The following is a 57,671-nucleotide window of genomic DNA, read 5'->3' on the forward strand; positions in this document are numbered from 1 at the left end:
TGGGATAAACAGAGGGAAGCGAGACCGCGAGGTGGAGCGAAACCCATAAATTATCTCTCAGTTCGGATTGCAGGCTGCAACTCGCCTGCATGAAGTCGGAATCGCTAGTAATCGCAGGTCAGCATACTGCGGTGAATACGTTCCCGGGTCTTGTACACACCGCCCGTCACACCACGAAAGTCATTCACACCCGAAGCCGGTGGGGTAACCGCAAGGAGCCAGCCGTCTAAGGTGGGGGCGATGATTGGGGTGAAGTCGTAACAAGGTAGCCGTATCGGAAGGTGCGGCTGGATCACCTCCTTTCTAAGGAGACACGAGACTTGAAATACAGTTTCAAAGATTACTTTTAGTAGTCGGATGTCATTCTAGGTCGTACACATTTGGCCTTTCTACATTGTCTAGTTTTGAGGGAATGCCTTCGTTTGTTTAAGTATCTGCTATTAAGAATTGTTGCAGATTCCTAATAATAAAAGATATTTAAAAAACTTGTGGGTGTATAAAAATTCCCGTAAAAATCGCGTATGATGAGTGTCGCTTAGCAACAAAGCGAGTGTGAGTCGAGATATCGCGGTAGATGAATGGGCCTATAGCTCAGCTGGTTAGAGCGCACGCCTGATAAGCGTGAGGTCAATAGTTCAAGTCTATTTAGGCCCACCATTCAGATTAGCCGAATTCAATGAAATATATCGATAATTGAGTATAAAGGAACCTGTATAAACTGAAGAGTTTATACAGGTTCCTTTATTAGGCTTTATATTGCTTTGCTTGAATCTATTTGATGCAGTAGAAAGGTACTATATGATGTGTTATAATGAATTCATATAAGTGTTGGTACTTACTAAGGAGAATTTCAAATTAATGAAAAATGTATATGACGAAATTCAATTATTTTATGATGAATGTATAGATTTTGATGGCATTATCGAACAGGCATCCATTGAAAAATATTTGCGCAAAAAAGCTTGGCGGGGAAATTCAGATGCGGATTTAAAGTGTATATGGAAAAATTTACAATGGTTTATTTATTATTTGGATTATATTGATCTGTATGATTTAAATGAACTTTCGGATTTGGATTATGCAAAATCATTGTTTTGGATTGCGGAAAACAATGGTACAATGGTTCTTAATGAAGATAGCGTAAAAGATTTTTTTGCGATATTAGAAGATTTTTACCGTTATTTGTTAAAAGAAAAACAGATTTCACAACTTGAAAGTTTGCGTAATGGAAAAAAATATTTTTTTGTTGAAGAGCAATTCACGCTTCCTGAAATCAAATCAACGGATGAAGAATTTTATGAAAATCTTCATACAACAAAAGAACTGTCCATGAAAGATGCAAATAAATTAAATGTTTTACTCGAAAAACTTTTAAATAAAATTGGACTTTATTACAAAAATGAAGAATTTTCTTTTGATTTTAACCGTGCCTTATCACTTTATTCCGGGCCGTTTAACGTAGTTCCCGACGAAGATGGGGAAGAATTTTGGCTTGGATTTTGGGATTATTATTTATTTGATTATCATTTAGTCAAGAATGACAGTACACCGTTGCGGTATTTTTATGAAAGCAAAAAAGATGTGTTGACGGCTGATGAAAAGCATATTCTTAATGATTTATTAAGAGCTAAGTTTACAGTTTTTTATATTAATCGTTTGGTGAATGAATCTGTTGTTGAATGCACAAACTTGTTGACGGACGAAAGAATTCAATTACCGACACCAGATTATGGCTTACATGATTATAAAAAAGTAATCCTTTATGGTCATATTTACCTCGATGGTGTTGTTATGCTAAATTATATTACGAGTATACCAGCTAGTACTATTTTACGAAAACGGATTAAAGAAGAGATTATGCGGCAGCAATGCTTGTATAAATATCAAGATCCAGAAGTAAATATTGAACAGTTTTTTGAACGTCATGCGATTATGGTTCGCCACACGATTGATATTCTAGTTCATTTGGCTAAAGTAAATGTTGTTGCACCAGAGCTCCTGCTGCATCAATTTCCGACAATAAAGCAAGCAATTGAAAAGCCGGATGAAGCGGTCACATTGCTTCTACAGTCATTGGCAAAACGTTACAAATTTAGTTTGCATGCTACTGATTTATTACTCAAGATGTGGGGCAGCTTTTTTTATAGTTTTAAATCAACAGATCGAGCGGAGTTTATAGCAGCTGGGATTTTTCTTTCGTTTGCGACGATCAATGGCGTAAATTTTATTAATAAAAAGAATTTTTTGAAAAAACTAGCTGTATCAGATAAAGAATTTTCTAATTCTTGTAAGAAAATTGCAGAAGCATTGCAGCTGCGTGTTTTTGATCCAAGATATTTAACGGAAGAAGGCTTTGTGCTTTCTTTATATGCATTTTAGGTAAGGGGGGATTTTCATGCGTTGTTCGAAATGTAATCGAGAAATGGATGAGACAGGTAAATGTTCCTATTGTGACTTAGTGGGAGATGATCCTGTAAGGGTAATGTCCCAAGAAGAACAAGCAACATATCATGGTGTTACGATTAATGATAAGGTTAATGAACAGGCGGAGCAACCATATATGCATATTCATAATCCCTATCAAAAGGTTTATGTAAAAAATGTCAATATGGGACATTCAAATTGGGTAACAAAATTGGTTATAGCACTGGTTGTAATGGCAATTGCTGCTTTTGTTTTATTGGTAGCTTTACCGGTAGCTTTAATCGGTATAGGTATCGGTATCGTTGTTTGGCTGATATTGACGTTTATTCGCGGATATATGTAGTATATATTTATGCCATTGTTGACAAAAATATATGGTTTTGTTATACTGAATGAAACTTCATAAAATAATTTTGATGATTAGGAATAGTACTCATAGGAAGACAAGTTCAGCGAGTCGGAGGCGGTGGAAGTTCGATACAAGTCGATATGAAGAATGGACCTAAGAAATGCAGTTTTGATCCGTTTTACGCGGGGTAGGGGCTGCCGGAAATATTCTGCCGTTATCAAGAATCGGGTATCAGACGTTTAGTGATCTATAGGTCTCGTACTTTGACTGAGTTGGACTGATTTTTAGTCAACAAGGGTGGCATCGTGAGTATAGTAACCTCTCGTCCCTTTCATAAGGGGCGAGAGGTTTTTTAGTGTATTTAAGAATTTTAAGGGGCTGAAGGCAATGCAGGAAAAATCAATACGGTTTAGAGAAAAAGTAGATGGTAATTTACGGTGGTTGACAATAACCACATTATTGTTAGCCATTGGGGTGATTTTGCGGATGGTTTCGCCAAATATAGGAGGAATATCCTTAAATTGGAATATATTGATGTATACAATGGCGATTATGCTGTGCCGGCCAACACTTGGACAAGGGTTGGGAATAGGGATTGTTTCAGGACTTGTCGCGACGATGTCATCAAAGGCCGCTTTACCATATGCAAATCTTATCAGTGATCCTCTTGCAGCTTTTATTTGTGCCTATATTGCAAAAAATCATTTTTTTGATTTTAAATTTCGTAAAGTTAATATCGAACCAGCAGTTTTAGTTTTTGTTACAACTTTTATTAGTGGTGGTACATTTGTTTTTATTACCAAAGTTGTTTTAGATATCCCAATTCCTGTTTTTTTATTTGTTATGCTGCCAACGGTCCTTATCGTTGCTTTGTTTGGTTTGGCAGCAGGTCAGATTTTATATCAGCCGGCTAATACAATTTTCAATTCGAATATCAATGCCCGACAAAAAGATAAATATAGTTTAAGTAACATCCATCTTTTTGTCCCAAAAGGGTCTTTTTCTGTATTAACTGGTGTCAATGGGGCCGGTAAAACTTCTTTATTGCTTACGATTGCGGGAGCGCGGATGGATTATTTTGATGATATATATGATAGTGAAATTAGTATAAATAATATTAGTGTATTGAACACGAGACAAAGTGACCTAAATCGCAAAGTGGGGATGGTGATGGATGATTACGAGGGTCAGCTTGTTACCGAGACCATTGATGATGAAATTGCTTTTTCTCTTGAAAATGCAGGGATGTCGCCAGAAAAGATTATAAAACGGCGTGCAGAAGTACTACAGATGGTGGGACTGGAAGGGTTTGAAAAAAGAAATATTTCTTCTCTTTCTGGTGGGCAGAAACAACGCCTGGCTATTGCTGTTATGTTAGCGATGCACGCAGAAATTCTGATTTTAGACGAGCCGATTGCTGCGATTGATCCCGAAGGTGCCATTGAAATCTACCGCTTATTGAAGGAAATTAATAAGACATATCATACGACTATTTTAGTGGCGGAACATGATTTGAAATATGTTGCGGATTTAGCAGATCAGTTAATTGTTATGGATGCTGGAGAAATGAAATTTGCCGGATCTGTCCATGATTGTTTAAATTATATGCATCAAGAAAAAATATACCCGGAAGCAATCCCATTGCGGTGGAAGATTTATTTGGAAATGGGTGATACCAAATGCTAAAATTAAAGGATATTGCGTTTTCTTATGATAGAAAACATAAGACATTGACGGATATTTCACTTACAATACGACAGGGCGAAATTATTGCCCTTGCTGGTCGCAATGGCAGCGGTAAAACGACGCTGACGCGGCTCATTATGGGGCTTATTAATGCTGATGCGGGCAGCATAAAAATGAATGGACAGGATGTAACGAACTGCCAGGCAGCCGATATGGCGAAACATATTGGCTATGTATTTCAAAATCCAGATCGTCAGCTTTTTGCGAGTACGGTTCGGGAAGAAATTATATATGGACCGATGCAACTGGGTTTTACTAAAAAAGAAATTGAACTGCAGCTTGAGGTAGTATTGGAGGCAACCGATTTAACTGCTTTTGCTGAATGGGCGCCGCAGACCCTGCCGCGTGGCATCAAGCAACGTTTGTCGATCGCATCAGCACTCGCTGCACAGCCACAATTGCTAATTTTGGATGAACCGACCACGGGCCAGGATTGCCGAGAACGGACCAAGCTGCTGCGTCTGATGCGAAAGCTGAACCTTGAAGGGCTGACGATTTTGATTGTGAGTCATGATATGGATATCATCGCGGAACACGCAAAAACAATGATTGTTTTAGAAAATGGCAAAATAAAATTTAATGGTGCGCCAAAAGAATTGTTTGCAAATGAAAAAAAGACCGTGGAGTTAGGTCTTGAAGTGCCGGAAGCAGTCCGAATCAGCCACGATTTGGGGCTGGACATTTGTATGACTCCGGCAGATATTTACCAAAAAATGCAGGGGCGGAGGGATTTGCATGTTTAGTTTTGCAGCGTTTACGAAAATTGTTTTTGCAGTTTCTATTTCTATTGCGGCATTCGTAACAAATAATATACAAGCATTGCAGCTTTTTTTCGGTCTTGAATTACTGGCTGCGGTAGTGAGTGGGAAATTTAATCAAATTGGTAAAGCCGTCTTATTGCTTGTTTTATTTGCAGCTTGTTTATTTGCAGTCCAAATGATTGCGGGCAGTTCTTACATGGTGGCGCTGGTGTCAGCACTGCGGATGTTAAATATGGCTGTTTCCATTTTGTTGATGCTTATAACAACTAAAACGCAGCAAATCACAGCTGCACTAGTCAAGCAATTCCACCTTCCCTATCAATATGCTTTTATGGTTACGGCAGTTTTCCGTTTTGTGCCGGATTTACTGGAGGAGAGTAAGGCTGTGCGTGAAGCACAGGCTTGTCGCGGTTATAAAAATGCAGGTAGCCCGCTAAAGCGTATTATTGGTTATATGACGATTATCAAGCCCATGGTTTTTCGGGCAATTATGCGCAGCGAGAATATGGCAGTCAGTTTAGAAATGCGGGGTTTCTCGGAAAGCAAACAACGTACTTTTATGGCTGAAACGAAATTGCAACTCATTGATTATATAGCAATTCTAGTTTTTATCGGTCTTTGCAGTAGTATTATTCAATTTGCTTAGTTCTTCTAAATGTTTTTGAAATAAAAAATAGCAGGCAACTTTATCTAATAAAGCCGCCTGCTATTTTTTGCGAAATTAGTTCAGGAGTTCCTGCTTGAGTTTTTTATACTTTACGGTATAGTAAGGACCGTTTTGTGATTCGCGATGGTCAAAGCCATAGGCACGTCGGCTGATGGCCAAAATTGGTGGAGCCTGGATTCGTTTGGCGACAGCAATACCGGAATATAGATTCCACCAGCGCTCCAAATCCTCAATGAATTCCTGTGGGGTCGGAAAATATTTTTTGACTAAACCAGCTTGGCAGCCGATTTCTGCTTCGAGTCGGTTTTCTTTATACCACTGTAAAATATCCTCTGGCGTTGCTTTTTTCCAACGTTCGACAAAAGAGCGGAACAGATAGTCATGATAAGGGTATTTGATAGGGTCGCCTTTTCCTTCATCGACTGCTTGGTTATGGGAAAGTTCGGCACTTGGTACGATATCGATTGTAGCTTGCGGAATTACTTCTTTATGAAAAACTTCTTGATTTAGATAATAAGCCAAAGCGTACACTTGATTTTTCCATAAGTCAGCTAAAGCTGCCAGAAAACCAGATTGATCACCATATAAAGTCGAATAGCCAACCGTCGTTTCGGCTTTATTGGCATTACAGGTGAAACCGCCGCCAAAACTAGCTGCCATGCCAGCTAAAATACGGGCAGAACGGTCACGTGCCTGAATGTTTTCGGCAACAAACGATGATACATGAAGATTGGATGCCGATGAATCTGCTAAATTGATAACAGGGGTTGTTTCAAATTGTTTAATGCTGTAATCAACGACTTCTTGAATTGGTAAAATTGCATAATTACAGCCAAGGTTTTTGGCAAGTTTAGAGGATAAATCTTTGGTGGTGTTTGAATTGTAGATACTCGGCATATTAATCAATAACACGTTTTTCGGACCGAGGATATTTACATATAAAGCGGCAGCGACGGCTGAATCAATGCCGCCGGAGATGCCTAATACGACTTTTTCCATATGAATGTTTTGTAAAAATTTACGAATTCCATATGTTAGAGCTTCAAAAATACCGGCCGTTTCTTGTTCATCTTGAATGGAAATTGGCAGAGGCTGGCTATTTTTAGCTAAGTTAATACAGATAAGTTTTTCTTCATAAGGTTTTCCATAGGCAATTATATTGCCGTCTGCTGCATACACGGTACTGGATCCATCGAAGGTGTAAATTGTTTTGCCATTGTTTTGAATGCCTGTATTGTTAACGTATAGAAGCGGTATTTTGTTTTCTTTAGCTTGTTTGGCAAATACACGATTACGCTTGTTGTTTTTACCAAGGGTATAAGGGGATGATGAAATGTTGACAAAAAAATCAATATCATATTTTTTGTGAAGAATTTCAAGTGGTGCCAGCTGGTAGTCATCGCTCCAGCCATCTTCACAAATCAGAGTGCCAACCTTTTGTGTTTTTCCATTCAGGTTAAGTTCGATAGGAGCCAGCAGATCTTCGGTAGGACATTTTAATTCAGTTGCTAGTTTTTGCAGGCTGAAAAAATGTCTGGTATCGTCGAATTCACGATAGTTTGGCATAAGTGCTTTTATACCAAAATCATAAGGCAGTTTCGGATGGGGAAGAAGCTTGCCCTGATATGCGGTAAAAAAAGCATTGTATTTTCGTACACGCCCGTCGTTGTTAAACTTTGCCCAATCCACGGCAATATTTCCAAACATAATATAGATCGTATCCGATGCTTGAATAATTTGTTGACCATGATATTCACAGTCTTTTAGAAAGGAGGATTGTTCCCAAGTGTCACCAAGTAGATAACCAGGAATGGACATTTCGGGGAAAATGATGAGATCTATATTTTTTTCTTTTGCCTCATGAATCATAGACAGCATTTTTTGTGTATTCAAGTCAGGACGGCCAGATTTTACTTCAAACTGCCCCAAGGCTATGTTTAACATGGTGAACCCTCATTTCGTTTGCTTTTATGTATTTTCATTTACACTAACAATAAAGTATTATGCAATTCTATATAAAAATAAAGAATAGTGTAAAGAATAGTGTTTTTGAGGACGACAAAATAGTTAAAGTCTATGTTTTGGGTTTCATTCTATGGTATAATAATTACTAGTTTGCGGTATCACCGCTAATAAATTCAATTTTAATTAGACTTAGTGTGAGGCAGTAAAAATGAAAAAAACGAATGCAGCAAGAATTTTAGATACTTTGAAAATTAAATATGAAATTAAAGAATATGTCGTTGATATCAATGATTTAAGTGCAGTTCATGTTGCCAGTCAGGTTGGTATGCCCGTTGAAAAAATTTTTAAAACATTGGTCGTTCGTGGTGATAAAAACGGCGTTTTAATGGCCTGTATCCCCGGTGGCGGTGAACTTGACCTGAAAACGCTGGCAGTTGTCAGCGGTAATAAAAAAGTTGAAATGGTACATCTTAAGGAAGTACAAGGCTTAACAGGTTATATTCGCGGCGGCTGTTCTCCCATTGGTGCAAAAAAAGAATATCCGGTGTTTTTAGATGAAAGTGCAAAAAAATGGGATATCATTGCTATTAGTGCTGGTGTGCGCGGTGCACAATTTCTTTTAACTCCGGCGGATCTTATTCGCGCAGTTCAGGCAAAAGTGCATCGGATTTCGCGTTAACAGTATTTATTTTAGCATATTATGGATGGATTATAAAATTTAATTTTGTAAAGGTAGAAGAGGAGATTAACATGAAGTATAGAAGCACAAGAGGAAATGCGCAGGTCTTAGAGTCAGCAGAGGCAATTATTGCTGGTATTGCTGAGGATGGTGGGTTATTCATACCAACGGAGCTGCCTGAAATCAATCATGATTTTTTGAAGAGTTTACTTTCCGCAACATACCAGAAGTGTGCAGAGAAAATATTGGGTCAATTTTTGACAGATTATACACCAGCGGAGCTCAAACAATGTATTGAAAAAGCATATGGAAATTCAAAATTCGATACAGCTTTGATTGCACCTTTGCAAAGCTTTGCCGATCATGACAATATATTAGAGCTTTGGCATGGTCCAACGAGTGCTTTTAAGGATATGGCTTTGCAGTTATTGCCGCAGCTCATGTCAACCGCATTGGTGAAAACTGGCGAAAAGTCTGAAATTGTGATTTTGGTAGCAACATCAGGTGATACAGGCAAGGCGGCTTTGGAAGGCTTTAAAGATGTAGATCAAATTCGGATTATGGTTTTTTATCCAAAGGCAGGCGTTAGTAAAATACAGAGGCAGCAAATGGTTACGCAGACAGGTGAAAATGTTGCTGTGGCAGCCGTGACAGGAAACTTTGACGATGCACAGACTGGTGTTAAACGAATCTTTAATGATATAGCCTTTAATGAAATGTTAAAGAGTCAGGGATTTCAGTTATCTTCAGCAAATTCAATCAATTGGGGCCGGCTTGTACCACAGATTGTCTATTATTTTAATTCTTATGTGCAAATGGTGTCTAACAATAAAATAAAATTGGGTGATCCCATTAATTTTGTTGTACCAACGGGGAATTTTGGTAACATATTAGCGGGATTTTATGCAAAATGTATGGGCCTGCCAATCAATAAACTCGTTTGTGCATCCAATGCGAATAATGTTTTGACAGATTTTTTGCGTACTGGTATTTACAATCGACAGCGAGATTTTTTTAAGACCATTACACCCTCGATGGATATTCTTATTTCCAGTAATCTGGAACGTCTTTTATATCATATTGGTGGAGGCGATTCAAAACAGATTTGCAGCTGGATGAGTCAGCTTGCTGAAGTAGGAAGCTATAATGTTGGAGCTGATTATCTGACAAAGATTCAATCTACTTTTTGGGCCGGCTGGGCAGATGATAAACAAACCGCAGCAAAAATAAAGGCTGTTTATGAGCAGCATAATTATATAATAGATACGCATACAGCCGTCGCTTGGCAGGTAGCTGATGAATACAAACAAATAACAGAGGATACGACTCCTACGATAATTGTATCGACGGCAAGTCCATATAAATTTAATGATAGCGTTCTCGATGCTTTAGCAATTGATAAAAAAAATGCCGATGAATTTGACTTGCTTGATACATTGGCAAAATATAATTCGGCTCCGATTCCAATCGGTTTAGCGAATTTGCGAACGGCAAAAGTTTTGCATCAACAAATCTGTACCAAGGAAGATATGATAAATATTGTAAAAACAGTTTTATAAGTAAATTGCATCATTCTAGAAATAGAGACCGTTCTTGTGACGGGCTCTATTTTTATCTGCAGGAAAATAGAGAATATATTGAAAACTTGAAAAATTTAGCAGGGATTTACTTCTTGATGGAGAAAACTAAACTATATAATACATGTGAGTAATCGTATTATGACTATATTATTAGATATGAGGGGTTGACTGACATGGGAATTAGTTTATCAAGACAAAAATCAAGCCACGATCTTTTAGCTGGAGCGCGTAGAGTTTCGCATGATTTAAGCGTAGTCGAGTTAATCGAAGAAGCCGTTAAAAATCAGGAAGGGGTACTTTCCGACACAGGCGCGCTTTGTGTTACGACAGGAAAGCATACTGGACGTTCGCCAAAAGATAAATTTATTGTCGATACGCCAGCTGTTCATGAATTGATTAGCTGGACGAATAATACGCCTTGCAGTGAAGATACATTTAATCGTTTATATGCGAAGATGAAAAAGTATGGGGAAGATCATCAGCTTTATGTAACTGATGTTTATGCTGGTGCTGATTTGGAAAATCGTTTACAGGTTAAATTTATTAATGAATTAGCCTGGCAGCATTTATTCATTAAACAGCTGTTTATCAAACCGGAAAAGAAACCAAGTGAAAAAGAAGGCTTTACGGTTGTTTGTATGCCAGGCGTTAAAGCCGATCCTGTTGAAGATAAAACCCATTCGGAAACTTTTATCATTTTAAATTTTGATAAAAAAATGGTGCTTATTGGTGGTGGTCGTTATGCTGGTGAAATGAAAAAATCAATTTTCTCGGTAATGAATTACATATTACCACAAAAAGGGATTTTATCGATGCATTGTTCGGCAAATGTAGGCAAAGATGGAAATTCAGCCCTTTTCTTTGGTTTGAGTGGTACCGGAAAGACTACTTTATCAGCAGATCCAAACCGTAATCTTATTGGTGATGATGAACATGGTTGGAGTGATGAGGGGATCTTTAATATTGAAGGTGGCTGTTATGCAAAATGTATTAAATTAACGGAAGACTCCGAACCAGAAATTTTCCGTGCGATAAAGTATGGTACAGTTTTGGAAAATGTTCATATTCAGGATAAAACAAGACATGCAGATTATTTTGATACACGCTATACGGAAAATACAAGAACGGCATATCCACTCGATTTTATTCCGAATGCTGTCCATCCAAGTATTGCAGAGCATCCGACAGCCATTATTTTCCTTACAGCAGATGCTTTTGGCGTGCTGCCACCAATTTCAAAACTTACGAAAGAGCAGGCTATGTATCATTTCTTATCAGGATATACGAGTAAAGTAGCTGGTACAGAACGCGGTATTACGGAACCTCAGGCAACGTTCTCTATTGGTTTTGGTGAACCATTTTTACCATTGTCACCACTTAAATATGCAAGATTATTAGGTGAAAAAATCGATAAATTCAACACCCATGTATATCTACTAAATACTGGTTGGTCTGGTGGCCCCTATGGTGTAGGTCGCAGGATGGACTTGAAATATACAAGAGCTATGGTTACGGCTGCACTCGATGGTAAGCTGGATGATGTAGACTGGGAAATAGATCCGATCTTCCAAGTGGCTATCCCGGCATCTTGCCCGGATGTGCCAACAGAAATATTGAAACCATCGAATACCTGGAACAATAAGAAAGATTATAAGATTCAGGCAAAAAAACTAGCAAAACGTTTTGCCGAAAATGTTGAAAAGTTTAAAGGTGCAATGCCGGATGATATATTAAATGCCGGACCTAAAGTAGAATAGAGGAAGATTAAGATATAAAAAGACGATGCCGTCAATTCACAGCATCGTCTTTTTATATCTTAATCTTATATTTGGGCGAAAAAAAAGACCCGAAGGTCTTTTAAATTTCAAAAATTAACGTCTGCCCTGGAAGCAATCGCGACAGTAAACAGGTTTTCCTTCAGTAGGTCTGAAAGGAACTTTAGTTTCTGTGCCACATTCGCTGCAGATAGCAGTGAACATTTCACGTTGTGGACGTGCATTACCATTTGATGCTTTTCTTGCTGCACGACACTGTGGGCAGCGAGCAGGTTTGTTTTCAAAACCTTTTTCAGCATAAAATTCTTGTTCTGAAACTGTGAATGCGAATTCTGTTCCGCAATCTTTACATGTAAGTTGTTCGTCTTGGTAGGCCATTATATAACCAACCTCCTATTTTTTATTAGTCACCATAAATGTGCTGGTAAGTTGGTTGGGTAATTGAGCTACACAAGCCATCTAAAAGCAATTCATTGAGTTACTATAATTTAGTATAACGTAACAGGTATAAAATGTCAAGAAATTCTTTTAAATAAAATTGACTGCTTATTATTCAGTATCATTTTAGCAAAAATACTTCGAGCTCATCGAGTCGTTTTGAAAATTTTTCGAGCGTAATTTCAAGTGGTTTTGGTGTCGTCATGTTAACACCGGCCTGACGTAATAAATTAATGGAGTAATCAGAGCCACCACTTTGTAGGTATTGTAAATAACGTTTTTGTGCAATAGGTCCTTCTGTTTGTAATTGCTCTGCTAAGGTTGTTGCCGCAGCATAACCTGTAGCATATTGGTAGACATAAAATGGACGGTAAAAATGTGGGATACGAGCCCATTCAATTTTAAGTTCAGGGTCGATTACGATATCATTACCATAATAAGCAGTATTGAGTGCTGTCCAGATCGTCTCAAGAGCATCTGCTGTAAGGGCTTCACCAATTTCTGCTTTTGCATGTGCGATTTTTTCGAATTCGGCAAAAAGTGCCTGACGATATACTGTTGTGCGGACTTGTTCTAAATATTGGTTGATAAAATAAATTCGTTTTTCTGGTTCTTTGACGATATGGAGCATATGATCCAAAAGTAGATTTTCATTGGTAGTAGAAGCGACTTCCGCACAAAAAATGGTGTATTCCGAGTTGATATAGTCTTGCTTTTGGCTGCTATAAAAACTGTGCATGGCATGTCCGAGCTCGTGTGCCAGTGTAGAAACAGCATTATAACTGTCATCGTAATTTAGGAGAACAAATGGATGCAGACCGTACACTCCCCAGGAATAAGCACCATTGCGTTTCCCTTGATTTTCGTAAATATCGATCCAGCCGTTATTTACGCCATTTAATAAATCTTTGATATAGGTTTGTCCTAGTGGTTGTAAACTGTCAATGACGAGACTTAGGCCGTCTTCATACGGAAATACGGTTTTTAGTTCAGGAACAATCGGTGTATACAAGTCATACATATGAATTTGATCCAGTTGCAAGACTTTTTTCTTTAATGCAACATAGCGATGCATTTGGGCAAAGTTTTTGTGAATGGTATCAATTACGTTTGTATAGACGCTAGCTGGAATGTTGTTGTTATCAAGCGCCGCTTCCAGTGTAGACTGGTATTTTCGTGTTTTTGCTTGAAACATAGTACTGTTTATATTGGCACTATATGTCGTGGCGAGCGTATTACGGAAAGATGAATACGTATTGAATAGATTTTTGAAAGCATCATGACGGACTTCACGATTGGTTGAACGAATCAATTGATTGTAGCGACCTTCCGTTAGGGGCGCTTTTTGACCGGATTCGGTTATTGTTTCAGGAAATTTAAGATCCGCATTTGTGAAAATCGTAAAAATATTCATGGCAGCTTGGCGCAACTCACTGGTTTTCGCTAATAATTCTTCTTCTATTGGAGATAATATATGACTTTTTTGTCGCAGCATATTCTTTATATAGAAAGAATATGCTGAAAGTTCCGGTTTGCTTTCAATTAGAGTAAGTAAGGTTTCGGCTGGTAACGCTAAAAGTTCTGGTTCAATAAATGCCTGTGCGCTGGCGTCATCACTGAGCAGTGTCGTTATCTGAGCCGTCATTGCTTGATAAGCGGCATTGGTGGCATCCGTATCGCGATTCATACGAGCATAAGCAAATAAAGAGCTGAGTTTGATATCGACTTCATCGCGCAGCCTAAAGCATTGTAGTAAATCGTTAGCATTGTTGAGTTTACCTTTAAAAACTTCAAAGTGTAGAATTTGTTCCTTTAGTTTTTCATAATCAGCTTGAAAAGCTTGATCATTTGGATAAATATCATGTAAGCTCCATTTGAATTTTGCTTCGATTTTATCGCGTGTTGCTACAGTTGCAGCAGATGTCGTATCGGTCGCAGACAAGTTCATTCGGTTGCTGAGTTTATATAGTAGATTCATAGGCTTCTCCTTTTATTATAAAAATCAAAATTTCAACTGTCATTAATTATATCACCAAATAGCTGGCAATATTATTTTTTTATCAGTATAATTGTAGAAGTGGTATTTGCAATCGTAAAATTAATGAGGTGAAAAATTGAAAGTTCTTTTAACGACGTTGAATGCAAAATATACACATTCTTCGTTAGCACTAAGGTATTTGAAAGACTATTGTCAGGATGTTTGTGAACTGGAATTGTTGGAATTTAGTATTAATAATCAACTTTTAGATATGCTGGGACAGATTTATGAGACAAAACCAGATTGTATTGGCTTTGCTTGTTATATATGGAATATTGATCTTACGCAAAAACTGATTCAATTGGTGCATAAAACATTACCAAATTGTAAAATTATCTGCGGCGGTCCAGAAGTCTCATATGAACCGCGTGAATTTATGCTGGGCATGCCTGAAGTTGATTATGTTATCCAAGGAGAAGGCGAAGTTACACTGCATACATTATTGGATCAATTAGAACATGGCGAAGTCTCAGAGGCTATAGCGGCCGTTACGCGGCGTGATAGAAATGGTGATGTTTTGGAAGGACATGCTATTGTTGTGGCTGATTTGAATACATTGCCTTTTCCGTATCATGATCAAGATATGAAAGCTTTAGCCGATAAAATTATTTACTATGAAAGTTCACGCGGTTGTCCTTTTTCTTGTCAATATTGTTTGTCTTGTGCGACAAAAGGGGTTCGTTTTTTAGATATAGAGCGGGTGTTGGGGGATTTACAATTTTTTATTCGACATAATGTACGGCAGGTTAAGTTTGTTGATCGTACTTTTAATGCAAAAAAGTCACACTTTATGCCTATTTTAGAATTTTTGGCACAAGCGGACTGTCAGACGAATTTTCATTTTGAAATTGCTGTAGATTATATGGATGCGGATGTTTTAGCGGTGCTCAAACAAATGCCTGTCGGGCGAGTGCAGCTTGAAATCGGTATCCAGTCGACGAATGAACTTACACTAAAACAAGTTTGTCGTGTGAACCATTGGGATGACATTGTGCATAATATTACAACAATACTAGGTTTTCATAATATGCATTTACATGTTGATTTGATTATTGGTTTACCGAATGAAGACCTGGTGTCTTTTGCTCGTTCCTTTAACGAAGTTTATGCCTTAAAACCGGATATGTTGCAAATTGGTTTTTTGAAAATGCTGAAAGGTGCAGGTATTACTGCCATGGCAAAAGAGCATGGTTATGTATTTATGAATATGGCGCCATATCAGGTGTTGTCCAATATGTATATGTCCTATGGAGAAATCCGCATGCTGCACACATTTGAAGATGTTTTTGAACGGTATTATAATGCAGGTCGGTTTCGAAATACGATTCAGTATGCTATTTCAATGCTAGGCGGAGACGCTTTTGCTTTTTATAAAAAATTGACCTGCTATTGGGAAAAGAGACAATTCCATCTGATTGCACATACAACAAAATCACTGTATCAATATTTATATGATTTTTGTAAAAATATTGATTTTTTGCAAATGCAGCATATAGAGCAGCTTTTACTCTTTGATGCATTGCTAGCAGATCATGGATCGATACGACCTTTGTTTTTGCCATGGAATCAGGATAAATATCAAGAAGAAACTTCTGCTTTTTGGCGCGGTGACATAGTCCAAAACTATATTTCAGAATATGTTTTTACAAATTGGCGTGATTTGAAGAAAAAATACCATATTGAAGTGTTTGCATTTGATATAATCACGTTGATTGATTCAGGAAAAGTAATTCAGGAGCCAACGGCAGTGTTGTTTTGTTTTGATGAAGGCGGAACTTCTTATCAGAAAATTGTATTGTAATTTGAGGAGATTGATTTTAACACATGGTATATAATGTTTATTCCGATTATTTAAAGAATCGTTATGGTGAAAAAGTTTATAAGCTGCCGATTGGTCTTCCCGTCACTTGTCCGAATCGTGATGGTGTTTGTGGCATCGCTGGTTGTACATTTTGTGGAGAAATCGGCGCAGGATACGAAAATTTACCGGCGAATATGACGGTAACGCAGCAAATTGATATTAATAAAGCCCATATTATTCCAAAATATAAAGCGAAAAAATTCATCCCTTATTTTCAGAATTTCAGTAATACGTATTTGCCGGTAGAAAAACTGAAAAACTATGTAGAAGAAGCTTGCCAGGATGATGTAGTGGCGATTTATATTGCGACACGTCCGGATTGTATCCATGATACGTATTTGGAGATGTTACAAAAAATAAAAGAAGAAAAACATGTTGATATTTGTTTGGAACTTGGGCTGCAGAGCGTTAATTATCATTCGCTGCAAAAAATCAATCGTGGGCATACGGTGGCTGAATTTATTGATGCAAGCCTTCGGATCAAAAACTATGGACTAGACACTTGTGCACACTTGATTTTAAATCTGCCGTGGGATGATAAACTGGATGTGATTGAAGCGGCCAAAATACTTTCGGCCCTTAAAATCGATCAGGTTAAACTGCATGCTTTGTATATTGTTAAAGGCACTAAAATGGCGGAGCAATATCAAGAGGGGCTATTGAATTTGATTTCATGTGAAGAATATCAAGAACGCGTAATGACTTTTTTGGAATATCTGGATAAGAATATTGTCATTCAGCGGATCATTGGCCGAGCCCCGGAGGCGAACACACTTTTTAGTAATTGGCATACTGGCTGGTGGAAAATTCGTGATACGATTATTAAGACAATGCAAGATCGTGGCATTTCACAAGGGAAGCGCTGTACTTATTTAAATGGGGCGGCTGTGCAAAAATTCATATGAGAATGGAAAAACGGCGGAATACATTGTAGTTATACGATGTATTCCGCCGTTTTTGTGTAAAATAAAAGACCGGGAAAAATCCCCGATCTTTTAATGATATGTTGAATTAAGCTTTGCCGTTAGAACCAAGTACGTTTACGATTTTAGCTTTTACTAATTCTTTAACGTAGGCTCTGGCTGGAGATAAATATTGTCTTGGGTCAAAATGATCTGGGTGAGCAAATAAATGTTCACGAATCCCAGCCGTTAATGCAAGACGCAAATCGGAATCAATATTGATTTTACAAACAGCCATTTTAGCCGCCTGACGAAGCATATCTTCAGGGATACCAATTGCATCAGCCATTTTACCACCATTTTGATTGATGATATCGACATATTTAGGAATAACAGAAGAAGCACCATGTAAGACGATTGGGAAATTAGGAAGACGTTTTTCAACTTCTTCTAATATATCAAAACGTAATTTTGGTTTTTGACCAGGTTTGAATTTAAATGCACCATGGCTTGTACCAATAGCAATTGCTAAGGAATCTACACCAGTGCTTTTAACAAATTCTTCAACTTGTTCAGGTTGTGTGTACGAAGCATTTTCAGCAGATACATTGACATCATCTTCGATACCTGCTAATTGACCAAGTTCACCTTCAACTGTTACATTGTGTTTGTGAGCATATTCAACAACACGTTTTGTTAATTCAATGTTGTCCTTGAAACTGTGATGGGAACCATCAATCATAACGGAACTAAATCCACCATCGATACAAGATTTACAAGTTTCAAAATCTGCACCATGGTCTAAATGAAGAGCGATAGGAAGATTGGTATCTTCTAAAGCGGCTTCAACCAATTTTACCAGATAAATATGTTTTGCATATTTTCTTGCTCCAGCGGAGACCTGTAAAATGATAGGAGCGTTTTCTTCTTTAGCTGCTTCTGTGATTGCTTGGACAATTTCCATGTTGTTAACATTGAAAGCACCAATCGCATAACCGCCTTTGTATGCTTTTTCGAACATTTCTTTTGTTGAAACTAATGGCATTTTATTACCCCCTAAGTAAAATATATATATATTACTAACAAATTCATTATACCACATTCTTGGGAATTTGTAGTGCATACTTAACTTAAGATACCGTAAAATCAAATTATTTTCAATAGAAAATCAAATAAGTTTTTGAAAAAATTACAAATAATAGAAAATAAGCTATAATGTAGATATAATACGCTGCATATCAAGTGGAATATCACAAACGACAGTGATGCTTGTGTGTGTAACAGGATGAATAAAAGTTAATTTACTGGCATGTAAAGCCTGATGATCAATTAAGTCAAGTGAACCGCCATAAAGATCATCCCCGATAATTGAATGACCGATGTATGCAAGATGTACGCGGATTTGATGGGTTCGTCCGGTTTCAAGTTCTACTTTTAGCAGCGAATAGGTACCGTTTGTTTGGAGGATTTGATAATGAGTTCGAGCAATTTGACCGGAGGCTGTGACCATGCGTTCAATGATGCTGGATGGTTTTCTACCAATGGGTGCATTAATCAGACCTGAATCGCTGGCTGGTCTGCCTGCAACAATGGCTTGATATGTACGTCTAAATAGTTTGGTACTGCCAGTGGAAAGTAAATGCTGTATTTGCGGCATTTTGGCAATCAAAACAAGTCCGGAAGTGTTTTTATCCAGTCGATGCACCGGATGGTACATTAACTGCAGATTGTTTTGTTTATAATAATATAAAATAGCGTTAGCAAGTGTTGTTTGTCGCTCTTTTGTTGTCGGATGAACAAGCTGACCTGTGGGCTTATTTACAATAAGGAGATAGTCGTCTTCATAACAAATCTCTAAGGGTAGCGGGGTTGGCTCAATGGTTGAATGCTGGGCTAAGGTATAGCAGATTTCGTCATCTGGCGATACCATAGCCAAACCAGGATTTTCTTTTTTTTTGTTGATGTAGAATTCGTCATTTTGTTTGATCTTGCGCCATAAATTTAGTGATATACCTTCTTTTTGACGTAAAAATTCTTTAGCGGACTGTGGAACTGTGGTATGTGGTACAATAAATGTTGTCATAGATTCTCCTTATAATTCAGGTATTAACACTTTTCTTTTTTGGGTATTTCTATTATACTTAGAGTTACTATTATGTACAATGAGTTGGATTACATATCCAGTAATGATATTGTGATAGATAAGCTTTGTAATAGGAGATGTTTTTAGTATTATGGAATTCACACAGTACATGGGAACCATGGCGATTGGATTTATCGTATGGTTGTTTATGGCACCTAAATTAAACAATCCCAAATGCGGTGAACTTTTTTTAGCGTATATGGTGACGTTGATGTGTTGTTTAGTCGGTACAGCCGAAGTTATTGTATCGAAGCCGATTGCGTTTTTCTTTACGATTGGTGGTGCTTTGGCGTTTTTTGTAGTTGTAGTTGTTCGTATGTTTCAAATTACAATCAAATTTGATAAAAATTAAAATAAGAATATGAGTTGGAGTGTGAGTATACATGGCAAAAGATTGTTCCTTTGATATTGTATCACAAACAGATTTACAAGAAGTAGATAATGCAGTAAATCAGGCAATGAAAGAAATCAAACAACGTTTTGATTTTCGCGGTACTAAGTCCAATATTATACGTGAAGAATCGGTACTCAAAATTACGAGTGATGATGATTTTAAACTGGAAAATGTAATTGATATTTTGAAGGGAAAGGCCGTTAAACGTAATATTTCACCGAAAAGTTTTGAATATGGAAAAGTGGAAGCAGCCGCGCAAGGTACGGTTCGTCAAAATGTAACGCTTAAAAGCGGAATTGATAAAGATAATTCGAAAAAAATCATTACCTTGATCAAAGAATCTAAATTAAAAGTACAAACGCAAATTCAAGATGATCAGATTCGAGTATCGGGTAAAAATCGTGATGATTTACAACAGGTCATTGCTAAACTTAGACAGTTAGAACTTGAAATTGATCTACAGTTCATTAATTTCAGGTAAGAATACATAAAAATAAAGGAGTTATCACAAAAATAGTGATAACTCCTTTATTTTTTACTACATATCATAAATTTAAGCAAACATATCGGCCAATAGACCGAGTGATGTTGGCGCACTGGTGAAGCTTGTAATATCAGGAAATGGAACAAAATTCTCAACATTGCTTACTGCGAGAGACGTTTTGAAATAAGCTTGATTTCCTAAACCTTGGTTACCACTGAAAACAGCTTTAATTGCGGAAGGGTTATTTTGTACCGCCGTGGTTAAGGCTGTTTCATCGACTGTCATTTTACCATTGGTATCAACTGAAATACCAATAGCTGCTAATGAGTTTTTTTGCGCTTTTGGTGCTGCTGGCAAAAGAATCAGCAAAACTGGACATGGTAGAGGAGGCACGGGCATTATCTTTAAATAAAGCGGTTGTCTTATTATAATCGTTAGCAAAAGTCTTGATACTGTCCGTAATATCAGAGGCGGATGCCGCAGGGTTTTCCAATACCGATGTCAAATTCGTTGAAGAGTTTTTAAGATTTGTACTAGTTGAGGCAAAGGAAGAATAAAACTTTTCGGATGTTGCGGTATATTTTTTCATTGTTGCTAAGATTTGTGATTGGCTGGATGAGCTATCAGCGAAAACATTGCTCCAGAGTTTGTCACTTGCCGAAGCTGAACTAGTTGATGTATTCAAGAGATCGCTGGTACCATCATTTGAACTGGTCATGGAGCTGAATGTCTTATTTTTTGCCGCAGTTGTATAATTTAAATATGCAAATTGACCCATTGCAGTTGCTGAATTTACATTCATGAAACCTACCTCCTTGTAAAACAATAAATCCTTATTTATTATATCGTTATTTTCTCTGCGAAACTTAAGTTTTTGACGAAAAAAATACTGATTTTACAAGAAAAAAGCAGCATGATTTGCTGAACTTAAGTTTGGCAAATTGTGCTGCTTTTTATTTTATAGCAATATATAATTAATTTGCATTAAAGAAATTGCATCTAGCCTGTCAGGCTGCCAGAAATGTGGTTAGGGCATCGTTTGCTTCCTACGTAACGCACACGGAGCCCTATACCACATTCCTGACGAGTACTATATAAAATATTTACCGCTGGTTTTTGTTAAGAGTCAATTCTACAGCTTTAAATGAAAGACTTAAGATAATGGCCACAACCGTAGCAAGTGCCATTCCTTTTAAGGTAACAGTACCGATGGTTACACTGGCCGTACTTACACCTAAGCCGAGAACAACGGATGTTAAGATTAAATTGCTTGGTTTATTGTAGTCAACTTTTGATTCAACAAGGATACGGATACCAGATGCTGCGATGACACCAAACAACAGCAGGGATACACCACCCATAACAGGTACGGGGATACTTTGAATCGCTGCGGCAAGTTTGCCGAAGCAAGACAACAAAATTGCGAAAACTGCTGCACCACCGATGACCCAGGTACTGTAAACCTTGGTGATAGCAAGGACGCCGATGTTTTCGCCATACGTTGTATTTGGTGTGGAACCAAATAAGCCGGAAAAAATCGTTGAGATACCATTGCCTAGTAAAGAACGGTCTAGACCGGGATCTTTTGTGAGATCTTTGCCGATAATATTTCCGGTTACAATGAGATGACCAATATGTTCAGCAATTACGACCAATGAGGCAGGTAAGATGATGGCCATGGCATTGATGTTAAAGATTGGTGTATAAAATGTAGGTAATGCAAACCAAGCGGCATCATTGACAAGTTTCCAGTCCACTAGTCCCATACAAAAAGCTAAGACGTAACCGCTGATTACACCAATAAGGATTGGAATGATTGCCAAAAAACCGCGAAAGGCTACAGAGCCAAAGATGGTAACTAAAAGAGTGAAAATCGAAACAGTAATAGCAGTTGTGTCGGGAATTTCTGTGGTCAGACCAGCCATTGCAGCGGCAGTTGGCATGAGTTCAAGTCCGATGACAGCAACGATGGCACCCATGGCAGCGGGAGGGAAGACAATATCAATCCAGCTGGTGCCAATGACCTTGATACTTAGACCAACGAGGCAAAATACAATGCCGACGGCTATGAAACCGCCTAAGGCTGATTCATAGCCGTATTGCGATAGTACTAAAAATACGGGTGAAATAAATGCAAAGCTAGACCCAAGATAGGCAGGTACTTTCCCTTTACAGATGAATAAATAAAATAAAGTGCCGATACCGTTGAATAAAAGAATCGTAGCCGGATTTACCTTGAATAAGATTGGGACAAGAACGGTTGATCCAAACATAGCAAATAAATGTTGTAAACTTAATGGAATGGTTTCTAATAGAGGTAATTTTTGGTCGACTTTAATCATACGAGTTTTCATTTGAAATATCTCCTTTGATATTTTTATTTTGGCAAAAAAAAATCTCTTACGTAAAATTTACGAAGAGATTAGAAAGGCGGTATATCACATGAATATCGTGCAATATATACCTTTTTAACCTCTCTGGGTTAATTTAAAGGCCAATTTTTATCTAATGTATCATAAATTAAAGAAAAAGTCCAGCCGCATTTATTTGTATACAATATTATATGAAAAAATATTAAATTTAAACTGTACATAAGTGTTGTTTATCAGTTATAATATAATCTACTTGAGCATATTTAAAATATTTTTGTAATAAAATGTCCTCGTAGCAAAAGAATTTGTATTTTTTACGAGTGATAAAGAAAATGCACTGTTTAATTAAGTTTAGGGGGATAACAATGGCGTTAATTGTTAAAAAATTTGGTGGAAGCTCAGTGGGCAGCGTAGAAAAAATAATGGCAGTGGCCAAACGTATCATAGATGAGAAAAAAGCGGAGGATAAGGTTGTCATGGTTGTGTCTGCGATGGGCGATACAACGGATGATTTAATTGCTTTGGCAAAAGGAATCAACAAAGACCCTTATCAATATTCGCGTGAAATGGATATGCTTTTGACAACAGGTGAGCAAGTATCTATTTCACTTTTGACCATGGCGTTTAAAACGCTAGGGCATAAAGCGGTTTCGCTGACCGGACCGCTTGCTGGGATGAAAACAAATTCAGTACATACCAAAGGAAAACTCGTTGATATCAAACCAAAAAGGGTACATGAAGAATTGGATAAGGGAAATATTGTTGTCGTAGCTGGATTTCAGGGGTGTGATGAACTAGGCGATCCTGTCACATTAGGCCGAGGCGGTTCTGACACTTCCGCAGTGGCTTTGGCGGGAGCACTTAAGGCAGATAGCTGTGAGATTTTCACAGATGTTGATGGTGTATATTCGGCTGATCCGCGGATTGTGAAAGACGCACGCAAAATGAAAGAAATCACATATTATGAAATGCTGGAGATGGCTCGTTTGGGAGCAGGGGTTATGCAGCCGCGCTCTGTTGAGATGGGAAAATATTTTAATATACCAATTCATGTTCGTTCTACTTTTACAACGAAAACGGGAACGATGATCAGGGAGGAATATACAATGGAAGAAAAAGATTTTGTAATTAGAGGCGTGGCTCATGATGAAAAAGTAGCGAAGATTGCAGTTTTAGGTGTTCCTAATAATCCTGGAATCGCTTATTCAATTTTTTCGGCCCTTGCAGAAGCAAATGTCGACGTTGATATGATTGTCCAAAGCATTCGTAACATTGAAAAAAATGTAACCGATATGGTCTTTACAGTGGCTAGTTCTGATTTGTCACAGACAAAGAAGATTGTCGATCGTGTAGCTGATCAATTACAGGCAATTGCTGTTTTGGTTGAAGAAGATGTAGCGAAAGTGTCGATTGTTGGTGCTGGTATGCTTGGCAACCCTGGAATTGCTGCACGGATGTTTGGTGCACTTTCTAAGGCAGCTGTTAACATTGAAGTAATTAGTACATCGGAAATCAGTATATCTTGTCTGATTAAAGGCGCGCAATTAAAAGAAGCAGTGAATTCAATTCATGCCGAGTTTTTTCCACAAAAATAATTTTTGAAGTTTATGCTAGCATATAGAGTGTGCTAGCATTTCTCTTTCTCAAGAATCATTATGATTACGATGTATTTTTGTATACAGGAATGTTTTTGAAGGTAAATAATAAATGATGAAGAATATAAATAGTTTGTGGCTTGATAATCAGGCTGCGTCACATTTAAGGGGGAAATATAAATCATGATTACAAGTATGGCAGCATCACATTCAGTAGGGAAAATTGCGAAAGATGCAATTTTTGGCGCCAGCGGTGCAGCAAATAAAGCCAGCCAGAAATATGGCAGTGAAAAAATAACCAATGCAACCATTGGTGCAATTATGGATGATAAAGAGATACTCGCTTGTATACCTACTGTAGAAAAAGTATTGAAGTCACTGCCGATGAAAGATATTATCGCCTATGCACCAATATCTGGTCTGCCAGCGTATTTAGACGCTGTGATTGATTTGACGTTTGCTGACTCGAAACCAGAAGGCTATTTTGCCGCAGTAGCTACAGCCGGTGGAACAGGTGCGATTCATCATACCATATGGAATTATTCTGAAATTGGCGATACGGTTTTGACTTCTGATTGGTACTGGGGCCCTTATAATATGCTTTGTAATGAAGCAAAACGTAAATTAGATACATATACTTTATTTGATGAAAAACATAATTTTAATATTACATCGTTTGAAACAAAAGTTGATGCTATACTGGCTAAACAAGATTCGATATTGATCATTATTAATACGCCAGCTCATAATCCAACTGGTTATAGTTTGTCTGAGGCGGATTGGATGAATGTTCTGGATGTTTGTAAAAAACAAGCGAAAAATATTAATAAAAAAATTACGTTATTAGTTGATATTGCTTATATAGATTATGCTGGTGAAAAAAATGAAACGCGGCAATTCATGAAGCAGTTTAGCCATTTACCAGTCAATATGTTGAGTGTTTTTGCTTTTAGTATGTCAAAGGGTTATACGATGTATGGACAGCGTACGGGGGCAATGATTGGTCTTTCCTCCAGTAAAGAAATTGTTACGGAATTTGCTAGTATCAATCAGTATACAAGCCGGGCAACTTGGTCTAATATCAATCGTGGTGCAATGACATTGCTCACAACAATCAATCAGGACCCGGTACTTTTAAAACAGTTTGAAGCAGAACGGGAAGCTTATTATCAAATGATTCGTGCGAGAGCTGATGTATTTATGAAAGAGTCAGCGCAGTGCGGACTCAAAGCACTTCCATATAAAGCAGGGTTCTTCTTGTCGATTCCAGCTGCTGATCCAGTGGCTGTATGTGATAAGCTGCATGATGATTTAATTTTTGCTGTACCTTTGAAAATGGGCGTTAGAATTGCGGTTTGTGCAATTCCTTTGGCTAAAATGACCGGAATAGCCGAAAAAACTTTAAAAGCTATGGAGTTTGTTAAAAATAAATAAACGTATTATCAAAAAGACCTAAGTATGTTCATTCATATACTTAGGTCTTTTTGTCGAGGAATAGATAATTTTATTTTCTGTATTTTTTCAGGTGCAATAAAGCAGATTTTCGTTTTCTTTTAATTTCGTCCTAATACTTATTTTACAGAAAATTTACATAGTTTTAACAAACTTTATTTGTCAATTTGCATGTATTTTACTTATTGTGAAAATTTATAAATGATGATATAGTTAGACAGTGTGGTCAGACAAAATTTTTTGGAGTTCGGGAGGCATATATGTTTAATTTCAAGCACAAGGATACGGATTTTTTTGACTTATTTGTTGATAGTGCGGAGTACTTCTATAAAGGGGCATTACTGATGAATGAAGTAATGTTGGATTATAGTAAAGCTGAGGCGAAAATGGACGAAATTATTAATCTTGAACATGAAGCTGACGAAATCAATGATAAAATCATTGATAAATTAAATCAGACGTTCATAACACCAATTGATCGGGAAGATATTTTTGCTTTGGCAAATGGACTGGATGATGGTGTGGATTTTCTGCAAGGAACGTTGCAGCGTATGGTAATGTACAGAACTGGTCAATCCAAAGAGGGCGCAATTGCGTTATCAAAACTTTTAATTGAGTGCACAGAAGAATTGATTAAGGCATTTACTTTATTGAAAAATATTAGATCAAACCAGCATCAAATTCTTGAATGTACACGCAAAATTGGTAAGCTGGAAAGTGAAGGCGATCGTTTATATCGTAAAGAAGTGGCTTATTTGTTTGAATGTATTAAAGATCCAATTGAAATTATAAAATGGAAAGAAATCTTAGAATACCTGGAAAATACATTAGATCATTGTGAAGATGTGTCAGATATGATACGAGGCGTGGTAATGAAATATGCATGAGTTACAATACCTCATTTTTACAGTCATTATTTTAGCATTGGTTTTTGATTTCATCAACGGATTTCATGATACAGCAAATGCTATAGCAACGTCTGTTTCTACACGGGCCATTCCGCCGCGTGTAGCTATTATCATGGCAGCAGTTTTGAACTTTGTGGGTGCTTTATATAGTACTGGTGTTGCAAAGACTATCGGTGGGGATATCGTTAAATCTGCAGCACATGTTGATGAGAAAATTATTATTGCTGCACTTTGCGGGGCAATTGTTTGGAATCTTGTAACTTGGTGGTTTGCTATACCAAGTAGTTCTTCTCATGCCTTAGTGGGGGGGATTATTGGAGCGGTTCTTGTTTCTACTGGAGCGGATGGACTTAATTTTTACGGTATTGGTAAGATTGTAATCTCCTTGGTTGCATCACCGCTTATTGCAATTATTACAGGCTGTGGCGTCATGTCGTTATTGTATATGATTTTTGGTGGATTTTCTCCATCAATGCTTAACAATAGATTTAAAAAAATGCAAATTTTATCGGCAGCAATGATGTCATTTTCACATGGATCAAATGATGCACAGAAGGCAATGGGGATTATTACTTTGGCACTTTTAAGCGGGGGCTATATTCAAGAATTCGAAGTGCCTTTCTACATAAAGATTTTAGCGGCTACCTCGATGGCTTGTGGTACAGCTGTGGGTGGTTGGAAAATCATCAAAACCATTGGTGGTAAGATTTTTAAATTAGAACCAATTACTGGTTTTGCAGCTGATTTGAATTCGGCAATTGTTATTTTTGGTGCAACATTATTACATTTGCCTGTAAGTACAACTCACGTAGTATCTGGATCCATTATGGGTGTTGGTACGGCAAAGCGCATTCGAGCCGTTCGCTGGGGTGTGGCAAGGCAAATGCTGACTGCCTGGATATTGACAATTCCTTGTACAGCTTTGATGAGCGCAGTTGCCTATCAAATTGCCCGCCTTATCTTTGAATAAAATAGTTTTACATAAGTCTAAAAAAGTGTACAATAAAAAGTAGCTTTTTTAGACTTTTTTTTAGAGAGGAGAGCAATTATGCAAGAAATTATTGATGAAATAAAGAGAACTGATAAAATATATTCGGAAACTATGAAATTGGAAGAAATCAGTAGAGACTTTCAACAGTTTCATCAGGCCCCCATTGTGGCTGCGAAAATTGATAATATCTTAAAAGCGTTGCAATCACCAATTGGACAATATCAATCGCTTGTTTTTGTCGATATGACATCGGAAGATGGGATAAAGGTATATCGGCGTTCGGTTATGTTTTTGTTGATTATAGCAATTCATGAATTATTTGAAGATGCTGATCTGATTGTAGAACATTCGATTAATAAAGGTTTATATTGCGAAGTGCATGGGGACAAATTTTTAAACGAGCGTGATATTGAAACAATTGAACAGCGTATGCGAAAGATCGTTGCTGAAAAACGAGAAATCAATAAAAAAACACTTTCCAAAGCAGATGCTGTTCGTTTATTTAAACAAACAGGACAGATTGAGAAAGCGAATTTAATTGCCTCGCTGCAACAAGAAACTGTAAGTATTTATTGCTGTGGAGAATTTTATGATTATTTGTATGGACCGATGCTGCCGTCTACTGCATCGTTAGATTTATTTGCGATAGATTACTATAAACCGGGATTGATTGTTCGAACACCAGAGCGGGATGATCCAACGCAGGTATCAGAGCTGCTTGAACAGTCGAAACTGGCCGCTGTTTTTTCGGAAGCACAAAATTGGGCTAAAATTTTACATTGCGATTACGTTTCCGATTTAAATCGATATAACAAAAATAAAATGATGGGTGATATTATTCGCATTTCAGAAGCGTTGCACGAAAAGAAAATTGGGCAAATAGCGGATTTTATTACAGGAAATATACAAAAAATTCGCCTGATTTTAATTGCAGGACCCTCATCATCGGGTAAAACGACCTTTGCGCAGCGATTGCGCATACAATTGCGTGTGAATGGAATTGAGCCTATTTCTATATCCTTGGATGATTATTTTCTTGATCGGAATTTTACACCACGCAACGAAAAAGGCGAATATGATTTTGAGGCCTTGGGAGCTTTAGATGTAGAGCTTTTCAATCAGCATTTATTAAAACTTTTAGCAGGCGATACGGTTGAAATACCCCATTATAATTTTGTTACGGGTAAACGGGAATGGCATAACCATCTTTTACAGGTAGGGGAAACACAGCCAATTATTCTTGAAGGTATCCATGGGTTAAATGAAGAGTTAACAAAATCAATTGAGCGTGCCGCGAAGTTCAAGATTTACATAAGTGCTCTCACACAGATGGCAATTGATGGACATAATCGTATTCCGACCACCGATGCAAGACTTATCAGACGAATGGTGAGGGATCATCAGTCACGGGGAGCTTATGCCTTAAAAACTATAAAACAGTGGCCTGATGTACGTGCCGGTGAGGAGAAAAACATCTTCCCGTATCAGGAGGAAGCTGATGTCATGTTTAATTCGGCATTAATCTATGAGCTGAGTATACTTAAAAAATATGCGACACCATTATTGGAAAAAGTAAGCCATGATGTGCCAGAATATAGTGAAGCTATCCGTTTGTTGGATTTTCTCGAATACTTTAATGATGTTTATGCCGAAGAAGATATTCCAAATAATTCCATTTTACGTGAGTTTATTGGAAAATCATGTTTTTCAGTTGGCTGAATTTTATGTAAATAGAAAAGACAGAATCAACAATGCAGATTTTGCAGTTGATTCTGTCTTTTTTTATACGAAACAATAAAAGAGATTGTGCTCGAAGGCACAATCTCTTTTGTATTTCATGGAAGCTTAACGATGTGCTTTAAAGAATTCTAAAGCAACTTCAGGGAATAGAGCATAAGAGAGGACATCTTCCTGCGAAGCATTTGGATATCCTTTTTCAGCTAATTCTTTTTTGAGAAGTTCCATTTGTGGCGCAATATCATCAGCAGGACGACCCGTGATAATCGTTTCGCCTTTTAATACTTCTTCACGAAGCATATCTGAAATAGGTGCTGGTGTACGACCATATTTACCACGAGCAAGATCCTTGAATTCACGAGGAACCATTGCATAACGTTTACCCATCATGACGTTAAATGTTGCCATAGTACCAACGATTTGACTCGATGGTGTAACGAGTGGCGGATAACCAAGATCAGCACGAACACGTGGCATTTCATCAAGCAGTTCCTGATATTTATCTTCCATACCTTGTTCTTTTAACTGATTTGCAAGATTTGAAAGCATACCACCAGGAATTTGGAAGTCAAGTACATTAGGATCTACGTCGAAATGATTTTTGAGCTTAAATTCATTCAGAACTTTTTGTTTTACAACGGAAAAATGTTTTGCAATTTCACTGAGTGCTTTACGATCGATGCCTGTATCGTATTCCGTTCCTTCTAATGTAGCAATCATTGTTTCTGTACATGGCTGTGAAGTCCCGAGAGCAAAAGGTGATAATGCACAGTCAATGATATCTACGCCAGCTTCAATTGCTTTTAAATATGTCATACTGCCAAAACCACTTGTATAATGCGTATGTAATTCAATAGGAACTTTTACAGCAGCTTTTAGTTTTTTTACAAGATCTTCGGCTACGAATGGTTTTAATAAACCAGACATATCTTTGATACAGATAGAATGAACATGCATAGCTTCTAATTCTTTGGCAAGTTCAACGAATAAATCATTGCTGTGATATTGGCTGATTGTATATACAAGAGTACCCTGTACATGTGCACCGGCTTCAATCCCAGCTTCAATAGCAACTTTCAAGTTACGTGTATCATTTAAAGCATCAAAAATACGAAGCACTTTAACACCATGTTCAACAGCTTTTTTTACGAAAGCTTTAACAACATCGTCAGCATATGGATTGTAACCAAGTAAGTTTTGACCTCTTAATAACATTTGAATTGGCGTATTTAAATGTTTTTTTAACGTATCTAAACGTTCCCATGGATCTTCACCTAAAAAACGAAGACAGGTATCAAATGTAGCACCGCCCCATGCTTCAATTGCATTGTAGCCGGCTTTGTCAAGAGCTTCCAACTGTGGAATCATGTCTTCAATCCGCATGCGAGTTGCAGTTAAAGATTGTTGACCGTCACGTAAGACAGTTTCAGTAATTTTTACAGGTCTTTTAGCCATAATAAAATACACTCCTCTTAGATTATAGTAACATAAGTATTACAATATAGCCTTAAAAAGTAAGTTTGAATATGGAATTTAGTTTACATCATGTGGCAGTTATTCCTGAACACCGTAAAGTTCAAAGTATATTCAAATTTACATCACAAGTACAGTATAGGTACTAAAATAAACCTTGTCAATGATAAAACGTGATTTTTTTAACATAATTTTTTAAGCGATTATAGTTGAAGTTTATAATATAATTAAGATAAATGGTTAGAATTTTCGCTTAAATATAAAAAAGAACCAAGCATGCTGATAAGATCCTTATTTCATGTTTGGTTCCTTCATTATAAATGTAACAAATTTTTTATTCTAGCTGGATTGTTAATGTTGATATTTTGTTTTTGTGTCATTGGCCAGAATTTTGGGATCTTCTTTCTCTGTGATAATGGTAAAGGCATGTTTGGGATCATCAACGATTTCAATCTGTTCAAGACTTTGTTTTAAGCGACCGCGAATTGTATCCAAATAAATGCGGCGTAATTGTGTTTGTTCCATCGTTTCTTCAGGACTCAAACCGCTGTCTTTTTTCTTTTTTGCCAGGATGTTGATTCTTTGAATTAATTGAGCCGTAATCAAAATATATTCTCCTTATAGTGCTTTGTTTATAAAATTAATAGCATTCTTTTTTTACGAGTTCATGGTATGCATTTAATAATTTTAAAGTGATTTTACCAGGAAGACCATTACCGATATGTTTATTATCAATTGCAATAACAGGGGTCACTTCCAGGCTGGTACTGGTTATGAATGCTTCATGGGCAGTTAGAGCAAAGTCAGGTGAAAAAGCTTTTTCAATCATGGTAATTCCAAGCTTTTTTGCACATTCTTCAAATAAAATAGAACGTGTAACTCCTTTTAAAATTAAATTACTGAGGGGGTGTGTCCAAACAATATCATCTTTGACCACGAAGAAATTACTACTGGAGCCTTCCGTGACCAGATTACTGCCCTTACGTACCTGCACCGCTTCCTGACAATTTTTTTCATGGGCTTCTTGTTTTGCTAAAACATTGCCAAGCAGGTTGATTGTTTTAATATCACAGCGAAGCCAGCGGATATCTTCGGTGAAAATGGCATGCACGCCGGATTTTTGCCAGTCCGTATGAACAGATCCTTCACGAATGGTCATGCTGAGATGGGGTACAATCTTATCGGGAAAGTAATGAGTACGCGGTGCAGTTGTTCTGGTTATTTGGAAGTAAATACAGCCGTCTGTAATGCCGCTTTTTTTAATAATATCTTCGTGGATAGCGGTAAGTTCTGCATTTGTGTAGGTAACCGGAATTTTAAGTTCACGCAGTGAACGTATGCAGCGATCAAGATGGCGATCAAGCGCGAAACATTTTCCATTATATACTTTAGTGGCTTCGTATATTCCATCACCAAATTGATAGCCACGATCTTCTAGTGATATTTTCTTTTCATTGAGATCAATAAATTCTCCATCAAAAAAACCTAGTTCTTTCATCAAATTAATAGCTCCTTTAAATTTATGATAAACGTATAAATTTAATTATAGACTATAAAACATTTTATTTGTAGATACAATGCAGAAAAATAATTGAAATTAAAAAAATACTGGCTTTTTAGATTGAAATCATATCTTTTATATAGCATACGTGCATATTTTATGGAAAAATCTTGGCTTTTTACACGAGTCCGTATATAATTGATAATATGCTATTTTGTGTACCTGTATTGGGTCTTGTTTTACAAAATAGATAAAAATAAATAGAAATAAGGAGAGTTTGTAAATGAAACTTGTAGTAACGATTGTGGGAAGAGATCGTGTTGGGATTATTGCTATGGTAAGCAATATCTTAGCTGAAAATAATGTGAACATTTTAAATATCAACCAAAATATTATGGATGGATTTTTTAATATGGTTATGGTTGTTGAGATGACAGATAGTAAAATAAAATTGCAGGAATTGCAAAAAATTCTAAATGAAAAAGGTAATGAAATCAATCTTGAAATTAAAGCACAGCATCAGGATATTTTTGATGTTATGCATAAAATTTAAGTTGAAAAGAATTTATTTGGAGGCAGTTAAGTGATAACTATACATGATATATTAGAAACAAATCGAATGATCACAGAAAATAAACTGGATGTTCGCACGATTACAATGGGAATCAGTCTTCGTGATTGCGCACATCCCAATCTACAGCAGTTTTGCCAAAATATTTATGATAAAATTACGACATCCGCTGAATTTTTGGTAAAAACCGGTGAAGAGATTGAAGCGGAATATGGTATTCCAATCATTAACAAACGTGTGTCTGTCACACCAATTGCTATTGTAGCAGAAGCTTGTAAGACAGATACATATGTTCCTGTTGCCGAAGCAATGGATCGGGCAGCTAAGGCAATCGGTATTAATTTTATCGGCGGATTTTCAGCTCTCGTCGAAAAAGGGTATACAAAAGGCGATCATATTTTAATCAATTCGATACCACAGGCATTGGCTACAACGGATCTTGTTTGTGCTTCGGTCAATTTGGGTTCGACAAAAGCTGGGATCAATATGGATTGTGTACGCGAAATGGGTGAAATTGTTAAACGCACAGCTGAACTCACGCGTGATCGGGCAGCTATTGGTTGTGCGAAACTGGTTATCTTTTCGAATGCACCAGGGGACAATCCATTTATGGCGGGTGCTTTCCATGGTGTCAGTGAAGCTGAAAAAGTAATTAGCGTTGGTGTTAGTGGTCCGGGCGTAGTAAAACGGGCGTTGGAAGATATTAAAGGTGGAGATTTCAGTGAAGTCGCCGAAACAATCAAGAAGACAGCCTTTAAAATTACACGAGTTGGACAATTAGTGGCGCGTGAAGCTTCGAAACGTTTGGGGGTACCATTTGGTATTATCGATTTATCACTGGCACCTACTCCGGCAGTTGGTGATAGTGTTGCTCATATTCTGGAGGAAATGGGAATCGAAAGTTGTGGTGCACCTGGTACGACGGCAGCCCTGGCTCTTTTGAATGATGCTGTCAAAAAAGGCGGACTCATGGCTTCTTCTCATGTTGGCGGTCTTAGCGGTGCCTTCATTCCAGTCAGTGAAGATGCTGGTATGATTGACGCGATTACTTGCGGCAGTCTGTCGCTTGAAAAATTGGAAGCCATGACATGCGTATGCTCAGTCGGTCTTGATATGATTGCTATTGCAGGCGATACATCGGCGGCAACTATTTCAGGAATTATTGCCGATGAAGCAGCCATTGGCATGATTAATAATAAAACAACCGCTGTTCGGGTGATTCCGGTTCCTGGCAAAAAAGTCGGCGATAGTGTAGAATTCGGCGGCCTTTTGGGTCATAGTCCAATTATTCCGGTTAAAAGCCAGTTTAGTTCAGAAGCGTTTATTGCTCGTGGCGGGCGCATTCCAGCACCTATACGCAGCTTAACGAACTAATTATTTTATAGTAAATTTTGTAGGAGCTGTCTCACAAAGAACAGCTCCTTTTTTGATGAGGTGCATTTATGCGTATAACAAAAAAAATTAAAGAACAGATGATTCAAATTTTAGAAACCACTTATATTGATGTAAAACCAGCACTTGTTTTTGGCAATCCTTTCGAACTGTTGATTGCAGTTATTTTATCAGCCCAGTGTACGGATGTGAGAGTGAACATTACGACTAAACGGCTTTTTGCTAAAGCAAATACACCTGCTTCTATTTTGGAAATGGGTCTTAGTGCGCTGGAAGATGAAATTCGCGATTGTGGGCTTTATCATAATAAAGCAAAAAATATCTTGGGAACTTGTCAAAAACTTTGTGAGGATTACGGCGGGGTAGTTCCCGAATCTTTTGATGAACTTTTAAAATTGCCTGGTGTGGGGCGAAAGACAGCAAATGTTGTGACCAGTATTGCATTTCAGCGTCCGGCAATTGCAGTTGATACACATGTTTTTCGGGTGGCAAACCGCTTGAAACTAGGGGTTGGTGAGACTCCTTTTGCGGTAGAACAAGCCCTGATGAAGATTATTCCCAAAGAAAAATGGTCAGCAGCCCATCATTGGCTGATTTGGCATGGGCGTAAACTGTGCAAATCAAGAGCTCCTTTGTGTGGACAATGCCCTTTGCATGAAATTTGTCCAAGCAGCACTATTGCATAAATACATGAATAAAGAGTATAATTATACTTGAAGGGGTTGGTTGTAATGCTTTATCGCAAACCTACATTCAACGATGTAGAGTCTATATATGATTTAGTGAATACATATGCAAATGATGGCGTTATGTTGGCACGGTCCAGGAATACGTTATATGAAACGTTGCGGGATATGATTGTGGCAGAAGAAAATAGTGAAATTGTTGGAGTTGGCGGACTTCATATTATTTGGAATGAATTGGCTGAGATTCGGACAATGGCCGTTACGGATAAAGTTACCCGGCAGGGAATCGGTAAAAAAATTGTGGAAATGTTGATGGAAGAGGCGAAAATGCTGGGTGTTAAGACATTATTTACACTTACTTATAAACCTGGTTTTTTTGCCAAGATTGATTTTAAGGAAATCACAAAAGAAGAATTACCACATAAGGTTTGGAAAGAATGTATAGATTGTCCAAAATTTCCAAATTGTGACGAGATTGCAATGATGCGGGTATTATAGGAATTCGGTGAAAGCCGTTTTCCCAAAACAGCATTAAGTAAAACTTTTGTTTTTGTGTAGTGGACTGGATTTGGTTTATATTACGATGTGTCTCATTATTTTGTTTTACTGTTGACAAATATATTTTAAATTGTTATAGTAACAGTACATTAAGAATAAATGTGACGATCAAGACAAGTATAACAGTGATGTTTTTCAGAGAGCTGGGGGTGGTGTAACCTGGTAAACAGACTGTTAGAAATACACTTGGAAGCAGCAAGCTGAACGATTTTTCTAGTAGGCTGAGCCGGAATGCCACCGTTATCATAGGCTAGAGTATGTTAGTACTCGAACTGAGTGGCTTGCTTTTTTATAGCAAGCAGGGTGGTACCACGGGTTATATGCTCGTCCCTGTTGCGGGGGCGGGCTTTTTTTGTCTTTATTTTTAAGAGTATTATATTTGCAGGAGGTTGATTTTATGATTATTGTGATGAGTCCAGAGGCTACTGAGGTGAATATTAAGAAGGTACAGGATAAAATTGTCAGTGTAGGTCTAAAGTGTCATCTTTCACAAGGAGCATCGAGAATGATTATTGGCGTTATTGGTGATAAAAAAATTATTTCAGGATTACAGATGAAAGCGTTTGACGGGGTAGAAAAAACGGTGGCAATCACAGAAAAATATAAATTGGTAAGTCGCGAATTTAAACACGAAGATACGATTGTAAATATTGATGGCGTACTTGTTGGCGGCGGTCATTTAGGGATTATGGCCGGACCTTGTGCAGTAGAAAGTATGGAACAGCTTCAAGAATCCGCACAAGCTGTTAAGGCGGCAGGCGCACAATTCTTGCGGGGTGGTGCTTTTAAACCGCGGACATCACCATATGATTTCCAAGGTTTTGCTGAAAAGGGACTGCAAATGCTTAAAACTGTTGGCGAAAAAACAGGGCTGAAGATTGTTACCGAAATTGTCGATGTCAATGCGATTGATATGCATTGTGCTTATGCTGATGTATTACAGGTTGGAGCTCGTAATATGCAAAACTTTGAACTTTTGAAAGTAGTGGGAAAATCCAAAAAACCTGTGCTTTTAAAACGGGGAATGTCAGCAACCATCAGTGAATGGCTTAATGCGGCAGAATATATTCTCAGTGAAGGCAATTACAATGTTATTTTGTGTGAACGCGGTATTCGGACTTATGAAACTTTTACACGCAATACGCTTGATTTAAGTGCCGTTGCTGCTGTAAAAGAATTGTCTCACTTGCCGATCATTGTAGATCCAAGCCATGGTACTGGTCGCTGGCAGATGGTTCGCCCGATGGCGAGAGCGGCCATTGCAGCAGGGGCAGATGGTCTTATGATTGAAGTACACCCACATCCGGAAGTTGCTCTGAGTGATGGTGATCAGTCGTTGACACCAGAGAATTTTGATGTTGTAATGAAGGAAGTTTCTCAAATTGCTGCGATGATGGGGAAAAAATGAAATGAATAAATTGAATCTCGCAATTATCGGTGTAGGTTTAATTGGTGGATCTTTGGGTTTGGCATTAAAAGAGAAGTTGCAGGATCAGATTTATATTAGAGGTTTATCACGGACTGAACATTCGATGAAACTCGCCCTTCAATATGGGGCGGTTGATATGGTGTCCGATAATATTGAAGCAGTGGTAAAAGATGCAGATATTGTATTTATGAGTACACCTGTATTGCAAATTGTACCTATGATCGAAAAGATTTTACCTTTTTTAAAACCAGGAACGATTATTACAGATGCGGGAAGTACAAAACAATATATCTGGAATCATTTGAAAAATATTCTTCCAAATGAGATTTATTATGTGGCAGGTCATCCGATGACGGGAAAAGAGCGTAGTGGTGTAGAAGCTGCAGATTCACAGCTTTTCCTTAAAAAGTGTTATGTGATTGTAAAAGATACAGGAGCACCACAAGCGGCTATTACGAAGATTTGTGATTTACTAGCGCTTACGGGAGCGAATATCACGACCGTTGATATAGCTATGCACGATCGCTGCGCATCGGTGATCAGCCATGTGCCTCATGTAACGGCTGCTGCTTTAGTTACTTTACTTAACCGCAGCCAGGGGGATATGGAGTCGTGTATCAAGCTCGCCGGAGGCGGTTTTAAAGATACGACGAGGATTGCTTCATCGAATTCTGATATGTGGGCCGATATTTGTATGTCTAACCCCGAACCGATTATTGCAAACTTACAGGAATTGAAGAGAATTATTGACGAAGTGATTGTTGATATTGATACACGTGATCGGCAGAAAGTTTATGATTATTTTGCTGCTGCCAAAAATCGTCGTGATACAATTTTGGATCAAACACAGGATTTATTTGAAATATGATATAAAAAAAGATGATTTCATAAAGCGGAAATCATCTTTTTTTATTGCATGAATACAAATTAAAAAAATTCGGTAAAAAAGTAAAGAGATGCCTATTATAATACGCGGTAATTCATTGTATCTCAAGGAAGAATGAATTATAATTGATTTTGAAAAGAGTCGAAAGGGGTTATGTTCGTGGTCAAAGTATATGTAGAAGATATTGTAGGTAAATTAGAAAAAATAGATATGTGGAAAATCTATTTGAATATAAAGACTGGTTCCTTCGTTGAGTTTCAAGATGATTATAATGGGGCAGAGGATATTTTTGCGGATGATACACATATAGACGAAGCCGCTCTGGAAAATGTATTTGCAATTGAGGACAATTGGGAAGAATATGTGCCACTGCCATCACCGTATGATATGGATGAACATACGATTATGAAAAGCTTTACTGAGCAGCTGGATGATCCCGACAGTCGACTGGATCTTTTGACAGCACTGTCGGGAAATGGTGCTTTACAGCGATTTAAAAATACCGTGCGGGATTTTGGTTTAAGCGAAGAATGGCAAAACTATCGTAATCATGCTTTGCGGCAGATTGCGGAAATTTGGTGCGAAGAAAACCAGATTCCATACCAGTATAAAATAAAAACGGAAGAGTAAATATATGCATTTTAGAAGGGCTTTTTTTGATTGTTGGAGCGGAGATTGTAATTATTTTAAAATTTTGTTAAAATATAAGAAGATTACTTTATTACATACGATAAAGTAACGTAAGTTATAAAACAAAAGGTGGTTTTAATTTGTCAAATCCAGCATTTCGTGTGATGGAAAGAGAAAGTAGTGTTTCTTATGAAGAAACAGCAACATTAAACGGGACAATCAAGAAAACAATTGGTCTATTTGGAGTGACAATTGTTTCTGCAATAGCGACTGGAATGTTTTTGCCAAGTGTGGTTTCATCGTTGTATCCAGTTATGATTATGGCAATGATCGTAGCAGCAATTCTTGCTGTCGTGACTTGCTTTAAGCCGAATATTGCAGAGTACACAACTCCAGGGTATGCTGTTTTTGAAGGTGTAACACTCGGGGTGATATCACTTGCTTTTGAACATATGTATGCCGGTATTGTTGCGATTGCTGTTGCAACTACGTTTGCTGTTATGGGCGTAATGTTATTTTTATGGCAGCAGAGAATTATTGTTGTGACAGAAAAAGTCAGATCGATTATTATCAGTTTAACAATGGGAGTAGCAGCACTTTATATCATCAATATGATTGCTTCGATGTTTTGGACATCCTTCTTACCGCGCAGCGGTGTGGTTGGCATTGGTATTGCTGTTGTTATTGCAGCTGTGGCAGCCTTTAATTTTCTGTTGGATTTTGATAACATTGAGCAGTCCGTAAAGCAGGGCATGCCGAAATACATGGAATATTTCAATGCGTTTAGTTTGCTGCTTACCTTAGTATGGCTCTATCTTGAAATCCTGCGTATCATTCAAATGGTCATGTCTTTTGGAAAGGATGACTAACAAATATAAAAAAACGTCGACACCATATGGTGTCGACGTTTTTTTATATTTATTAATGGCGGAAAAGATCTTTATGGGCATTGACGATCTGTGCCATGAGCTGTTTCCCTTTGATATCGGGATGCAGTCCATCTGTAGCATATTGTGTTGCCATAAAGCCTTGATTATCATAAAAATAAGGTTCGAGGTCAATGTAATAAGGTTGTTTGCGAATAAATGCATTGACTTGGGTCATGTCTTCACGCCAGTCATCCGCTGTTTCTGTATTAAATGCCTGCATTATATTCGTTGGGTTAATAGGCATTAGTGTCAGAAAAATAGGACGAATATCGTTGGCTTCACATTTCATACGGATTGTTATGATATCGTGGATTATGGTGCTGGCAGGCGTTCCGGCACGAATGCTGTTGGACCCACATAAGATGATTAAATTCCTGGGGCGATACGGCAGCACATCTGTATCAAAACGTTCAGCAGTCGTGGTTGATGTGTCACCGCTGCGCCCGAGGTTTAGCGCGGGGAAATCAAGATAAGACTGATAACTGTATTCTAGATTTGCCGGTGAATAAGAGAGTGCTCCACCGCCGTGGGTGATACTGTCACCAAAGGTAGCATAATCAACACGCAGTGGAGATTTTGCTACGGTAAACTGTTCTGAGTCTGAATAAACACCGATGGTATTTCCGTTTGAGTCAAGTGCTCTTACGCGCCAGTAATAAAGTCCTGGAGCCATACGAGGGTACTCATCATAACAGTCAGAAGCATCTTCCGCTATTTTACTCCAGATTCGGTGCGAAGAAGGTTCAGTGTTATTTTCTTCCTCTGGCGGTGTATTTAAAAGTTCGACTTCATATTTTGATATATTATGGAGTGGAATCCAATTATAGACAGGATAAAGTGGTTGCGCGAAATCAGGCATACGGTCAAAGTTATTAATGATAGGTTTTTGAACGAGCGGTGCATGAATGTCCATATGGATTTCCTCTGCATTCGAAAAAACGCCGACAGGATTCCCGACAAAATCTAAAGCACGTACTCGCCAAAAAAGTTTTTGGTAGGCAAATTCTTTCAGGTCGGCTTGCCAGCCGTTAGTGAAGACCGATCGTGTGCTAAACAGGCTGTACTGGCTGGATAAAACGATACCGTTTGGGTTTTCGGGTGGGTGAGATAATAGTTCTAGCTCATAATAAACACCACCAGGTACCGTATGCCAAATTAAAAATGGCATTGTATTTGCCGGGTTTGTTATATCATAATGAGAAATCAAAGCTGGCACAAAAGGGGTATCATCAGAAGATTGTGTAGTAATTATTTTGGAGGGTTTTCCTACGGTTTTGAACATCCCATGACCTGATATGCGATAATAGGTTGGTACCCCAGTCGAAGGTGTTTTAAAGCTGTTTTTAAAGGTATATTCTTTTTTTAATAGATGATATTGTTCGTGGTCGATGGATGGGTCTGGATTTTTTGTTAATATTTCGACCTCATAATAACAAGGATAAGGAAGGCGCTGCCAAGCTAATGTGCCGCTTTCACCATCTTCATTTATTAAAACTTCAGGTTGTAATTCTTTGAGTGAAAGTACATCGGTTGATTCGGTAAAAAAAATGCAAAGCAAGGTCATATATAAAATTGTACACGAAAAAGCAATAAATTTATTCATAAGGACTCCTCTAAATATGTTACTATAATGTAAGAATGATAAACATTAGTATAACACGTTTTTCTATAGTAGAAATGAAAACTATAAATTTAAATCGTTTCATTCTATAAATAGCAAGGAGATAGGTGATATTTATGAAAACACAAACAGGTTTATTGATTGTCCATACAGGAAATGGAAAAGGTAAGACTACGGCAGCTTTAGGGCTGGCTGTACGAGCCTGGGGACAAGGATTGAAGATCTTGATTTTACAGTTTATAAAAGGGGGCTGGAAGTATGGTGAATTAAAAGCATTGGAAAAATTTTCGCCGGAGCTTGAAATTCGTCCGATGGGTGAAGGGTTTACACAAAAAGCGAATAATGAGGAAAAAGAACAGCATCGTGCTGCAGCTCAAGCTACTTTAGCTGCAGCAAAAACTGCTATTCAATCTGGTGCATGGGATATGGTTATTCTTGATGAAATTAATTATGCTGTAAAGTTTGACTTGATCGATCTTGAAGATGTGATTGCTATGCTTGATTGTAAACCAGAGTCATTGCATCTTGTCCTTACCGGACGCGATGCGAGACAAGAAATTATGGATCGAGCGGATTTAGTGACAGAGATGAAAGAAATAAAACATCCTTATCAACAAGGTATAAAAGCACAAGCTGGTATTGAGTTTTGATAATATAATATTATATAAAACTTCACAATTTCTTGCAGGATTCTTTTTCTTTTTATTGAATAGAATATATTTAAGGTATAATTGTAACTTTATATGTATAGATTATATCAATATGTATACTCCGAGAAGACAAATCGGATTTTAAGAACAGGTGGGATTTTTAACTATGAAAAGTGATATTGTAAAAAAAGGTCCAACGCGCTCAGCGCATAGATCTTTGTTCTATGCCATGGGGTATGGTCCGGAAGATTTAGATAAACCGCTGATTGGGGTTGTGAATTCATTTAATGAAATCATTCCAGGACACATCCATTTGCGCACGATAGCCGAAGCTGTAAAGCTTGGTGTGGCAGCAGCTGGCGGGACGGCATTGGAGTTTCCTTCCATTGCCGTTTGTGATGGTATTGCGATGGGGCATGAAGGTATGAAGTTTTCGCTGGCGAGCCGGGAACTGATTGCTGATTCAATTGAAGCTGTTGCTACGGCTCATGGCTTTGATGGCTTAGTTATGATTCCAAACTGTGATAAAGTCGTACCGGGAATGCTTATGGCAGCGGCGAGACTTAATATTCCTGCTGTGGTAGTTAGCGGAGGGCCTATGCTCGCAGGAAGACATCATGGCAAAGATGTGAGTGTAAGCAGCACCTTTGAAGCTGCTGGTAAGTTTACAGCCGGCAAAATGACAGCGGATGAAATGGAAGACTTAGAAAAGCATGCCTGTCCGAGTTGTGGTTCTTGTGCTGGTTTATTTACGGCGAATACAATGAATTCTTTGACGGAAGTTTTGGGTATGGGACTTCCTGGTAATGGGACGATTCCAGCAGCTTATTTTGGTGAACGAAGACTGTTGGCAAAACGGGCCGGGCAGGTTATATTGGATCTTGTAAAAAGAGATATTAAACCGCGTGATATTTTAACAAAAAAAGCGTTTGAAAATGCCATTACCGTAGATATGGGGATTGGTGGTTCATCAAATACAGTGCTGCATTTGATTGCGATAGCTTATGAAGCCGGGGTTACTTTACTTCCACCGGTTTTTGATGAAATTAGTGCTAGAACGCCTTATATAACAAAACTCAGTCCTGGCGGCAGTCATCATATGCAAGACTTGAATGAAGCAGGCGGTTTATCAGCGGTTATGCATGAATTGGCAAAGAAAAATTTATTGCATCTTGATGCACTTACCGTTACAGGAACCTTGGGTGATCGCATTGCTCGTGCTGAAATTGAACGCCCTGATGTTATTAAATCAGTGGATGCGCCTTATCGTAAAACTGGCGGTATTGCAATTTTAAAAGGAAACTTAGCACCGGATTATGCAGTGGTAAAGGCAAGTGCTGTAACCGAAGATATGCTTGTTTTTAAAGGTAGTGCGAAAGTTTATAATTCTGAAGAAGCCGCAATTGAAGCAATTGTGGGCGGTGAAATTAAGGATGGTCATGTTGTAGTAATTCGTTATGAAGGTCCGGAGGGTGGCCCGGGAATGCGCGAAATGCTTAATCCAACAGCGATTATAACCGGAATGGGGCTTAAAGTAGCTCTCCTTACCGATGGCCGTTTCAGTGGAGCAACGCGGGGTGCCTGTATAGGTCATGTTTCGCCGGAAGCTATGGCTGGTGGTCCGATTGCATTCATTCAAGATGGTGATATAATTGATATCGACATTCCAAACCGTAAACTTGATCTGGTTATCAGTGATGCTGAAATGGAAAAGCGTAAACAAAATTGGGTTAAACCAGAAGCGAAAATTAAAACAGGTTATTTATCTCGCTATGCACGTCTTACAACATCGGCGAGTATGGGAGCCGTTCTTAAATAAGATAAAAGAGAAGAGAAACTGCCACGAAATGCAAAATCTATTTCGTGGCAGTTTTTTATTGTTTTTCAATTGACAATTAGGTTATAATATATAAGTTATTATATATGAATATAAACTTTGTTTGATAAATAAAAATTTAGAGGTGTCTTGTAAGTGCATATTGTTTTAATTGAACCAGAAATTCCTGGAAATACAGGAAATATTGCTCGCCTTTGTGCAGCAACGAATCTTGAGTTGCATTTAGTAAAACCACTTGGCTTTTCAACGGATGATAAATATTTGAAAAGAGCCGGGTTGGATTATTGGAATTTAGTCACGATTCATTATCATGAGAATTTTGCGGAAGTTCTTGATTTGTATAAAGATCATACATTTTATTATAATACAACAAAAGCACCGCATTCCTATACCGAAGCGAAATTTGGCCCAAAAGATATGCTGGTTTTTGGTAAGGAAACAGCGGGGATTCCGGAAACAATATTAAAAGAAAACTGGGAACAGTGTATTCGAATTCCGATGGTTAAAGATGCACGGTCGCTCAATTTATCAAATTCTGTGGCGATTGTGGCCTATGAAGCGCTGCGTCAGCAGAATTTTGATCATTTAAAACAAATGGGTTTCGATCATTTAGACTAATTTTAGATAAGGAATGACTTTATTTTGCAAAATAAGAATGCATTTATAGCAGAGCTAAAAAAGATATTATCGGAGCCACAAGTTATGCTTGATGAACCGATGAAAAATCATACGACCTTTAAAATTGGCGGCCCGGCAGATTGTCTTATTTTTCCATCATCCTTAGAAGAAGTTATGATGGTGTTCAAACTTATCCGAACCTTTGAAATGCCTGTTACTGTGATTGGAAACGGATCTAATGTTTTGGTCCTTGATAAGGGTGTCCGTGGTGTAGTCGTGAAGTTCAATTCGAATCTTTCTTATATCAGGCAGGGAAAAAATCATATTTTTGCCGGTGCGGGTGCGTTATTGAAAGATGTTTCTTTTTACGCGGCAGAACATGGCTTAACTGGTATGGAATTTGCAGTAGGAATTCCTGGAAGCATTGGTGGCGCAGTATTTATGAATGCCGGTGCTTATGATGGTGAAATCAAAAGTATTGTACATGCTATTACAGCTGTGAGTTTGGCTGGTGATATGATCCATTATTCGAAAGCTGAATTGCAATTTGGCTATCGGCATAGTATTTTTCAGGATAATCAGCAAATGATTTGTGAGGTAGAGTTTGCTCTGGCTGAAGGGCGGCTAAATGAAATCAATGATAAGATGGGGGAGTTGACGAAACGCCGCGAAAGCAAGCAGCCACTTGAAATGCCAAGTGCTGGCAGCACATTTAAGCGACCACAGGGATATTTTGCGGGAACCTTGATTGAGCAGAGCGGTCTTAAAGGGTTTAAAGTCGGTGGAGCCCAGATTTCATTGAAACATGCGGGCTTTGTCGTGAATGCGGGGGGGGCAACCGCCAAAGATGTTTTGGACTTGATTAAAGAAGTACAAGATCGTGTTTTTGAAAAACATGGCGTAAAATTATATCCTGAAGTTCGTATGATTGGTGAACAATAAAGTGCAAAAAGAGGATTGAATCTGCAATAAAATCATTAAGGTAACCTATATAAGTTGAAAAATTTATATAGGTTATTTGGTATACAAATTTGTGATGCTAAAGGAGAAGGGATTTGAACATATGTTGAAAATAGGTATTCTTATTTATCAAAATGTTGCTGAAATGGATTTTGTTGGTCCATTGGAAGTGCTCAGTGATGTGAATAAATTACAAGAAAATAGTACGGAAGTATATCTTGTTGCGCAGACAAAAGATGTTATAAAAGCTTTTAATGGTATGATGATTTTGCCGGCGTATGATTTTTCATCGGTTCCTGATTTAGACGTATTGGTTGTTCCTGGCGGAAAAGGGCGAATAACAGAAATGTATAATCCTCTTATGCGGGAATTTATTCTTCGGCAGGAAAAATGTGCGAAATATATCACTTCAGTCTGTACAGGTGCTTTTATTTTGGCAGAGGCAGGTTTGTTAAATGGGAAAAAGGCCACAACGTTTCATCATGCTTTAAAAGAATTAGATGTTTATCCTGAAATTAGCGTAGAAACGAAAAAAGTAGTTGATGCTGGTCGGATTATCACCGCAGCGGGAGTTACTTCAGGGTTGGAACTGGGCTTTTATTTGTTAAAAATATTGTTTGATGAGCAACTGGCAAAAGAAGTGGCGAGCTTTATGGAGTATGAGGTGGATGTGGATAAACTATAGAGTTATCTGTCATAAAATTTCCCATGTGTTGTCGGGTTCGTATGACAATACATGGAAATTATTTGATAAATATGTTATAATAAATTATACGAAATACATGTTGAGGGGATGGGGTTTTTATGAGATTACAATTTTTAGGCGCCGCTCGTACCGTGACAGGATCTTGTTTTTTGTTAGAGGCAGCTGGCAAAAAACTCTTGATTGATTGTGGTTTATTTCAAGGTTCGAAAACAATTCGTGCCCTTAATTATCAGAATTTTCATTTTACACCATCTGAGATTGATTGTGTATTATTGACCCATGCACATGTAGATCATTGTGGGCTGATCCCTAAATTATGTAAAAAAGGTTTTAAAGGACCAATTTATGCAACGAAAGTAAGTTGTGAGTTAGCGCAGATTATGCTTCCTGATAGTGCTCATATTCAGGAATTTGATGTAGAAATCATGAATCGCAAAGGAAAACGGGCGGGGAGGTCTCTCGTAGAACCGATTTATACCGTCAATGATGCTCTGGCCTCTTTAAAGTATTTTTCTGCTGTGAATTATGGAGAATGTTTGCAAATTTCAGCAGATATCAAGGTCGTTTATAAGGATGCAGGTCACATTATTGGCTCATCGTTTATTGAAATTTATGTAACAGAAAATAATAAAACAACTAAAATTTTATTTTCCGGTGATTTGGGGCAGCCCAATCAGCCAATTATAAAAAATCCAACCATTATTAAGGGAACTGATTACCTGGTTATGGAGTCGACGTATGGTGATAGAGTCCATCAGGTTTATGACAAAGAACAGGCATTAGCAGAAATAATTAATGATACCATTGCCAGGGGGGGGAATGTAATTATTCCATCTTTTGCTGTGGGCCGCACGCAGACCATGTTATATTATTTGTATAAACTATGGAAAGATCATAAAATCAAGGATATTCCAGTGATTGTTGATAGTCCATTAGCAGCTGCTGCAACGCGGATTTTTGCTCATAACACCCAGGATTTTGACGAAGAAATGGTAGAATTATTAAAAGAAAATGGAAAAATTCCGCAAATGCCGCAGCTACGAATTTGTGAAAGTGCTGAAGAATCAAAAGCAATCAACAGCCAAGAGGGCTCTGCTATTATTATCTCCGCCAGCGGCATGGCGGATGCGGGACGGGTACTGCATCATCTAAAACATAATTTATGGCGGGACGAGTCAAATGTCTTATTTGTGGGCTATCAAGCAGAGGGCAGTATGGGACGCAGACTGTTAGATGGAATTCGTCGTGTTAAAATTATGGGAGAAGAAGTCACCGTAAAGGCTAAGATCTATAACATGGAAGGTTTTTCTGCTCATGCAGATCGCAACCAGATTTTGGATTGGCTGGCAAATTTCACGGAACCGAAGCCGGTTAATATTTTTATCGTACATGGTGAATCGCTGGCAGCGGGGGCCTTGAAAGAAGCAATCCAAGAACGGTTTGATGAAAATAGTTATATACCACATTATGGCGATACAGCAATTATCAATGGACGCGACTATGAGATTGAGGCAACGAAGATTATTGAGGAAGTAGCAGTAAAAGATCTGGAAGAATTCTTAACTTTGATTGATGCGGATTATCGTCAATTGAGGCAAAAACTATTGCGTACTGTATTTAAAGAACCAGAAAAACTCCAAGGTATTACAAAAAACATAAACAAAGGCTGGAATTATTTCAAAAAGCTCTTTAATGATATTAATTAAGGCATTTTAGTAAGCTGTAAAGCAAAGAGAAAGTTTAGTTTGTGAAGTTAAACTTTCTCTTATGTTTTTCTGAAAAAAAGGTTTTTTCTGAATTTGTTGTAAAAAGAATTGACAGCAGGTCGTTTGTATAATAAGATTAAATGTATGCAAACACAAAAAGAATGCATGAAAGACAGCATTCTTTTTTCTTTTTGATTTTTATTAGGAGGCCAGAAATATATAATGAGTATTAGAGCAGATTTAAGAAACGTAGCAATCATAGCCCATGTCGATCATGGTAAGACGACACTGGTGGATGCAATGCTAAGACAGAGCCATATTTTTCGTGCAAATGAACAGGTTACCGATCGTGTCATGGACTCGAATGATTTAGAACGTGAACGTGGAATCACAATTTTGTCCAAAAACACAGCAGTTATGTATAAAGATATTAAAATTAATATTGTTGATACCCCAGGGCATGCTGATTTTGGCGGAGAAGTAGAACGTGTACTAAATATGGTTGATGGTGTTTTACTTTTAGTTGATGCGTTTGAAGGTCCAATGCCGCAGACAAAGTATGTACTTCGTAAAGCATTGGAACAAGGTTTGAAACCAATTGTTGTCATCAATAAAATTGATCGTCCAGATCAACGTGTTGAAGATGTATACGATGAAGTTCTTGAATTATTTATGGAACTTGGTGCTGATGATGACCAGCTTGATTTCCCAGTTGTTTATGCAGCAGCCCGTGCTGGTATTGCAAAAATGAACATGGAAGATGAAAGCGATAATCTTAGTCCGTTAATGGATTTACTTGTTAAAGAAATTCCAGCACCAAAGGGCGAATTGGATGGTCCTTTACAGATTATGGTTACAACACTTGATGCGGACGAATATGTTGGTCGTGTTGCGATTGGCCGTATTATTCGTGGTAAAGCGTTTGCGAACCAGAATGTCATCATAATTAATGGCGATGTGGAAACAAAAGCAAAGATTGGTAAATTATTCGTATATCAGGGCTTGAATCGTGTTGAAGTAAAAGATGCTGGTCTTGGTGATATTGTTGCTGTTACTGGTTTAGGTGATATCAGCATTGGTCATACAATTGCTGATGCTGAAAACCCGGAAGCATTACCAACAATCAATATCGATGAACCAACTCTTTCGATGACATTTGCCGTAAATACAAGTCCATTTGCTGGTAAAGAAGGTCAGTTTGTAACATCTCGTCATGTACGTGATCGTCTCTTTAAAGAAGTAGAAACCAATGTAAGCTTACGTGTTGAAGAAACAGACAGTGCGGATACATTTAAAGTTTCTGGACGTGGCGAATTGCATTTATCTATTTTGATTGAAACAATGCGTCGTGAAGGCTTTGAATTACAAGTTGGTAAACCAGAAGTTGTATATCGTCAAATCAACGGACAGCTTTGTGAACCATTGGAAAATCTTACGATTGAAGTTCCTCAGCAGTTCATGGGGACGGTTATGGAATCACTAGGAACAAGAAAAGCTGAATTGGCTAATATGTCTGAAGTAGCTGGATATCTCCGTATGGAATTTGTTATTCCAGCCCGTGGTCTTATTGGGTTCCGTTCAGAATTCTTAACGAATACTAAGGGAAATGGTATCATGAACCATGTATTCCATGGTTATGTTCCTTTCAAAGGTGAAATCCCAGGTCGTGCTCGTGGATCACTTGTTGCTTTTGAAAATGGTGAAACAACAAGTTATGGTATATTTACATTGCAAGATCGTGGTGTTATGTTTATTTCCCCGAATCAGCCGGTATATGAAGGCATGATTATTGGTGAAAATACACGTGATGTTGATATGGATGTAAATCCATGTAAGAAAAAGAATGTTTCGAACATGCGTACAAGCTCTTCGGATGAAGCGATTCGTTTAGTACCGCCTCGTCTTTTAAGCTTGGAACAGGCTTTGGAATATATTAATAAAGATGAATTAGTAGAAGTAACACCAGAAGCAGTTCGTTTGCGTAAAACTGTTTTAAATAAAGCACAGCGCGGTCGCGATCGTAAAAGTGTAAAATAATTCTTTGAAAAATAAAATCCTGCAAATTTTAATCATTTATTGATTTCTTGCAGGATTTTATTTATTTGTGTCGAATTGTAAGCAAGATATCATATTTTGAATAAATTTAAAAACTGGAGGCGAAAACTTATGTCTGGTTTTGTTAATAAATTAGCAAATATCTTGATGCCGATTGAAGAAATTGAAGAAGTGGAAGAAGCCGCAGAAACAGCTGCAGTACAAAACACCCTTCGTGAAAAAAAAGTTGTGAATGGTAATGACCTATATGGAAATGATGAGTACAAAAGTTCGTTTACCCGTCCACAATTGACAGTGCATACCAATAAAGTTCCAGAACTCAATATTTTGGTATATGTTCCTGAGTCTTTTGATAAGGCAAATGTCATTGCGGATGCTTTGAAAAAAGATGAAGCTGTTATTGTAAATTATGAAAAAGTCGATGGTGATGAACAAAGACGACTTTGTGATTTTGTTAATGGTGTATGTTATGTTTTAAATGGTGCAGTGAAACGTATTTCTGCAGAAATGGTCTTATATGTTCCGGAAAATGTAGATATTGCTCAAGAAGTTTGTGCAAAAACTGTACGCGGTTTTGCTAAATAATATTCTATTTTAAATTTAGGTAAAATGGTGGTTATGTGTGTTATACGTAACTGCCATATTTTAATTTATTCAAGACAATTTATATTGTATTTATATACTTTTTACTAAAAAGTGGTAAAATAATATTGGCGAGCAAAAAATAGTAATGGAGGATTAATATGCAAAAAGATCAGGATATATTGGAAGCGGTCTTGGCTGAGTTTCAAGAAATTGCTAAAATTCCTCGTAAGTCAGGGCATGAAGAAAAAATCAGTCAATATTTATTTGACGTTATCAAGGCAATGGGTCTGAAGGTAGAACAGGATAAAAAATTTAATATTATTGCTGAAAAACCTGCAACCGCAGGTTTTGAAAATATGCCAGTCACGATATTACAAGGGCATATGGATATGGTTTGTGTTGCTGCTGAAGGCGTGAATTTTGATCCTTTAAAAGATTCTATTCAAGTAAGACGAAATGCTCAATATTTATATGCTGAAGGTACGAGCCTTGGAGCAGATGACGGTATTGGTGTTGCTGAAATCTTATATATCTTAAAAGCAGAGTTTGCACATGGTCCGCTTCGAGCTATTATTACTGTGGATGAAGAGCAGGGGATGAGCGGTTCTATTGCACTTGATCCCAAATATCTTGCTGCTAAATATCTAATTAATTGTGATTCGGAAAATTATGATGTTGTTACCGTCAGCAGTGCTGGCAGTGTAAATATAGATTTTTTGCGCCGACCGGTATGGCGGGACCCGCTCTACAAAGCCGCCTATCAGATAACGGTAAAAGGTTTGCTGGGTGGACATTCGGGTGAAGCAATTAATTGTGGACGAGCAAATGCAATTCAAACGTTAGCGTTGACTTTGCAGAAAATGCAGGGTATGGGAATTGATTTTGAGCTAGCTGACTTTACTGGTGGTATGGCGCGTAATGCGATTCCTGCCAAAGCCAGCGCTGTGATTCTAATTAAGCCAGATAATACTAAGAAAATGGAGCAGCTTTTACAGGATTTTAAAATTGATTTTCAGCACATTTACGGCAATGTGGAAAAGACGTTGAAGATTGATCTTACAATAATTGATCAACCGAAAGATGTCTTATCAAAAGAAGACCAAGACAATCTGATTCGTTTACTATGTGTGCTTCATACGGGTGTATATTCGATGTCGCAATCAATTCCAAACCTTGTTGAAGCTTCAGCTAATCTGGGGATTGTGGAAACAAAACAAAATGCAATTAATGTACAATTTTTTCCGCGCAGTGCAATTGACAGCAAGGTCAGCGAATTTAAACAATTGGCTCAAGTGATTTCAGAATTGACTGGATTTCATCTTACATTTGGCTCACAATCACCAGGCTGGGCTGAAAAGTCAGAAAGCAAATTGGTGCCGCTAATGACTTCGGTTTTTGAAGAGCAAAATAAACAACCGATGAAAGTTGAAATAATCCATGCTGGGTTGGAATGTGGCTGGTTCTTCCAAAAAAATCCTGATCTGGATATGGTTTCAATCGGTGTTACTGCTATTGGGATTCATAGTCCGGAAGAAAAAATCGAATTAGCTACGGTAGCACCGCAGGTTAAATTGATTATGGAAACGTTAACGCGTCTTAAAAACGTATAATAAAAAAGGAATCCCCGGCATGTCTTTAAAACAAGATATGCCGGGGATTCCTTTTTTATTATTTTATTTTCGCAAAGACATCTTCAAGGTTGTTTAACATCGTATTGATATTTTCTTCAGTAATAATCAGTGGCGGCTGAAAAGCAAGGACATTACGTTCAATACCATTTTTCCCAATAATAAAACCACGATCTTTCATTTCTTCCAGGATGAAATCAAGTTCAATAGAAGCTGGTGATTTATCAGGGTGAACAAGTTCGGCACCTAGCATTAAACCAATACCACGAATATCACCTATCAAAGGATATTTCTTTTGTAAAAGTTCTAACCCACTTCGTAGTTGTGCGCCGCGAGCTAAGGCTTTGCTGCATAAATTATGGGTTTTTATATATTCAATTGTAGCCAGTGCAGCGGTTGATGAAACAGGATTGCCGCCTAGTGTGGAAGCTCCCGGTTTTGTATATGTATCCGCAATTTTAGCTGAAGCGATAAAGGCACTGATTGGTGTTCCATTGCCTAGTGCTTTTGCCATCGTCATGATATCTGGGACGACACCATAATTTTCAATGGCGAACATTTTGCCGGTTCTGCCAAAGCCAGTCTGTACTTCATCCGTAATCATTAAGATATTATATTGATCAAGTATTTCTTTTACCCGTTTAAAATACCCTTTTGGTGGTGTCACGATGCCGGCGTTGCCTTGAATCGGTTCAGCAATATAGGCGGCAACATTGCCGGATGTCGCATATTTTATTACATCTTCGATCGCGTTGGCACAGGCGAGATCACAGTCTGGATATTTTTTATCGAGAGGGCAGCGATAACAATAGGCATTCGGGGCGAAATGAATACCTCCGACTGGATTTGGATCTGTGCGCCACATGCTGATGCCGGTCATACTCATCGTGAGTTTCGTTCTGCCGTGTAAACCGTTGCGTAAAGCGATGAATTCACTGTTTTTTGTATAAATTGAAGCAAGCAGGGCAGCACCTTCATTGGCTTCTGTTCCGGTTGAGCAGAAAAAGGATTTTTGTAGATTTCCCGGGGTCACTTCGGCAAGCTGTTCGGCCAGATTTACAAAGTTTTCCGTAAGATATACATTACAAACATGTTGAAGTGACTGCACTTGCTCGCATATTTTACTGGTGATTTCGGGATTGCAATGTCCACAGTTGATTACGGAAATGCCAGCAAAACAATCTAGATATTCCTTACCAGTGTGATCATACAGATATTGCATAGAACCACGCACAAATTGTTTTGGTTCTTTGTAAAAATGAGCAAGGCAAGGCATTATATATTTTTTCTTTTTTTCGAGAATGGCTTCAGGTCCGATATATTGTGTCATATAATAGGAACTCCTTTATTAATGAATCTAAAGAACGGCGTTTTTTAACGTGAAATACGATACCGATAGGCACCGCTGCCGAGTTCGCGTGGGCTAATTTTTTTTATCGCTTCAAGTACTGCTGGATCATATTGATAAGCTGCCGAATTTGTTTTTATTTTATCAAGTTCGCCGCGATATGTTTTTGTTAAAAGTCCAGCTAATTCTGCTGTATAATGTTGTGCTTCAATACGGTAGGATGTGACACCTTGTAATTTTGCCAAATATGGCAGCAAGCAAAGATCTTTCGCAAATAATATATGGTTGCGACCATATTGATCAATGCGGATCGGATGTACTTCTTTGGCAGTATCCAATAAAGCATAATGACGATCACAAAATTCAGGATTTTCTAAGGGATTAAAGCCAAGTGACATCGCGGGTAAATTATGATCGCAGATCATGGATTCAGTTGCTCCATGGACGATTACTTCAACTGGTAATTGAGATGCTGAGAGCATATCACAAACTTGTGGATAGGAGGCTTCAAGAGAGGCGACTGCCATAACAGCACCATTGTCTTTAAGAAATTTTGCACTTAGATGATTAAAAGTATTGAAAGAAAAATCAGCTTGTATGGGAAGATTTGTAAGGCGTTTTGCCAAGCTTAAGGAGCCGAGGTTGCTTACCATAATTCCGGCTGGTTTTATCTCGTTGAGCGCCGTGAAAAATTGTTCAAGTTCCGCACATTCCCGGCGCATCGTTGTCCGAGGGGTATCTATAACAATTTTGGCTTGGTAAGAATCAGCAATATGAATGGCCTCTTTAATTTCGGCAAGTGTCCATACTTTAACTGGCTTAAAACTTTCACCGCCAATATAGATTACGTTGGCTCCATTTTGGCAAACCGCTTTAACGGCGGCCAAATCGGCGACACGAACTGCTAATTGCTGCTTTTCAGGTTGCTTGATAGCGAGGTTTATTTTATCGACGATTGGTGCGCTGAGGCCGGCTTCTTTTACAGCTTGGCTGAAAAAGCGGGGTTCTCTTCGACCAGAAAAACCAATGTCTTTTGCTGTCGGTTGTCCAAGGGCAAATGTTGTTGTAAAATCACGCGATCGATTTTCATATAAATTTTTCCAGGCTGCTTCATCGGTTGTATAGCCACATGGATCGGCAATATAAGTATCAATTGCCTGACGATATGTTTTCACAATGCCTTCGACAAAAGCGGCTGTGCGCATACGACCTTCAATTTTAAAAGAATATACACCGGCTTGAATCAATTCAGGAATGTTTCGATACATACACATATCATTTAAAGCGAGTTTATATGGACCCGGTGAATCGGCATCCAGTATCTCGCCCGTATTTTCATCAATTAATTTATAAGCCCAGCGGCATGGTTTTAAGCAGCGGCCGCGATTGCCGCTTTGACCGAATACGACACCAGAGTGGATGCATTGGCCGCTTTCGGATATACACATATCGCCATGCATAAAGTATTCAACTTCAATTCCAGTTCGTTCTTTAAAGAGGCTTAGTTCAGATAATGTCATTTCACGTCCAACAACAATACGGGTAATACCATATTCTTTGAGTTTATTAATCGCGTGTTCATTGTGCGTATTCATCATAACGGAGGTGTGAAGTGGAATTGTGATACCGAGTTCTCTTACTAATTCAAGGACCGCAAGGTCTTGTACGAGTAAAGCATCAGGCTGGATGGTCTCTAAATACTGTAGATATTCACGCATTGGTTCAATTTCCTGATCACTCAACAGGTTATTGATTGTAATATAGAGATGGACATCATGTTGATGTGCATAGTCAATCGCTTTTTTTAGCATTTCATTGTCAAAGTTTGTATCGGTACGATGCATACGCATATTAAAATGTTTACCACCCAGGTAAACTGCGTCAGCGCCAGCTTTGACTGCGGCTTCTAAGACTTCCCAATTGCCAACAGGGGCCAGAAGTTCTACGGATTTACGTGTTAATAACAAAATGGTTCAACTCCTTGAATTATATCAACTATGCAATTTATGCATAAATTTCTTTCGCTTTTTTTTGTAGTTCGGCAGTAAGTGCAATTCCGAGATTATCAGCAACGAACGAATTCAATAAAATTTCTGGTGTTTTGGTAATACCAACGGGGATATCTTGGATTGACTTCTTGTCAATGAGGATGGATTTGGCCTGGTGAGCGCATTCGAGACCAAGTGCTGTGTGGTTGGCAACAAGTGCACCTAATGCACCCATTACTACGTTGGGTGCATGTGAAGCAATGATTGGAATTTCCAGCATATCTGCGTAATAGGCAATACTGGAGAAGTTTTCTTCAACAATACGGCCAATTGGTAAAAATAAAGCATCGATGTCAGATGGTAAAATTTCTTCTAATAAAGAAATTTCATCGGCTGTTTGTATGGCGACTTTTTTAATGGTTAATAGATTCGCAGCGGCCGCACAAAAATTATTTGTTTCGATGAGCGTGTTGCCATCTGCTGTATGGTATAAAACACCAATTTTTTTTGCTGTAGGTAATAGCTCCTGGATAAGCGCAATTTTGTCTTGTGATTGTACCATGCCGCTCATTCCGGTGATATTAGCACCAGGTGTTTGCATACTATCAACCAGTTTTACACTTACCGGGTCAAATACAGGTGTGAAGAGTATCGGAATTTCACCGGTTATCATTTGCGCGGCTTTTGCAGATGGTGTAGAACAAGCAAAAATTAAATCAACGCTGGAATCGACAAGTTTTTGTGCAAGTCCGGGCAGCATTTCAACCTTACCATCGGCATTAAGATATGTAAACTTGGCCTGAATACCTAAGTTTTGCAGTCCTTGTTTGAAGCCACGAACGGCATCATCAAGATTTTGTGTTAATTGTAAAATTCCAATATGAAACAAAATATACACCTCTTTAGATAAATTTAACTTATATATCTTCCACATCAATATATATAATACCTTCAAATTTTATTTGAAAAGATAGAAAAAAGTGTGTGCTATGAATCTGATAATAAAGGATTTCGGAAAATAATGTCGAAATTTGCCTAAATACGTTTCTAAAAATTCAAGATCGAAAGAGTCGTTTTCGTTTGAAAGTATGAGGTAATTGTGTGATGGAAAATAAAAAAGAGTTTGTACACCTTCATGTACATACGGAATTTAGTTTGCTCGATGGTGCAAGTCGTATCGGCGAACTTGTCAAAAGAACAAAAGAATTGGGAATGCCGGCAATTGCCATTACGGATCATGGCTCTATGTATGGTGTTATTGATTTTTATAAAGCGGCCCAAAAAGAAGGTATCAAGCCTATTATTGGCTGTGAAGTGTATTTGGCCCCTGCATCGCGTTTTGATGCATTTGAAGTGGATGGGACACGTTATTTTCATTTGATCTTATTGGCAGAGAACAATGAAGGTTATCGCAATCTGATTAAATTGGTGTCATTGGCGAATACAGAGGGAATGTATTATAAGCCACGTGTTGATAAGGAAATTTTGCGTAAATACAGTAAAGGTATTATTTGTCTGAGTGCTTGTATTGCCGGTGAAATTCCACAGGCGCTTATTAAAGACAATCCGCAGCATGCGGATGCGTTGGTGCAAGAATATATTGATATTTTCGGTAAAGATAATTTTTTTATTGAGATACAAGACCATGGGATTCCCGAAGAAAAAAAAGCGAATGTTGGATTGGCTGAACTTGCGAAAAAGTTTAATCTTGGTCTTGTGGCGACGAATGATTTACATTATACGAATAAAAGTGATAGTGCTTTTCATGATGTTTTGCTTTGTATTCAAATGAATAAAACGGTCGATGATGAAATGCGCATGAAATTTTTCAGTGATGAATTTTATTTGAAATCACCAGAAGAAATGGGTCTGCTTTTTGATTCTTATGAAGGTGCTTTATCAAATACGGTAAAAATAGCAGAACGATGCAATGTTGATTTTGAATTTGGTCATTTGCATTTACCAAATTTTCCACTGCCGGAGGGGATGACGGATGAACGGTATTTGCGCCAATTATGTGAAGATCATATTTTACAGCGTTATAAGGAAGAAACAACACAGATACGCGAACGATTGGAATATGAATTGTCGATTATCAAGCGGATGGGATATGACAGTTACTTTTTAATTGTTTGGGATTTTATTAAATATGCGCGTGAACATAAAATAGCAGTCGGCCCAGGCCGTGGTTCCGCTGCTGGCAGTATTGTGGCATATCTTTTGGCCATTACCGATATTGATCCGCTTAAGTATGATTTACTGTTTGAACGTTTTTTAAATCCAGAACGTGTAACAATGCCGGATATTGATATTGATTTTTGTTATATTAGACGGGAAGAAGTCATTGAGTATGTAAAGCGCCAGTACGGGGCCGATCATGTGGCACAGATTATAACGTTTGGTACAATGGCTGCCAAAGGGGCAATTCGCGATGTTGGGCGTGCTCTTAATATGTCTTATGGTGAAGTGGATCGTATCGCGAAGATGATTCCGGCAGAGCTTGGAATTACGCTTGATAAAGCCTTGAAGATGAATGCAGAACTAAAGGCGGCTTATACCGAAGAAGAGCCTGTGAAACGTCTTATTGACTTTGCTCGTGATGTAGAAGGCTTAGCACGGCACTCTTCAACACATGCTGCCGGTATTGTAATTG

At 38.0% G+C, this 57,671-nt stretch carries 50 protein-coding genes, 1 tRNA gene, 1 rRNA gene and 2 other annotated features (1 of these 54 running past the window's edge); of the genes, 37 read left to right on the top strand and 15 right to left on the bottom strand.

Annotated elements, in window-relative coordinates; translation table 11 throughout:
* From BMY14_RS06030 to BMY14_RS06060, 7 genes are all read left to right on the top strand, one after another.
* Positions 1-303 (top strand): 16S ribosomal RNA (locus BMY14_RS06030); the annotation flags it as partial.
* Positions 304-580: 277 nt separating this feature from the next.
* Positions 581-657 (top strand) — tRNA-Ile (locus BMY14_RS06035).
* Between the two features lie 201 nt (positions 658-858).
* Entirely contained in the window at positions 859-2,379 is a 1,521-nt protein-coding gene (locus tag BMY14_RS06040) for a hypothetical protein (RefSeq protein ID WP_091830125.1), read from the top strand.
* 16 nt (positions 2,380-2,395) lie between these two features.
* The gene (locus BMY14_RS06045; protein ID WP_091830127.1) at positions 2,396-2,767 is read left to right on the top strand and encodes a hypothetical protein; all 372 of its coding nucleotides are present in this window, start codon (positions 2,396-2,398) and stop codon (positions 2,765-2,767) included.
* A gap of 64 nt (positions 2,768-2,831) precedes the next feature.
* Positions 2,832-3,106 (top strand) — a binding site (T-box leader).
* Positions 3,107-3,160: 54 nt separating this feature from the next.
* On the top strand, positions 3,161-4,459 hold the full coding sequence (locus BMY14_RS06050) for an ABC transporter ATP-binding protein (RefSeq protein ID WP_091830129.1): 1,299 nt from the start codon (positions 3,161-3,163) through the stop codon (positions 4,457-4,459).
* Positions 4,453-5,262 carry an energy-coupling factor ABC transporter ATP-binding protein gene (locus BMY14_RS06055; protein WP_091830131.1) on the top strand — a complete coding sequence of 270 codons (810 nt, stop codon included), beginning with the start codon at positions 4,453-4,455 and terminating at the stop codon, positions 5,260-5,262. The genes BMY14_RS06050 and BMY14_RS06055 overlap by 7 nt, the downstream gene beginning before the upstream one ends.
* A complete protein-coding gene (locus BMY14_RS06060; protein WP_091830133.1) occupies positions 5,255-5,926 on the top strand; it encodes an energy-coupling factor transporter transmembrane component T family protein in 672 nt (223 codons plus the stop codon). Before BMY14_RS06055 ends, BMY14_RS06060 begins: the two co-directional genes overlap by 8 nt.
* 75 nt (positions 5,927-6,001) lie before the next feature.
* On the opposite strand, the gene nadE is transcribed toward BMY14_RS06060, so the two are convergent.
* Positions 6,002-7,891, bottom strand: coding sequence for an NAD(+) synthase (gene nadE, locus BMY14_RS06065; protein ID WP_091830135.1), 1,890 nt, complete (start codon positions 7,889-7,891; stop codon positions 6,002-6,004).
* Positions 7,892-8,120: 229 nt separating this feature from the next.
* On the opposite strand from nadE, the gene ybaK reads away from it, so the two are divergent.
* The 3 genes from ybaK (at position 8,121) to pckA (ending at position 11,928) form a co-directional block, all read left to right on the top strand.
* Complete coding sequence (gene ybaK, locus BMY14_RS06070) at positions 8,121-8,591, top strand: Cys-tRNA(Pro) deacylase (protein WP_091830137.1); 471 nt, start codon at positions 8,121-8,123, stop codon at positions 8,589-8,591.
* Between the two features lie 71 nt (positions 8,592-8,662).
* Positions 8,663-10,150, top strand: a complete 1,488-nt coding sequence (thrC, locus tag BMY14_RS06075) for a threonine synthase (protein WP_091830139.1) — start codon at positions 8,663-8,665, stop codon at positions 10,148-10,150.
* Positions 10,151-10,344: 194 nt separating this feature from the next.
* A complete protein-coding gene (pckA, locus tag BMY14_RS06080; RefSeq protein ID WP_091830141.1) occupies positions 10,345-11,928 on the top strand; it encodes a phosphoenolpyruvate carboxykinase (ATP) in 1,584 nt (527 codons plus the stop codon).
* A 114-nt stretch (positions 11,929-12,042) separates the two neighbouring features.
* Here pckA and BMY14_RS06085 read toward each other — a convergent pair whose 3' ends face one another.
* Together BMY14_RS06085 and pepF are read right to left on the bottom strand one after the other, a co-directional pair.
* The gene (locus BMY14_RS06085) at positions 12,043-12,324 is read right to left on the bottom strand and encodes a zinc-ribbon domain containing protein (RefSeq protein WP_019554309.1); all 282 of its coding nucleotides are present in this window, start codon (positions 12,322-12,324) and stop codon (positions 12,043-12,045) included.
* A 181-nt stretch (positions 12,325-12,505) separates the two neighbouring features.
* Entirely contained in the window at positions 12,506-14,362 is a 1,857-nt protein-coding gene (pepF, locus tag BMY14_RS06090) for an oligoendopeptidase F (protein WP_091830143.1), read from the bottom strand.
* A 136-nt stretch (positions 14,363-14,498) separates the two neighbouring features.
* Between pepF and BMY14_RS06095 the strand changes: the two genes are divergently transcribed.
* Together BMY14_RS06095 and mnmL are read left to right on the top strand one after the other, a co-directional pair.
* Positions 14,499-16,223, top strand: a complete 1,725-nt coding sequence (locus tag BMY14_RS06095) for a B12-binding domain-containing radical SAM protein (protein WP_091830145.1) — start codon at positions 14,499-14,501, stop codon at positions 16,221-16,223.
* Positions 16,224-16,246: 23 nt separating this feature from the next.
* Entirely contained in the window at positions 16,247-17,188 is a 942-nt protein-coding gene (gene mnmL, locus BMY14_RS06100; protein WP_091830147.1) for a tRNA modification radical SAM protein MnmL/YtqA, read from the top strand.
* A 106-nt stretch (positions 17,189-17,294) separates the two neighbouring features.
* Here the strand turns inward: mnmL and fba are convergent, their stop codons facing one another.
* Together fba and BMY14_RS06110 are read right to left on the bottom strand one after the other, a co-directional pair.
* The gene (gene fba, locus BMY14_RS06105; RefSeq protein WP_091830149.1) at positions 17,295-18,230 is read right to left on the bottom strand and encodes a class II fructose-1,6-bisphosphate aldolase; all 936 of its coding nucleotides are present in this window, start codon (positions 18,228-18,230) and stop codon (positions 17,295-17,297) included.
* Positions 18,231-18,395: 165 nt separating this feature from the next.
* Positions 18,396-19,268: an RluA family pseudouridine synthase gene (locus BMY14_RS06110; RefSeq protein WP_091830151.1), complete on the bottom strand. Its 873-nt coding sequence runs from the start codon at positions 19,266-19,268 to the stop codon at positions 18,396-18,398.
* Between the two features lie 151 nt (positions 19,269-19,419).
* On the opposite strand from BMY14_RS06110, the gene BMY14_RS06115 reads away from it, so the two are divergent.
* Together BMY14_RS06115 and BMY14_RS06120 are read left to right on the top strand one after the other, a co-directional pair.
* On the top strand, positions 19,420-19,680 hold the full coding sequence (locus tag BMY14_RS06115; RefSeq protein WP_019554315.1) for a hypothetical protein: 261 nt from the start codon (positions 19,420-19,422) through the stop codon (positions 19,678-19,680).
* A 31-nt stretch (positions 19,681-19,711) separates the two neighbouring features.
* Positions 19,712-20,203, top strand: coding sequence for a YajQ family cyclic di-GMP-binding protein (locus tag BMY14_RS06120; protein WP_019554316.1), 492 nt, complete (start codon positions 19,712-19,714; stop codon positions 20,201-20,203).
* A 72-nt stretch (positions 20,204-20,275) separates the two neighbouring features.
* On the opposite strand, the gene fliD is transcribed toward BMY14_RS06120, so the two are convergent.
* The 3 genes from fliD to uraA form a co-directional block, all read right to left on the bottom strand.
* Entirely contained in the window at positions 20,276-20,563 is a 288-nt protein-coding gene (fliD, locus tag BMY14_RS06125) for a flagellar filament capping protein FliD (RefSeq protein WP_177177498.1), read from the bottom strand.
* The gene (locus tag BMY14_RS20320; protein ID WP_143063143.1) at positions 20,505-21,008 is read right to left on the bottom strand and encodes a hypothetical protein; all 504 of its coding nucleotides are present in this window, start codon (positions 21,006-21,008) and stop codon (positions 20,505-20,507) included. The genes fliD and BMY14_RS20320 overlap by 59 nt, the downstream gene beginning before the upstream one ends.
* A 301-nt stretch (positions 21,009-21,309) precedes the next feature.
* Complete coding sequence (gene uraA / locus BMY14_RS06130; protein WP_091830154.1) at positions 21,310-22,560, bottom strand: uracil permease; 1,251 nt, start codon at positions 22,558-22,560, stop codon at positions 21,310-21,312.
* 383 nt (positions 22,561-22,943) lie between these two features.
* Between uraA and BMY14_RS06135 the strand changes: the two genes are divergently transcribed.
* The 5 genes from BMY14_RS06135 (at position 22,944) to BMY14_RS06155 (ending at position 29,243) form a co-directional block, all read left to right on the top strand.
* Positions 22,944-24,173 carry an aspartate kinase gene (locus BMY14_RS06135; RefSeq protein WP_091830156.1) on the top strand — a complete coding sequence of 410 codons (1,230 nt, stop codon included), beginning with the start codon at positions 22,944-22,946 and terminating at the stop codon, positions 24,171-24,173.
* A 183-nt stretch (positions 24,174-24,356) separates the two neighbouring features.
* Entirely contained in the window at positions 24,357-25,607 is a 1,251-nt protein-coding gene (locus BMY14_RS06140) for an aminotransferase class I/II-fold pyridoxal phosphate-dependent enzyme (protein WP_091830158.1), read from the top strand.
* A 278-nt stretch (positions 25,608-25,885) separates the two neighbouring features.
* Positions 25,886-26,512, top strand: coding sequence for a DUF47 domain-containing protein (locus BMY14_RS06145; protein ID WP_091830160.1), 627 nt, complete (start codon positions 25,886-25,888; stop codon positions 26,510-26,512).
* Entirely contained in the window at positions 26,505-27,503 is a 999-nt protein-coding gene (locus tag BMY14_RS06150; RefSeq protein ID WP_019554322.1) for an inorganic phosphate transporter, read from the top strand. The genes BMY14_RS06145 and BMY14_RS06150 overlap by 8 nt, the downstream gene beginning before the upstream one ends.
* A gap of 78 nt (positions 27,504-27,581) precedes the next feature.
* Entirely contained in the window at positions 27,582-29,243 is a 1,662-nt protein-coding gene (locus tag BMY14_RS06155; protein ID WP_091830162.1) for a nucleoside kinase, read from the top strand.
* A gap of 126 nt (positions 29,244-29,369) precedes the next feature.
* On the opposite strand, the gene BMY14_RS06160 is transcribed toward BMY14_RS06155, so the two are convergent.
* From BMY14_RS06160 to dat, 3 genes are all read right to left on the bottom strand, one after another.
* Complete coding sequence (locus BMY14_RS06160) at positions 29,370-30,716, bottom strand: pyruvate carboxylase subunit B (RefSeq protein WP_019554324.1); 1,347 nt, start codon at positions 30,714-30,716, stop codon at positions 29,370-29,372.
* Positions 30,717-31,085: 369 nt separating this feature from the next.
* Positions 31,086-31,340 carry a DUF896 domain-containing protein gene (locus BMY14_RS06165; protein ID WP_091830164.1) on the bottom strand — a complete coding sequence of 85 codons (255 nt, stop codon included), beginning with the start codon at positions 31,338-31,340 and terminating at the stop codon, positions 31,086-31,088.
* A 34-nt stretch (positions 31,341-31,374) separates the two neighbouring features.
* Complete coding sequence (gene dat / locus BMY14_RS06170; protein ID WP_091830166.1) at positions 31,375-32,232, bottom strand: D-amino-acid transaminase; 858 nt, start codon at positions 32,230-32,232, stop codon at positions 31,375-31,377.
* Positions 32,233-32,518: 286 nt separating this feature from the next.
* Here dat and BMY14_RS06175 point away from each other — a divergent pair, with 286 nt between their 5' ends.
* The 8 genes from BMY14_RS06175 to BMY14_RS06210 all read left to right on the top strand — a co-directional run bounded on the left by BMY14_RS06175 (position 32,519) and on the right by BMY14_RS06210 (position 39,256).
* Positions 32,519-32,788, top strand: coding sequence for an ACT domain-containing protein (locus tag BMY14_RS06175; RefSeq protein WP_019554327.1), 270 nt, complete (start codon positions 32,519-32,521; stop codon positions 32,786-32,788).
* 30 nt (positions 32,789-32,818) lie between these two features.
* Positions 32,819-34,180 (top strand): PFL family protein, encoded by a 1,362-nt coding sequence (locus tag BMY14_RS06180; protein ID WP_091830168.1) that lies wholly within the window; start codon positions 32,819-32,821, stop codon positions 34,178-34,180.
* Positions 34,181-34,248: 68 nt separating this feature from the next.
* Positions 34,249-34,884, top strand: a complete 636-nt coding sequence (gene nth, locus BMY14_RS06185) for an endonuclease III (protein ID WP_091830170.1) — start codon at positions 34,249-34,251, stop codon at positions 34,882-34,884.
* Between the two features lie 45 nt (positions 34,885-34,929).
* Positions 34,930-35,382 (top strand): N-acetyltransferase, encoded by a 453-nt coding sequence (locus tag BMY14_RS06190; protein WP_091830172.1) that lies wholly within the window; start codon positions 34,930-34,932, stop codon positions 35,380-35,382.
* Positions 35,383-35,537: 155 nt separating this feature from the next.
* Positions 35,538-35,777, top strand: a binding site (T-box leader).
* A gap of 62 nt (positions 35,778-35,839) precedes the next feature.
* Entirely contained in the window at positions 35,840-36,850 is a 1,011-nt protein-coding gene (aroF, locus tag BMY14_RS06195; protein ID WP_091830173.1) for a 3-deoxy-7-phosphoheptulonate synthase, read from the top strand.
* 1 nt (position 36,851) lies between these two features.
* The gene (locus tag BMY14_RS06200; protein WP_091830175.1) at positions 36,852-37,739 is read left to right on the top strand and encodes a prephenate dehydrogenase; all 888 of its coding nucleotides are present in this window, start codon (positions 36,852-36,854) and stop codon (positions 37,737-37,739) included.
* Positions 37,740-37,916: 177 nt separating this feature from the next.
* The gene (locus BMY14_RS06205; protein ID WP_177177499.1) at positions 37,917-38,387 is read left to right on the top strand and encodes a UPF0158 family protein; all 471 of its coding nucleotides are present in this window, start codon (positions 37,917-37,919) and stop codon (positions 38,385-38,387) included.
* 140 nt (positions 38,388-38,527) lie between these two features.
* On the top strand, positions 38,528-39,256 hold the full coding sequence (locus BMY14_RS06210; RefSeq protein ID WP_091830178.1) for a Bax inhibitor-1/YccA family protein: 729 nt from the start codon (positions 38,528-38,530) through the stop codon (positions 39,254-39,256).
* Positions 39,257-39,308: 52 nt separating this feature from the next.
* Here BMY14_RS06210 and BMY14_RS06215 read toward each other — a convergent pair whose 3' ends face one another.
* Positions 39,309-40,919 (bottom strand): SGNH/GDSL hydrolase family protein, encoded by a 1,611-nt coding sequence (locus BMY14_RS06215; RefSeq protein ID WP_091830180.1) that lies wholly within the window; start codon positions 40,917-40,919, stop codon positions 39,309-39,311.
* A gap of 134 nt (positions 40,920-41,053) precedes the next feature.
* Between BMY14_RS06215 and cobO the strand changes: the two genes are divergently transcribed.
* From cobO to pepD, 9 genes are all read left to right on the top strand, one after another.
* Complete coding sequence (gene cobO / locus BMY14_RS06220) at positions 41,054-41,587, top strand: cob(I)yrinic acid a,c-diamide adenosyltransferase (protein ID WP_091830182.1); 534 nt, start codon at positions 41,054-41,056, stop codon at positions 41,585-41,587.
* A 166-nt stretch (positions 41,588-41,753) separates the two neighbouring features.
* Positions 41,754-43,406 carry a dihydroxy-acid dehydratase gene (ilvD, locus tag BMY14_RS06225; protein WP_091830184.1) on the top strand — a complete coding sequence of 551 codons (1,653 nt, stop codon included), beginning with the start codon at positions 41,754-41,756 and terminating at the stop codon, positions 43,404-43,406.
* A gap of 153 nt (positions 43,407-43,559) precedes the next feature.
* Positions 43,560-44,042 carry a tRNA (uridine(34)/cytosine(34)/5-carboxymethylaminomethyluridine(34)-2'-O)-methyltransferase TrmL gene (trmL, locus tag BMY14_RS06230; RefSeq protein WP_019554338.1) on the top strand — a complete coding sequence of 161 codons (483 nt, stop codon included), beginning with the start codon at positions 43,560-43,562 and terminating at the stop codon, positions 44,040-44,042.
* 24 nt (positions 44,043-44,066) lie between these two features.
* Positions 44,067-44,984, top strand: a complete 918-nt coding sequence (murB, locus tag BMY14_RS06235) for a UDP-N-acetylmuramate dehydrogenase (protein ID WP_019554339.1) — start codon at positions 44,067-44,069, stop codon at positions 44,982-44,984.
* Between the two features lie 121 nt (positions 44,985-45,105).
* Positions 45,106-45,687 carry a DJ-1/PfpI family protein gene (locus BMY14_RS06240; protein WP_091830186.1) on the top strand — a complete coding sequence of 194 codons (582 nt, stop codon included), beginning with the start codon at positions 45,106-45,108 and terminating at the stop codon, positions 45,685-45,687.
* A gap of 119 nt (positions 45,688-45,806) precedes the next feature.
* Entirely contained in the window at positions 45,807-47,414 is a 1,608-nt protein-coding gene (locus tag BMY14_RS06245) for an MBL fold metallo-hydrolase RNA specificity domain-containing protein (protein WP_091830188.1), read from the top strand.
* A 222-nt stretch (positions 47,415-47,636) separates the two neighbouring features.
* Positions 47,637-49,451: a translational GTPase TypA gene (typA, locus tag BMY14_RS06250; protein WP_091830190.1), complete on the top strand. Its 1,815-nt coding sequence runs from the start codon at positions 47,637-47,639 to the stop codon at positions 49,449-49,451.
* Positions 49,452-49,580: 129 nt separating this feature from the next.
* Positions 49,581-50,054 (top strand): cell division protein SepF, encoded by a 474-nt coding sequence (locus tag BMY14_RS06255; protein ID WP_091830192.1) that lies wholly within the window; start codon positions 49,581-49,583, stop codon positions 50,052-50,054.
* Positions 50,055-50,212: 158 nt separating this feature from the next.
* Positions 50,213-51,664, top strand: a complete 1,452-nt coding sequence (pepD, locus tag BMY14_RS06260; RefSeq protein WP_091830194.1) for a beta-Ala-His dipeptidase — start codon at positions 50,213-50,215, stop codon at positions 51,662-51,664.
* A gap of 58 nt (positions 51,665-51,722) precedes the next feature.
* Here the strand turns inward: pepD and BMY14_RS06265 are convergent, their stop codons facing one another.
* Genes BMY14_RS06265 through BMY14_RS06275 form a run of 3 tightly spaced genes read right to left on the bottom strand, consistent with a single transcriptional unit; the run spans position 51,723 to position 55,907 of the window.
* On the bottom strand, positions 51,723-53,012 hold the full coding sequence (locus BMY14_RS06265; RefSeq protein ID WP_091830196.1) for an aspartate aminotransferase family protein: 1,290 nt from the start codon (positions 53,010-53,012) through the stop codon (positions 51,723-51,725).
* A gap of 44 nt (positions 53,013-53,056) precedes the next feature.
* Positions 53,057-54,997, bottom strand: coding sequence for a peptidase U32 family protein (locus BMY14_RS06270; RefSeq protein WP_091830198.1), 1,941 nt, complete (start codon positions 54,995-54,997; stop codon positions 53,057-53,059).
* A gap of 37 nt (positions 54,998-55,034) precedes the next feature.
* Positions 55,035-55,907: an ABC transporter substrate-binding protein gene (locus tag BMY14_RS06275; RefSeq protein ID WP_091830200.1), complete on the bottom strand. Its 873-nt coding sequence runs from the start codon at positions 55,905-55,907 to the stop codon at positions 55,035-55,037.
* 215 nt (positions 55,908-56,122) lie between these two features.
* On the opposite strand from BMY14_RS06275, the gene BMY14_RS06280 reads away from it, so the two are divergent.
* On the top strand, positions 56,123-57,671 hold the 5' portion of the coding sequence (locus tag BMY14_RS06280) for a DNA polymerase III subunit alpha (RefSeq protein WP_091830202.1). It continues 1,856 nt past the right edge of the window; only the first 1,549 of its 3,405 coding nucleotides appear in the window; the start codon lies at positions 56,123-56,125; its stop codon lies beyond the right edge, outside the window.

This window comes from Propionispira arboris (genome assembly GCF_900109225.1).
GTDB lineage: Bacteria > Bacillota > Negativicutes > Selenomonadales > Selenomonadaceae > Propionispira > Propionispira arboris.

Coding starts and splice junctions, on each gene's coding strand:
- BMY14_RS06040 (WP_091830125.1), top strand. CDS start 859: ATGAAAAATGTATATGACGAAATTCAATTATTTTATGATGAATGTATA.
- BMY14_RS06045 (WP_091830127.1), top strand. CDS start 2,396: ATGCGTTGTTCGAAATGTAATCGAGAAATGGATGAGACAGGTAAATGT.
- BMY14_RS06050 (WP_091830129.1), top strand. CDS start 3,161: ATGCAGGAAAAATCAATACGGTTTAGAGAAAAAGTAGATGGTAATTTA.
- BMY14_RS06055 (WP_091830131.1), top strand. CDS start 4,453: ATGCTAAAATTAAAGGATATTGCGTTTTCTTATGATAGAAAACATAAG.
- BMY14_RS06060 (WP_091830133.1), top strand. CDS start 5,255: ATGTTTAGTTTTGCAGCGTTTACGAAAATTGTTTTTGCAGTTTCTATT.
- nadE (WP_091830135.1), bottom strand. CDS start 7,891: ATGTTAAACATAGCCTTGGGGCAGTTTGAAGTAAAATCTGGCCGTCCT.
- ybaK (WP_091830137.1), top strand. CDS start 8,121: ATGAAAAAAACGAATGCAGCAAGAATTTTAGATACTTTGAAAATTAAA.
- thrC (WP_091830139.1), top strand. CDS start 8,663: ATGAAGTATAGAAGCACAAGAGGAAATGCGCAGGTCTTAGAGTCAGCA.
- pckA (WP_091830141.1), top strand. CDS start 10,345: ATGGGAATTAGTTTATCAAGACAAAAATCAAGCCACGATCTTTTAGCT.
- BMY14_RS06085 (WP_019554309.1), bottom strand. CDS start 12,324: ATGGCCTACCAAGACGAACAACTTACATGTAAAGATTGCGGAACAGAA.
- pepF (WP_091830143.1), bottom strand. CDS start 14,362: ATGAATCTACTATATAAACTCAGCAACCGAATGAACTTGTCTGCGACC.
- mnmL (WP_091830147.1), top strand. CDS start 16,247: ATGGTATATAATGTTTATTCCGATTATTTAAAGAATCGTTATGGTGAA.
- fba (WP_091830149.1), bottom strand. CDS start 18,230: ATGCCATTAGTTTCAACAAAAGAAATGTTCGAAAAAGCATACAAAGGC.
- BMY14_RS06110 (WP_091830151.1), bottom strand. CDS start 19,268: ATGACAACATTTATTGTACCACATACCACAGTTCCACAGTCCGCTAAA.
- BMY14_RS06115 (WP_019554315.1), top strand. CDS start 19,420: ATGGAATTCACACAGTACATGGGAACCATGGCGATTGGATTTATCGTA.
- BMY14_RS06120 (WP_019554316.1), top strand. CDS start 19,712: ATGGCAAAAGATTGTTCCTTTGATATTGTATCACAAACAGATTTACAA.
- BMY14_RS20320 (WP_143063143.1), bottom strand. CDS start 21,008: ATGAATGTAAATTCAGCAACTGCAATGGGTCAATTTGCATATTTAAAT.
- uraA (WP_091830154.1), bottom strand. CDS start 22,560: ATGAAAACTCGTATGATTAAAGTCGACCAAAAATTACCTCTATTAGAA.
- BMY14_RS06135 (WP_091830156.1), top strand. CDS start 22,944: ATGGCGTTAATTGTTAAAAAATTTGGTGGAAGCTCAGTGGGCAGCGTA.
- BMY14_RS06140 (WP_091830158.1), top strand. CDS start 24,357: ATGATTACAAGTATGGCAGCATCACATTCAGTAGGGAAAATTGCGAAA.
- BMY14_RS06145 (WP_091830160.1), top strand. CDS start 25,886: ATGTTTAATTTCAAGCACAAGGATACGGATTTTTTTGACTTATTTGTT.
- BMY14_RS06150 (WP_019554322.1), top strand. CDS start 26,505: ATGCATGAGTTACAATACCTCATTTTTACAGTCATTATTTTAGCATTG.
- BMY14_RS06155 (WP_091830162.1), top strand. CDS start 27,582: ATGCAAGAAATTATTGATGAAATAAAGAGAACTGATAAAATATATTCG.
- BMY14_RS06160 (WP_019554324.1), bottom strand. CDS start 30,716: ATGGCTAAAAGACCTGTAAAAATTACTGAAACTGTCTTACGTGACGGT.
- dat (WP_091830166.1), bottom strand. CDS start 32,232: ATGAAAGAACTAGGTTTTTTTGATGGAGAATTTATTGATCTCAATGAA.
- BMY14_RS06175 (WP_019554327.1), top strand. CDS start 32,519: ATGAAACTTGTAGTAACGATTGTGGGAAGAGATCGTGTTGGGATTATT.
- nth (WP_091830170.1), top strand. CDS start 34,249: ATGCGTATAACAAAAAAAATTAAAGAACAGATGATTCAAATTTTAGAA.
- BMY14_RS06190 (WP_091830172.1), top strand. CDS start 34,930: ATGCTTTATCGCAAACCTACATTCAACGATGTAGAGTCTATATATGAT.
- aroF (WP_091830173.1), top strand. CDS start 35,840: ATGATTATTGTGATGAGTCCAGAGGCTACTGAGGTGAATATTAAGAAG.
- BMY14_RS06200 (WP_091830175.1), top strand. CDS start 36,852: ATGAATAAATTGAATCTCGCAATTATCGGTGTAGGTTTAATTGGTGGA.
- BMY14_RS06215 (WP_091830180.1), bottom strand. CDS start 40,919: ATGAATAAATTTATTGCTTTTTCGTGTACAATTTTATATATGACCTTG.
- cobO (WP_091830182.1), top strand. CDS start 41,054: ATGAAAACACAAACAGGTTTATTGATTGTCCATACAGGAAATGGAAAA.
- ilvD (WP_091830184.1), top strand. CDS start 41,754: ATGAAAAGTGATATTGTAAAAAAAGGTCCAACGCGCTCAGCGCATAGA.
- BMY14_RS06240 (WP_091830186.1), top strand. CDS start 45,106: ATGTTGAAAATAGGTATTCTTATTTATCAAAATGTTGCTGAAATGGAT.
- BMY14_RS06245 (WP_091830188.1), top strand. CDS start 45,807: ATGAGATTACAATTTTTAGGCGCCGCTCGTACCGTGACAGGATCTTGT.
- typA (WP_091830190.1), top strand. CDS start 47,637: ATGAGTATTAGAGCAGATTTAAGAAACGTAGCAATCATAGCCCATGTC.
- BMY14_RS06255 (WP_091830192.1), top strand. CDS start 49,581: ATGTCTGGTTTTGTTAATAAATTAGCAAATATCTTGATGCCGATTGAA.
- pepD (WP_091830194.1), top strand. CDS start 50,213: ATGCAAAAAGATCAGGATATATTGGAAGCGGTCTTGGCTGAGTTTCAA.
- BMY14_RS06265 (WP_091830196.1), bottom strand. CDS start 53,012: ATGACACAATATATCGGACCTGAAGCCATTCTCGAAAAAAAGAAAAAA.